Source organism: Mesonia sp. K4-1 (genome assembly GCF_008017825.1).
Taxonomy (GTDB): domain Bacteria; phylum Bacteroidota; class Bacteroidia; order Flavobacteriales; family Flavobacteriaceae; genus Mesonia.
On record NZ_VRLS01000057.1, the window covers coordinates 57,672 to 115,342 of the forward strand.

Below are 57,671 nucleotides of genomic sequence, written 5' to 3' on the forward strand. Positions count from 1 at the left end.
CTTACAGATTACCAATGAAATACAAAATTACTCTAAATATATAAAAGGTCTCAAGACGGTGGCCATTTATGGTGGTTCTAGTATTACAGACCAAGCAAGACAGATTAAAAAAGGAGCTCAGGTTATTGTTGCCACTCCTGGAAGAATGAAAGACATGGTAAGCCGTGGGATGATCGACATCTCTAAAATTGACTACTGTGTTCTTGATGAGGCAGATGAAATGTTAAACATGGGGTTCTATGAAGACATTACAGATATTTTATCGCACACGCCTAAAGAAAAGAAAACTTGGCTTTTTAGTGCTACCATGCCTAAAGAAGTAGCTACAATTGCTAAAAAATTCATGAAATCTCCTGTAGAAATTACAGTAGGATCTAAAAATGAAGGAACAAAGAATGTTTCTCATGAATATTATGTAGTTGCAGGTAGAGATCGTTACAATGCTTTAAAAAGATTGGCAGATGCTAATCCAGATATTTTTTCTGTGATCTTTTGTAGAACAAAAAGAGATACTCAAAAAGTAGCCGAAAGATTAATTGAAGATGGTTATAATGCTGCAGCATTACACGGAGATCTAAGTCAGAATCAAAGAGATTTGGTAATGAAAAGTTTCCGTTCTCGTCAAATTCAAATGTTAGTAGCTACAGATGTTGCTGCACGTGGAATTGATGTAGATGATATTACTCACGTGATTAACTACCAATTACCAGACGAAATTGAAACTTACACACACCGAAGTGGTAGAACAGGTCGTGCTGGAAAAAGTGGGGTTTCTATGGTTGTAGTTACGAAAAGTGAATTACGCAAAATTAAAAGTATTGAGCGTATCATTAAGCAATCGTTTGAGCAAAAAGATATTCCTAGCGGAGAAGAAATTTGTCAAGTTCAATTATTTCATTTAGCGAAAAGCGTTAAAAACACTGAAATAAATCACGAAATTGATAGCTATTTACCTCAAATTGAAGAAATTTTTGAAGACTTCAGCAAAGAAGAGGTAATCAAAAAAGTGTTTTCTGTAGAGTTTACAAGATTTTATAACTATTACAAAAATGCTTCTAGTATCAACAGTCCTAATGCGAGTCATAACGATTATAGAGAAGGAGAAGATACAGGAGAAAGCACTCGTTACTTTATAAACATTGGAGCTAAAGATGATTTTGATTGGATGTCTTTAAAAGACTTCTTAAAAGAAAATCTAGATCTAGGTAGAGATGGTGTTTCTCGTGTAGATGTAAAAGATAGTTTTTCATTCTTTAATACCGATACTTCGGAAAGAGAAAAAGTATTAGCTTTCTTTGAAAACTTCCAACACGACGGAAGAAACATAAACGTTGAAATCACTAAAGATAAAGGTGGTAGAGATCGTAAAAAACGTGGCGGCGGAGGCGGCGGTCATCGCAAAGGTGGCGGAGGCCAAAGACGAAGCGGTGGCGGAGGCTTTAAAAGCAAAGATTCTTCTGGTTCTGGAAGAGGATTCTCTAGAAGAAGCAATGAATCTGGAGGAAAAAGAAAATCGAACATCAAAAGTTCGGTAAGCCGAAGAAGAAATAAAAATTAATTATATTTACGTCTTTTAGAAGTAGTCTTTATGCCTAAGCACCCTATTTTTTTTATCTTAATCATCGTTTTTATTTCTTTTTCCGCGAAAGCACAAGAAATCGATATTGAGGTAATTAAAGGTAAGGTTCTTAATGCGGCTAATGATTTACCTCTAAAAGACGTAAACATTGTTAACCTTAATCAGGTTAAAGGTACAGTCTCTGGCGAAGAAGGGGATTTTAAACTTAAAGCTGCGGTCAATGACACACTTTACTTTTCCTACCTTGGTTTTAAATCTATACAAGTCCGTATCACGAATGACTGGACGAAATATGGTGATGTTAAAGTGAAAATGACCGAAATAGGTATTGCTTTAGAAGAGGTTACCATTACACCTTTAAAGCTTACTGGTTATTTAGAGATAGACGCTAAAAACATACCTATTTATGATAATTCTCGTTACAGTATCTCTGGTTTAGGCTATGGTTATGAGGTTGGTGATAGTCAACCTGGTGCATTTGCCAAAACATTAGCTGCAATTTCTAATCCAGCTGATTTATTGTATAACACCTTTGGAAAAAAACCGCGACAAATGAAGAAGTTGCGTAAAATGAAAGAAGATGACGAGATTAGAAATTTACTACAAGAAAAATTTAATCGAGAAACTCTAGTCGCTTTACTTCAAATAAGCCGAATAGATATCGATGAAATTCTAAGAAAATGCAATTACTCTGGGCAATTTATTAAAACTGCCAACGACCTTCAAATCTTAGATGCCATTAGCGGATGCTACGAAGAATATAAAGTACTCAATAGAAATTAGACTTGCTGTTCTGCTAAAAAACGCTCTATTATTTGTTCACTGCTTTTAATAGAATTTCTAGCCCAATTAAGCTTAGTCTCATATATTTCTTCTTCGGTAAGCCTCCACTCTACTTCACTTCTTTTTAATTTAGACGTAATACTTTGCAAAATAATAGCTGCTGAAACCGATATATTTAAACTTTCGGTAAAACCTACCATAGGAATTTTCAAGTAACCATCTGCTTGTTGCATAATTTCATTTGAAAGTCCGTCTTTTTCGGTACCAAAAAACAAAGCTGAAGGTTGAGAAACATCAAAATCTTCTAATAAACAAGCATCATTATGTGGTGTGGTAGCAATAATTTGATATCCTTTTGCTCGTAAGGTCTCGCAACTGTCTTTTGCGGTATGATACCTATTTATATTCACCCATTTTTGAGCCCCCATAGCAATCTCACGATCAATACGTTTTCGGTTACGTTCTTCAGTAATATGCACATTCTGTACGCCAAATACATCACAACTTCGTATAACAGCACTGGTGTTATGCAATTGATAAACATCTTCGGTCGCAACTGTAAAATGATTGGTTCTTTCTGCTAAAACTTTATCAAATAATCCTCGTCTACGCGGAGTTAGATAGCTTTCTAAATGTGCTAAGAGTTCTTTATTCATGCTACAAAAATAAAAACCCCTAGCAACTAATCTATCGTTTAAACCAATATTTTGATTATTTTGCTAAAATCAATCGAATCAAATAGTATGAAAAATATTGTGGTTTTAACCGGAGCAGGGATTAGTGCCGAAAGTGGCATCAAAACTTTTAGAGATGATAATGGTCTATGGGAAGGGCATGATGTGATGAAAGTAGCTTCTCCACAAGGTTTTCAAGAAAATCCAGCTTTGGTTTTAGATTTTTACAATAAAAGGAGAAAACAACTGCTAGAGGTAGAACCCAATGCAGCACACTATGCATTAAAAGACTTAGAAAAGAAATACAACGTAAGTATTATCACTCAGAATGTAGATGACTTGCATGAAAGAGCTGGAAGCTCTAACGTAATTCATTTGCATGGCGAACTTTTAAAAGTGCGGAGTAGCTTTGATAAAGATCTTGTATTAGATTGGAAAAAAGATCTAAACCTAGGCGATTTTTGTGAATTTAATTCACAGTTAAGACCACATATAGTTTGGTTTGGAGAGGAAGTTCCTCTCTTAGAAACTGCAGCTTTAGAAGTACAACAAGCCGATATACTTCTTATAATTGGTACTTCAATGCAGGTTTATCCCGCTGCAGGCTTAAAAGACTTTGCTCCATCGCATTGTCAAATGTATTTTATAGATCCTCAACCTGCAATTCAAGAATCTCAAAACTTAAGGATTATAAAAGAGAATGCTTCTACAGGTGTAAAAAAATTGGTTGAGAGCCTATTACAGAATTAAAAGTTTTTTAACTAAAAAAAAGTATATTTGATAAGAGGCATTAATTCGTTCTTAAAAAAAATTCAACTATGAAAAAAATTCTATTTATCTTTCTTTGTTTTATCTTCTTTAATTCCTATGCTCAAGAAAAGAAAATGTGGGCAGATTCATTTATTGGTAAAGAAGCTCCAAAATTAGTGGTAGAAGAATGGCTTTCTGATGAGCCAAGCAAAAATGGTAAATTTATTCTCATCGATTTTTGGGCTACTTGGTGCGGTCCCTGCAAAAAAGCTATTCCCGATTTAAATTTATTTCATAAAGAATTCAAAGAAAATTTGGTGGTAATAGGAATAAGTGATGAATCCAAAAGAAAAGTAATCAAACAAAACAGCCCTAAAATTGAATACTACAATGCTATTGATACTCAAGCAAGACTTAAAAAAACATATGGAGTTCGCGGTATACCTCATTGTGTAATTATAAACCCGAAAGGAATTGTTGTATGGGAAGGATGGCCACATCTTAAAGGATACGAACTAACTTCAGAGGTTATTGCTGAGTTAATTCAAAATAACTAGTCTTATATAAATCTAAAATATAATAACCATGAAGAAGTCAATTCTACTATTATTCACCTATCTCATATCTAATATTGGATTTGCTCAATCTAATAAAAGTGAATTGCAGTTTGATACTAAATACTACGACGCAGTAAATAAATGGGTCGCTCTACCCGCAAAAGATACAGATACGATTAATTATTACGGATTTATTTACATAGACCAGCAAGCCGGATTTACATTTGATATGGGAAATACGTTTAAAATAACAGAGAATAATAAGTTTATAGCTAAAATACCAGAGAAAACTAATAGAATGATGTACAGAATTCAGCCCAACTGGACAGAAGTGGCTATAATACCAGAAAAAAAACTTTCTGAAATGAACTTACCAAGTCAGCCAGATTGGCTCAAAATTTATATGAAAGACTCTAACAGTGTTTCTTATTTAAAAAATATAGGTTATTTCTACAATCATGTGGGAGCAAGTCATAATGCCATTGTCCCTTTACAAAAAGGGTTTGAAAAAGACGCTCAGTTTGAAGGTTTAGGTTTTGAGTTGGGTTTTGCCTACAACGCTACGCAAAAATTTACAGAAGCGATTCCTATTTTAGAAAAGACATTAAAATATGAACCAAAGAACGCTCTTCTTTACAAAGAACTTGGGTTTGCTTTAATTAATACTGAACAATTTGAGAGAGCAGAAAAAATTTACAGTAAGGGCCTAACACTATCTGATAGTGATTTTCAAAAAAGTGAAATGGCTGTAAACCTAGCTCAAACTTATTTTAAACTTAAGAACAGATCTAAATTTAATAAGTGGGCAGAAATAACAAGAAAGTATGCAGAGAAAGGTTCTAGATTTGCTCAGTTTATCGATTATTTTGAACAAAATTGGGATAAGAAATAAATATTAAACCCTTAGATTTCTAGAGAGGACAGACCAATAACTCATTTCCTATCAGACGTAGTGAAAAATACAGACATCTCCTTAACTGCTAGCTTACTTAAAATTAATACTAAACCCTCCTATAGGCTTGCTCTTATCAATCAAATTATCGCAGATAATTCTTTATTAGAAGAAGTGATTCTTATTGCAAAAAAGGATAAAGATAAAGTTTCTGCGAAAGCAGCTAGAGCAATGGAATTGGTAGGAGTGCAAAATATAGCTCTACTACTCCCTTATGTTGATGATATTTTTATCATATCAAAAACAAATCAAAGGGATGATGTGATAAGACCTATGGCAAAAATAATGGAGTTGCTAGTGACTCATCATTTCAATAAAAAGAAGAAAATTTCACTAAGCACTCAGCAAAAAGAAGAAATCATTAGTTTATGTTTTGATTGGATGATTACCCCACAAAAAATTGCTCCACAAGCTCACAGCATGCTAGCGCTTTACAAGTTAGGAACTGAATTTGATTGGGTTCACCCAGAATTAAAATTAATTTTAGAACAAAATTATGCACAAGGATCTGCTGGATATAAAGCCAGAAGTAGAAAAATTTTAAACTTAATTAAAGTATAGAACTACATCTTAAACCACTTTTCCATTTCCATATCCAATTCTTGAACAGAAATTTTAACCAATTGATTTCCTTGAATATTGTCTCGTTGTCTTTTTTCTAAAACAAGTAACCTACCTACCAATTCATCTATAGTAAAATACTCAGGCATATTACTTAATTCTTGCTTTAAATCGTGATTGCGTATCATCGTTATATTTTAAGGATGAGAAAGATACAACTTTATTCCTATAAATTACAACTGCTTAATTTATAAGCTTTTTAGCGAATGTAAAATTACTTGGGCTTTCTATTTTTTTCATTGTTCTTTAGTTTTATCTTTGTTGTTTAAATTTTTAACCACTTATGACTTCTTTACAAGCCATTTCACCTATAGACGGTAGATACCACTCAAAAACTGAAAAATTATCAGCTTATTTTAGCGAAGAAGCTTTAATTAAATACCGCGTAAAAGTAGAAATTGAATATTTTATTTCTCTTTGCAACTTACCCCTGCCTCAATTAGCAAAAATAGACACAGATCTATACCCCAAACTGAGAAAAATTTATGAAAATTTTTCGAGTATAGATGCCCAAGCCATTAAGGAAATCGAGAAAGTTACCAATCACGATGTCAAAGCAGTAGAATATTTTATCAAAGAAAAATTTGATGCTTTAAACTTACAAGCCTATAAAGAGTTTATCCATTTTGGGTTAACTTCTCAAGACATTAACAACACTTCGGTACCGCTTTCGCTGAAAGATGCTCTAATAGATGTATATCATCCATTATTAGAAGAGGTTCTTCAAAAATTGAAAGATTTAGCAAAAGATTGGACTCACATTCCGCTTTTAGCAAGAACTCACGGTCAGCCAGCTTCTCCTACTCGTTTAGGGAAAGAGATTGAAGTTTTTGTAGTACGTCTAGAAGAGCAAATAAAAAGTTTAAAAGAAGTTCCTGCTGCAGCTAAATTTGGTGGTGCAACAGGAAATTTTAATGCACACAAAGTAGCTTACCCTAATCAGGATTGGAAATCTTTTGGTGCTCATTTCGTAGAGCAGGTATTAGGAATGAAACATTCTTTTCCTACCACTCAAATAGAGCATTACGATTTTATGGCAGCAACGTTTGATGCTTTAAAACGTATTAACACCATATTGATCGATTTAGATCGTGATGTATGGACTTATGTTTCTATGGACTACTTTAAGCAAAAAATAAAGAAAGGAGAAGTAGGATCTTCAGCTATGCCACACAAAGTAAACCCTATTGATTTTGAAAATAGTGAAGGAAACTTAGGTATGGCAAATGCCTTATTTGAGCATCTTTCTGCTAAATTACCTATAAGTCGTTTACAAAGAGATTTAACCGATAGTACTGTTCTAAGAAATATTGGTGTTCCTATAGGACACACGATGATTGCTTTAGCTTCAACTCTAAAAGGTTTGAATAAATTATTGCTGAATGAAAGTAAACTTCACGAAGATTTAGAAAATAATTGGGCCGTTGTAGCGGAAGCTATACAGACTATTTTAAGAAGGGAAGCTTATCCAAATCCTTATGAAGCCTTAAAAGGTTTAACCCGTACCAATGAAAAGATAAACGCTAATAGTATAGCTGACTTTATTGAAACCTTAGAAGTTTCAGAAGATATAAAACAAGAATTAAAAGCCATTACCCCACAAAATTATACGGGGATCTAATAAAAAAAGGGAGCTAAATTAGCTCCCTTTTTTATCAACTTTAAAGATTATCGTTTAATTATTTTAATCACTTTTATCTTTCCATTGACCTGAATTTGAGCCAAATATACTCCTGTAGCCAAATTAGTCATGTTTATTTCCGCTTGAGCTGATTCATTGTCTTTCAAAACTTTCACTCTTTTCCCTTGTAAATTGAAAAGACTCACTGTTTCTATCACATTATTTTCTATATCTAAATATAGAGTATTACTTATTGTGTAATATTTAAGTTCAGGAAAAATAAGATTCTCTGTACTTAAACTTTCTGTTTGGAATTGCCAAATTGGAGTACTACTATTTAAAGCTGTCAACGAACTTTTGGGAATAACTTGCCAATAATATGTAACATTGTCGTTTACTTGAACAGTAAAATTTGTAGTAGAAATATCTGGCTGGACTAAGTTTAATTGAGTGGAAGATGTTCCCATCATCAAATCAAAAGTTTCATCTAATATACAATCGTTAGAATTTGATTCCCAAGATAACTCTACTGTCGAATCGATAGCATCTAGTAACACATCTGTTTCGTTATTTACTGGAATTGGGTTGATAGCACTATTTAACTCAGGTATAACTAATGACAAATTAACAGGTAGAATATTCTCACAACTTAAAAAACTATCACTAAGTTTTACATAAATAGTTTGGTTAAAAGCAATACTATTAGTGAATAAAAAGGGTAACGGATTCATTTCAGATTGAGCATCACTCATTGAATTATAGTAAGCTATATTCAAATTTTGATAATTGGATAATATTTGATTATTAATCATATTCAAATCAAATTCATAATAACCATCTGGATTGCTATCGTCATCACATACCTCTATTTGAAGTGGAGCATTTACAGAAAACATTTTGTGATTTCTTACAGTGAATTCAGTAATCATAGAACATCCATTTATATGTGCTACCCTAACATATATATCTTGTGTCATTTGTTGTAAAGCGTATTGCGTTGGACTACTAATCGGATTGATTTGATTATTAGCGTCTGATAAAGCTAAATAAAACTCCAAAAAGTAATCCGTACTATTTGTACCATTTAATATTTCGCTATTCTTTTCAGTTAAATCGACCTCAGGCATTACAGTTGTTGCATCATTTTTACAATACACAAGGTCTGAAACTTGAGTTTGAATTTGATCTAACACATTAGAGGAATTTAAGTTGATCTCTACTAAATCATAACAATCTGAAATAGAATTAACCCCTAAGGCATTATAATTATAATCTAATCTTGCAAAAACTTGAGCTGGTAAAGAAGGTGGTGAGTACGTAGAGATGTTATTAATCAAGTCATTTGCATTGGCGCTCTCTGCACTGGTTTGATTTGTATAATAACTTAGAGTGTAATTATTTTGATTCGCTTGTGGAATATTAGCTAATATCTCTACGTTTTTGGTAGTTAGATCAAACGTAGGTGAACCTAATATTGAGCATCCAACCATATCGGTAGGACAAGCAGCTATAGGGCAGTTTTTAAAACCACTATTTAAAGCTGTTAGGTAATGAAAAGTTGGTGTAGAGCTACAATTTGAAATATACTCAAGTTCAACTTTGACAGAGTAATCTCCGTAAGCTGTAATATCATTCTGATTAATATCTATACAAAAAGTACCTGGTGAAGGTGATGTATAATTAGAGGTGTAAACGTCTATATAACCATAATCTTCTGCTTTCACTTCTAAAGTTATATTTTGTAGCGTTGCCCCTGTTGGTAAGTTATATGTTCCACAGATCTGAAATGGGTAGGTAGGACTTATAACAGGGTCTATAGATACACACCCTCCTGTTGTCATTTCATTAAATAAAGAACAATTTTCATAGTAACTTCCAGCTTGTAAGATTGGGTTTAAAACTAAATTCCCTAAAGCTGAATTTGTTGACATTGCATTACTTATTTCTAAATTATCTATAAATGCAGTTGCCCAATGAACATTATATGGACAATCATTGATGGTAATCTCTGCCCTTAGTTTTTTACCAATATAGGAGGAGGTATCTAAGCTTTCTTTACTCCAAGGCATATATGCACCATTAATAGTCCCTGAAATTTCTATAAAAGGACATTCTTGATTAGATACTAAACACTTATATTGAACTAAATTGTTATGCTCATCGTAGAGCCTGACCATTATAGACGGTCTTTCTGAGTATTGATGGTTAGCATCAAAAAATAGCATTGAAAAATCAAAGCTAAAAACTTCATTAGCAATAAATTCTTTAACCAATGTACCAGCAGTATCTGAAGCACCGGCTACTATTTTAGGAACCCCATTTGAATCTAAATGATAATCATTAATTTTAATTGCATATTCTGAGCATCCAAATGGACTTGTCTTTTGAAGTGGTATTGCTGGAGATACATTTCCTGGTGTCATTAAAGAGAAAGGTGATATCTCATCATTTATAGGAAATGTCGTAGGAGCATATTGATTATTAATATCAGTATAGATTGTATTGTTAATGTCACAAGATGTTAATGTGTTATTAATTTGCACTGTATAAAATTCATACCCTTCTAAAACTTCACTGGTAGAAGCTCCTTCAATATCTTGGTTTTCTATACAACCACAAGTAGTTTCCATCATATTAACGGCAACTAAACCACTTTCACATCCGTTAAGGGTCTGAGAAACATAATAAGTATCATTGTCTGATAAAATAATCGTGCTTGGATTGGTAATAATTTGTGTTCCACCAGCATCACTATACCACATTAAGTTTTTACCGCAAACCGAAATATCACTTAAATCACCACCGTTGTTAGTAAAACCTTCAACTTGCCAAGTGGCTTGGGTACAAAAATTTTGAATGGTTTCGACTTCTGGTAAAGGTGTTGTTGGTAAAATTTGTAAAGGAATTAAAGAACAGCTGGTACCGTAACTTACATAGTAAGTATCACTTATATTTAAAACTAAATTTGAGTTTGCTATCGTGGTCCCAGAAGAATCTGTATAAAAATCTATTTGTGAATTGGTATAATTTGAAAACGTAATATCTGCTATGGTTTCATTGCTATTCACACAGGTTTCATAAGAAATTCCATCAACGTTCATTATTACCTGAGAAGTAATAGGTTGCGGACATCCAGATATACTATATTCTGCCGTATAGATATGACTTGCAAACGAAACACTATTACCAAAATAAACTTCAGTTACAAAGCCTCCACTGTATGGCTGTGTCATTGTAACATCCAACCAAAGATTGTTTGTTGGTGTCCAAGAAGCGGCTATATTATTAGCTCCATGTTGAATGGTTAATTTAGAGGATGTATTTTGAGCAACAACCAATGAAGAGGAATCGTCACAAACCACATTTGTGGCATCAATAGTTAACGGGTTACACTGTGCCCATGCATTTGAAAAAATTATAAACGCAATTAAAAATAAAGAATAATTTTTCACCATAGTTATTAGTTAAGTTAGTAGTCGGTTATAAAGAATATATAATAATCTATTTTATTACTAAATTCTATTTTTTCGCTAAATTATTAATTATCAATCTAATCTCTTCTATATTGTTGAGTTTCTTCAAAGACGTGTTCTAAAATGGCTCTGTCTTCATCAGTAAATTCTATATTTCTTCGTTGCATTACTTTTTCGGCAACTTCAAAAGCTTTACTGGTTTTATAGGTTGTGGTACCACTACTTCCGCCCCAGCTAAAACTAGGCACAAAATTACGAGGAAAACCAGCTCCAAATATATTTGAGCTTACTCCAATTACAGTTCCCGTATTGAACATCGTATTAATACCACATTTAGAGTGATCACCCATCATTAAACCACAAAACTGAAGTCCGGTGGGTGCAAAACGTTCGGTTTCATAATCCCATAACCTTACTTCTGCATAATTGTTTTTAAGGTTAGAATTGTTACTATCTGCGCCTATATTACACCATTCTCCTAACACCGAGTTTCCTAAAAAGCCATCGTGACCTTTATTAGAATATCCCATAATAATAGAGTTGTTCACTTCTCCTCCAACCTTACTATGCGGGCCTACCGTAGTTGCTCCATAAATTTTAGCTCCCATTTTTAAAGTAGCATGTTCACAAAGCGCAAAAGGACCTCTTACAGCACACCCTTCCATTACTTCGGCATGTTCTCCTATGTAGATAGGTCCGTTTGAAGCATTTAAGGAAGCTATGGTTAATTTTGCTCCTTCCTCGACAAAAATCTGCTCCTTGTTGACACAAAATACACAATCAGGAATTTCAGCGGAAATTCTATCTTTGGTTAGCAAGTCAAAATCTGCTTGAATGGCTTGATCATTTTTAGAGAATAGATCCCAAGTATGTTCAATCATTAAAGGCTCTGCATTCACCGCTATTTCTTGAAAGCTGTCTAAATCTATTTCCTCTTCTTCTTTAGCTATAAAAGCGATATAAGTATCTTCAAAAGTTAAGACTTGCTCTTCTTTTAAGTTTTTTATTTGTTCAACCAGACTTTCTGACGGGCACACCGCCGCATTGATCATCGTGTTGATTTCTAACTCTACCATGGGCCAACGTTCAGAAAGGTATTCTTCGGTAACCGTAGTGGTGGTGGTTTGTAAAAATTTTTCCCACTTTTCTCTTAATGTTAATATCCCGAAGCGTAGGTCTGCTACAGGTTTGGTATAGGTGAATGGAAGTAATTGATTTCTTACTGCGCCATCAAATAATATGTAATTCATCTTAAAGTTTAGTTTTAAACAAATGTAAGGAAGTTTTTATTGGGCAATTTGTATTAATCACAATTTTCAGTTCGTCTGGTATCTGTAATCGAAATGATACTCCACTCTTCTTCTGAGGATTTAAACAGTTGAATTTGATTGATTCCGCAGTGAGAAAATTTTCCGTTAAGGTAAAACTCATAAGTGGTCCAAACACTTGCAAAACCTTTATCTATTTTGGTTTCATAACTCAATATCCTTTCTTCAAATTTCATTTCTTTTGGGATTGAACCAATTGAGGAAACAAATTGATCTCTAGACGATGTTTTAATCATAAAATTCCCATCTCTGTCTTCTCCAATCGTTTTTAAAACAAGGTCTTCTTGTGTCATTTGCTTTAACGCCACCGTATCTTGTTGATGAAAGGCTTTAAAAAAATCTTTAACAGATTGCTCTGGTGTTTTTTGAGCAAAACCTTGTAATCCTAAAAATAATATGAATAAAGTAAGTATTCTCATCGCTTTTGTTTTTGATGTTGACTGACTAATTTACTACTTTTACAACAACTTAAAACAAAAAAGCATGTCTGTTGCAAAAAAAGAATATAAAAGAGTAACGGTAAAATCACTAGTTGATATGAAAGCCAATGGAGAAAAAATCTCTATGCTTACCGCTTACGATTATACGATGGCGAAAATTGTTGATGGTGCTGGGATTGATGTCATTTTAGTAGGAGATTCTGCTTCAAATGTAATGGCGGGTCATGAAACCACCTTGCCTATTACATTAGACCAAATGATTTACCACGCTTCTTCTGTGGTTCGCGCTATCGATAGATCTCTTGTGGTGGTAGATTTACCATTTGGAAGCTACCAAAGTGATCCTAAGGAAGCTTTACGTTCTGCGATTAGAATTATGAAAGAAAGCGGCGGACATGCAGTTAAACTAGAGGGTGGTAAAGAAGTGAAAGAATCTATTAAGCGTATTTTAAATGCTGGGATTCCGGTGATGGGACACTTAGGTTTAACTCCACAATCTATATATAAATTTGGTACTTACACGGTAAGAGCTAAGGAGGAAGAAGAAGCTATAAAGCTAAAAGAAGATGCTAAACTCTTAGAAAAAATAGGTTGTTTCTCTATTGTATTAGAAAAAGTACCCGCAAAGTTAGCACAAGAAGTAGCTGAGAGTGTTTCTATTCCCGTTATCGGAATAGGTGCTGGTGGTGGCGTTGACGGACAGGTGTTGGTGGTACACGATATGATAGGAATGACACACGAATTTAATCCGCGTTTTTTACGTCGTTATTTAGACTTATACAGTGAAATGACCACAGCCTTTCAACAATACAATAAAGATGTAAAATCATCAGATTTTCCTAACGACAAGGAACAGTATTAATGGAAACATCTGCCATAGGACCTTTTCTAATCCTTGATGCCTTAACAGGTATTATATTTATTATTGTAGGTCTTATGATGCTAAAATATCCACCTAAAGAAATTAATTCACTTTACGGATACCGAACTGAAAAATCTATGAAATCTCAAGAAGCTTGGGATTTTGCTCAAATTTTTTCCTCTAAATTAATGATTAAAACTGGAGTGTTCTTAAGTCTAGTAGGTTTGTTAGGATATGTATTTCTTGAAGTTTCATTTTTACTAGAAGTGATTTTAGCGAGTATTGCTTTTACTCTAGGTTTATGCGCACTTTTTTATTATACTGAAAGTGAATTAGATAAATTCCCTAAAAATTAAAATATTACATTGAGTAAAATTATTTCTACCCCACAAAACTTGCAAGTGATTTATGAAGACAATCACCTTATTGTCATTAATAAACGCGCAGGAGATTTAGTCCAAGGGGACAAAACAGGGGATATTCCGTTAAGTGAAACGGTAAAATCTTATTTAAAAGAAAAATACAATAAACCTGGGAATGTTTACCTAGGAGTGGTTCATCGCTTAGATCGGCCAACTACAGGTATTGTTTTATTTGCAAAAACCTCTAAAGCCTTACCTCGACTTAATAAAATTTTTGCCCAAAAAGAAAATCAAAAAACCTATTGGGCGATGGTACAGAAAACCCCATCTCCAAAAAACGGTACGCTTATTCACTTTCTTAAACGCAATCCTAAACAAAATAAATCTTACGCGCATATTAATGAGGTTCCCGATAGTAAAAAAGGAACACTTCACTATAAAACCCTGCAAGAACTAGATCGTTATACTTTATTAGAAATTGATTTAGAAACGGGGAGACATCACCAAATTCGGAGTCAGCTTTCTAGTATTGGCTCTCCCATAAAAGGAGATTTAAAGTATGGTTTTAACAGAAGTAATGCAGATGCTAGTATTCATTTACACGCTAGAAAATTAACGCTCATTCATCCGGTTTTAAAAGAAGAAATGACATTTACAGCTCCACTGCCTAAAGATTCGCTTTGGGATGCTGTGAAAGAGAAATCATAAAATAAGCGTTAAATTCTTTCATTTCTTTACCATATTCAATGCTTTTCATTTACTTACAGTAGGTAAAATTCCGTAAAGAAATGAGTCAGCATATCAAAGGTATTCACGATAAACAAGTAGAGTTCTATATAAAAAATGGATCGCTCTCTGTTAAAGAACGCATTCAGCAACTTAAAAAACTTAAATCTGAAATTAATTTCCGTGAAAACGAAATCATAGAAGCTTTAAAACTCGATTTTCAAAAACCTATGTTTGAAAGCATGGTAACCGAAATTATTGTGGTTTATAAAGAATTAGATTTATTTATTAAGAATTTAGAAAGTTGGTCTCAGCCTAAAAGTGTACGATCTAGTATTTTAAATTTTCCCTCTTCAGATAAAATTTACCATCGACCCTACGGAAATGTGCTAATTATCGCTCCGTGGAATTATCCTTTTCAGTTAGCCATAAATCCTTTTATTGCCGCCATAGCCACAGGAAATACGGTTACATTAAAACCATCAGAATTAACTCCGCATACCTCCACTATTTTAGAAAAAATCATTAAAAAAATCTTTACGGAAAAGCAAGCAACGGTCATACAAGGAGACAAGGAAGTCGCCCAACAACTATTAGGTTTAAAATGGAACTACATTTTCTTCACTGGAAGTGTTGCTGTAGGTAAAATCGTGCATCAAGCAGCATCACAACACCTTACCCCTGTCACTTTAGAGTTAGGCGGAAAGAATCCTTGCGTAGTAGAAGCTTCGGCAAAAATTCAACTAACTGCCAAACGCATTGTATGGGGAAAATTTTTAAATGCCGGACAAACCTGTATTGCACCAGATTATATTTTGGTAGAAAAAAGTATAAAACTAGCGTTAATTAAAGCCTTAAAAGAGGAAATCATAGCAGCTTATGGCAAAAATAGTATTGACTCACCAGATTATGCGAGAATTATAAATCAATCCCATTTTGAACGTTTAAAAAATCTAATAGATGAAGAGAAAGTGCTTTTTGGCGGTCAAACCGATGCTGACGAAAATTTTATTGCGCCCACACTAATCGATGAACCTCAACAAAGTGATAAAATTATGGAAGATGAAATTTTCGGACCACTACTTCCTATTATATCTTATGAAAACGAAAGTGATTTAAAAAAGATCATTCGGTCTTATTCTACGCCATTAGCTTTTTTCGTTTTCACGGAAAATAAATCGTTTGCAAATAAAATTATGGAACAATTTCCGTTTGGCGGAGGTGTCATTAACGACGTGGTTATTCACTTTGCCAATGAAAAATTACCTTTTGGCGGACTTGGAAACAGCGGAATTGGAGCTTACCACGGCAAACACAGTTTTTATTGTTTTACTCACCAACAAGCTGTTGTAAATCGAAAGACTTGGTTAGATATTCCGTTTAGATATGCTCCCTACCACAACAAACTAAAATGGCTTAAAAAATTTAAAAACTGGTTATAGAGGTAAAATGTGGTAAAAACCAATGAGTATTCTTTTTTATCGCATACCCCATTATTATATTGTATTAAAAATAAATAGCTTTAGGCATTTCCATATAGTTTCTAATAAATACTCCAATTCTATCTGTTGGATCAACCAGAATGTTTAGATAACCTCCTAGTGAAAATACACCGAAAACACACCGAGTCCACACTCAATCCACACTTTTACACTAAAACTATGGATTCAATGTGATTTGATGATGTGTTAGATCATTTATCAATCTAAATTTGAAAGCTTAAGTGAGTGAGAAATATTTACCTAGTAAACTGAATTGCAACAGTTAACACTTGAATCAATCTTCATCTATCAACTTCAATTGCAAGCTATCGCCCTGCCTCTTTTGTGCTAACACATTGATGCTATCTTCAGTTAACTGAAAAATTCTAGAATATCCGCCCGTAGTTTGTGCATCTCGCATAAGAATAATCAAATTGCCATCTGGTGTAAATTGTACGGTACCTGGCAACACAGGCTGCGACAACATTCCCTCTAAGGTATTAGGAAACTGTTCTTGTAGTTGATAAGCCATTCGGCTATTGTTTTTGGAGATCGTCAACTCAGTACTCAAAATCTGCTCTTGCAAGACTGAAGGAACTTGATCCCATTCGGGTCCTTTAAAAACCTCTATATTTGATGATGTAAGTTCTTTATTTTTATACTTTACGGAAGCAAAATCTACCAATTTTAAACCTTCATTTTCAGAAATTGGTATTAGCTCTCCCTTTTGAATGGAGGAAGCTTTTGTAACCGGATAAAACTGACTCCTACTCTCAAGCCGTACTTCTGTTTGAAAACCTCCAAAAATCGCCAAATACAACCTCGCTCCTTTCGTTATTTGTTTTATGTGAAGTCTATCTCCTTTTTTTACTTTAAATGGTTTTAAAAGGCTTATTTCATTTCCGTTTAAACGGATATTGGCTTCAATTCCCACCAAAACTATAAAGGCATCCTTTGTAAACTCCAATAACGGTCCCAATAAAGTGATTTCCATAACCGCTTTAAACCCTTCATTACCTACTAACAGATTAGCTATTTTTGCAGAATAACGATCCATAGCACCACTTTTCGGAACTCCCAATTGAGCGTAACCAAATCTTCCTCTATCCTGTATTGAGGTTAATAAACCTTTTTCTATCACTTTTATTCCCATTCTTTCACTTTTTCTAACTGGTATTTACCCCATTCGATTTTATTCAAAATGTCCTGATGTTCTTCTAAGCTTACTGCCTTAAATTTTATTTGATCTCCCGCCGAAAATGGTGTCGGTTTTTTTAATGAAGCGTCGAATAATGTCAGTGGACAATTACCGATAATTTGCCAACCTCCAGCTGAAATTTGAGGGTATATTCCTGTCTGTTTTTCTCCTATTCCGACACTGCCTTTTTCCACCCTTAATCTTGGTGTTTTTTTCCTTGAAATTTGGAGTGATTTTGGTAAGCCTCCTAAGTATAAAAAGCCTGGTAAGAACCCCATAAAATAGAGCGTATAAATTGGGGTGGTATGAGTTGAGATAAACTCTTCAACTTCTAATTTCTTTTGAGCACAAACTTCTTCTAAATCGAGAGAGAATTTCTCATGATAACACACAGGAAGAATGTATTTGCTTCCTTTATAAATCTTATCTATATTAGCTTTCTTCAACAAGTCTTTTAACACTGATATTTCATCATAAATATTATTTATAGCAAATACATAATTAATTATTAACGAGTTATATGTGTTATTTACCTCAACAATTTCTTTAAGTTTAATTTCTTCTATATTTTTCTTCACATACAGAATTTCAGAAAGAATATTTACATCCATTTTATCCTCCCAAAGAATTAAAATAGCTCTATTCCCAAACTGTGTAAACTGTAATTTATCTATATTCATATATCAACTTTTTTACTGTTTTTTATGGAGTGAACTATATAAATATTCTAAAATTTCTACTGAATTTTCAGTATCGCTATGTATACAAATGGTATCAATTTTTTGATTTAAAATTACCCCGTTTAGTGTGATAATTTTGCTCTCTAAACCCATCAATTTTACCTTTTCCAAAATCTGATTTTTATCGTGTAAAACAGCTCCCGTTTTACCTCTAGAAACCAAACTCAAATCTTCTTCATAAGCTCGGTCTGCAAATCCTTCAATTAAGGTTTTTATTTTGTTTTTTGCTTCCTCTTCTATAACAGATTTAGGCGGAACAAATAGCACCAATACATCATCAATTTCTTTAACTAAATCAATCATCATGAGTGATTTTTCTTTATCATATTTCAGCTCATTGTAGAGCGCCCCGTGAGGTTTGATATGATGAAGCTTCTCCCCTAGCCTCTCTACTGTATCTTTTATTAGTAAAATTTGAGTTTTAAGCGACTTTCGTAAATCTTTTAAGCTCATATCCATCTTTTTCCTACCAAAGTTCTCTACATCGGGATATGAAGGATGCGCGCCTATGTTTACATTATTTTTAATCGCTAATTGCACCGCCTCCAAAACAGTCTGTTTATTACCAAAATGTCCGCCACAAGCAACGTTACAATACGAAATGAGAGGCATTAGCCTCTCATCGTATTTACCTCCTTCTGCTAAATCGCAGTTAAATTTTATCATTGTTATTTGTTCTTTCGTTTGTTATATGCATAAATAGCAAAGGTGGTTAACCAATGACCTCCTTCGTAAGAATCATCTGTAAGGTTAGAGAAAGAGGAAGACAAATGCTTTTCAGCCACAGGCTTAAGGTGGCTAAAATTATCATATTTAGCGGCAAGACTAAACAACACAGCTGCTCGGCTAAAATTAAGTCCGTCTAAATGAACTAATTTTCCATCTTTTCGATCTGAAACTTCTCCTATTTCCAAATCAAAATCCTTATTAGAAATTTCAGGCATAAAATCTTTAAGCCATAACTTAAATGTTTGCTCTGCCAAGACATTTTGCATTAAATGTATTTCTTCTAGACAAGGAGAAAGAAAATCGAAACCTCCTGGCTCCCAAGCAATAGGACAATTATCATCTGATAAATAAAAGTCTTTGGCTCTTGTAGCTATTAAATCCTTTAATTTTTGGTTCTCTGTGGCTACTGCATAATCATAAGCAAAACTCATCCCAAAGGCTGTATTTTCGTGTTCTCCCGTACGAATAGGGTAATTTAATTTAGGTAAAAATGCTTGATAATTGCTTACTATTTTCTTTGTTAGAGGTGCTAAATTTGCCTCTAACTCCTTTGCCATAGGGTCTTCCCAAGTATGAATCTCTTGTGCTAATTTTAATAACCAAGCCCAGCCGTAAGTACGTTCGTAAGTTTTATTCTGCTCTTTATTAAAATAGGCTAACTCTTGTTCTATGTTCTCTTTTGAAAGATGATCTTGAAGTAATTGCTTAATCTCTTCCGCTTTAGCGAGATTAGGAAATTGTTTTAACAGACTTATTAAACTCCAATGTGCATGAACCGAAGAATGCCAATCAAAACAACCGTAAAAAGCTGGGTGTAACTCACTAGGTTTTTGTAGGTCGTTTTCTGAAGCTAAAATTTGCCCTAACTTATTAGGAAACTCTTGCTCTAAACACGCCATAGGCATCTTTACTAACTTTTCGGCTTGTTCTAAACTAAGAACCACAGGCTCCACTTCTGTCATTTTAGAAGAGATATCTTCTACAATGCTAGTATCTTTTTCTAGTTGCTGTTGATCCTGCAACGTGGTTTCTTCATTATTTTTATTCTTACAAGCTACCATCGCTATAAGACTTAATGCAATTGCTATTTTTTTCATAATTTATCCTAACCAGCCATCTCTATCTAAACTTCTATATTGAATGGCTTCACTTATATGTTCTCCGTTAATTTTTTCTGAATTCTCTAGATCGGCTATCGTTCTAGAAACTTTTAATATGCGATCATACGCTCTTGCGGAAAGATTTAAACGTTCCATAGCTGTCTTTAAGAGTTGTTTTGAAGCATCATCTAACTTACAAAACTCTCGTATTTGCCTTACTCCCATTTGAGCATTGTAATGTATATGTTCTATATCTTTAAACCGAAGCGTTTGATTTTCTCTGGCTCTGGTTACGCGCTCTCTAATTTTTACACTGCTTTCCCCTCTTCGCTCATCACTCAGCTTTTCAAAAGGAACCGGCGTTACTTCTATATGAATATCTATGCGATCTAATAAAGGTCCGCTTATTTTGCTTAAATAACGTTGCATTTCAGCTGGTGAAGAGGTAACGGGAGCATCTGGATCGTTAAAATAACCACCCGGACTAGGGTTCATACTGGCCACCAACATAAAACTTGAAGGGTAAGTTACCGTAAATTTTGCTCTAGAAATAGTTACTTCCCGATCTTCTAAAGGTTGACGCATTACTTCTAAAACACTTCGTTTAAATTCTGGTAATTCGTCTAAAAATAAAATTCCATTGTGTGACAAAGAAATTTCTCCTGGTTGCGGATATGCTCCACCTCCAACTAAAGCCACATCGGAAATCGTATGATGCGGACTCCTAAACGGACGTTCAGCCATAAGACCCACATTTTCTCTTACTTTTCCTACTACACTGTGAATTTTTGTGGTTTCCAAAGCTTCGTGGAGTGTCATAGGAGGTAATATACTCGGTAATCGTTTAGCCAACATCGTTTTTCCTGATCCTGGCGGACCAATTAAAATGATATTATGACCTCCTGCTGCGGCAATTTCCATACAGCGTTTGATAGATTCTTGACCTTTTACATCGGCAAAATCAAATTCTGGATGTTCTAAGTTTTGATAAAACTCTTCTCTCGTATTAACAATAGTAGGTTCCAATTTTTTTCCTTGATCAAAGAACTCAATTACTTCAGTAATATTTTCTACTCCATATACATCTAAACCACTAACAATTGCCGCTTCTTTAGCATTTTGCTTAGGCAGTATAAAACCTTTAAATCCTTCTTCTTTAGCTTTTATTGCGATAGGTAGAGCTCCCTTTATAGGTTGTAGACTTCCATCCAAAGAAAGTTCTCCCATAATAATATATTCTTCTATTTTTGGAGCTTTGATTTGTGAAGAAGCAGCTAAAATTCCTAATGCTAACGTCATATCGTAAGCAGAACCTTCTTTGCGTAAATCGGCTGGTGCCATATTTACAGTAATCTTCTTTCCTGGTAATTTATAGCTATTGTTTTGTAAAGCCGCGGCTATTCTAAAACTGCTTTCACGGATGGCGTTATCGGGCAAACCTACTAAATGATAGCCTATTCCTTTATCTATATTTACCTCTACGGTAATGGTGGTGGCTTCCACACCAAAAACAGCACTTCCGTAAACTTTAACCAGCATATAATTACTTTGTTTTAAAAATAAAGAATTATTTACTCATTTAAAGACATCTTATGAAAATTTAAAGAAACTTATTTTAATTGTTACAACTTAAAACTATTATAATCAAGCAAAAGAAGCTCATACTCTAAGTTGTCTTTTCAGTTTTAAATTTAGCATTCATTTATAATGCTTACTTATCTGATAAAAGAAACTGAAGATTAATGTCTATAACGTGAATTGGATACAAAATAAATAATTTACACTTATTTAGCGAAAAACTCCTGAAGTAGACTTTTCGTAGAAGAATCTAAATCTTCTTTGATTTCACCCTTATCAATTTGGTGCAAAATACTTGAAGCTAACTGCTTTCCTAGCTCTACACCCCATTGATCATAGCTGTAAATATTCCAAATTACCCCTTGCACAAAGAGTTTATGCTCATATAAAGCGATAAGACTTCCTAAAGTTTTTGGAGTTAACTGATCAATTAAAATAGTATTGGTAGGTTTATTTCCCTCAAAACATTTATAAGCTCTAATTCTCTCTTGCTCTTCAACTGAAAGATGACTGATTTCTTCTTCAATCGTTTTCCTAGATTTACCGCAAAGGAAAGCTTCAGTTTGAGCGAAAAAATTAGCCATTAGTTTATGATGGTGTTCTTTATTTCCGTGAAAGGATTTTTTAAAACCAATAAAATCACAGGGTACAAGTTTCGTTCCTTGATGAATCAATTGAAAAAAAGCATGTTGCGCGTTGGTTCCTGGTTCTCCCCAAATGATATTACCGGTTTGATAGTCTACTTTTTTTCCGTTTCGATCTATATTTTTCCCATTACTTTCCATCACGCCTTGTTGTAAGTAAGGTATAAATTTTTGTAAATATTGAGAATATGGGATAACGGCTTCCGTTTCAGTTTCGAAGAAATTATTATACCAAATGCTGATCAAAGCTAAAATCACTGGAATATTTTCTTCAAATGGGGTAGTCTCAAAATGTTCATCCATTTGTTGAGCTCCGCCAAGTAATTCCGTAAAGTTTTTATAACCAATTCCGCAACAAATAGCCAAACCTACTGCACTCCATAATGAAAACCTGCCTCCTACCCAATCCCACATGGGGAAGATATTTTCTTCTAAAATGCCAAAGTTTTTTGCTTTTTCGTTATTAGCGCTTACGGCTACAAAATGTCTAGAAATATCTTCTTCCGTAAAGTCATTTTTTGCAAACCATTTTTTTATCGTGGTGGCGTTACTCAAGGTTTCCTGTGTAGAAAAACTTTTAGAGACTACAATAAAAACCGTTCGTTCTACATCTATTTTCTTTAAAACTTCATGTACATGATCACCATCAATATTAGAAACAAAATGAACTTGTAAGTGATTTTGATAAGCTGTTAAAGCTTCCAAAACCATCTGAGAACCCAAATCACTGCCACCCACACCTATATTTACGACATACTGTATGGTTTTATTGGTTGCTCCTTTCCACTCTCCTTGAATAAGTTTTTCTGAAAAGATCTTCATCTTTTCTAAAGCAGCCTCTACATCTTTTGGTTTGTTAAGAGATCGCAATTTTGTATGTGCTGCTGCTCTATTTTCGGTAACATTTATAATTTCTCCCTCAAATTGTTTTTTTATCGCATCTTTAAGGTCTACCTCTTCACAAAGTTCTAAGAGTAATTTTTTGGTTGTGTCATTTAGTCTATTCTTAGAATAATCCATATAAAACTTATTCCATTTTATATGAAATTTATCTACACGACCATCGTCTTCCTGAAACATTTCGACCATCTTTTTATTCTTGATAGTTTTAAAATGTTCCTGAAGTTTTTCCCAAGCTTGTGTTTGTATGGGGTTAATTTTCTTTAACGCCATTTGCGATAATATTTTGATGGTATGTTATTAAATTAGTGATCGGGCGTTTTAATATTTTTCCCAACAGCAAACCTTTTTCATTTAAAATTTCTTCTATGATATCCTTCGAAAAATGTGCTATAGATCCTACAAAGTGAATTGGATATTTCTTAGATTCTTCAAATAATAAGACTCTTCTCTCTATAAACTCTTCAATTCCTTCTTTTAGAATGCGGTAAAAATAAGGGTTTATTTCTTTTTGAGTAAATATAAAAGATGCAAAATGTGCCAAATATGCATTTGGATTTTCTTGATGATATAAATGTTGCTTGATCTTGTCTGGGTTTAAATCGAATTCGGCATTAAAGGCAATAGCTATATCTTGAGGCATTTTACGATAAAAATAATCCTGTAATAACTTTTTACCAAAGAAATTACCGCTAGCTTCATCCATAATAATATAGCCTAAAGAAGCTACAGGATTCACAATTTTTTCTCCGTCATAAAAACACGTATTAGAACCCGTCCCCAATATACATACTATCGCTGGGGTTTGGGTCACCGCTTGGACAGCAGCCATAGTATCTTCTTCAACTAACACTTCTGCCTTAATAAAAAAGCTTTCTAATACTTTTTTTAGTTTAGACTTGGGAGTTTCTGTTCCGCAGCCTGCACCAAAAAAAGATAAATGATTGATTTGGTCCTTTATTTCAAAAAGTGCTTGATTTGAGTTAAGCCGACTTAAAAGTGTTTCTTCTTGAAATACAGAGGGGTTTAAACCTTTTGTTATGGTTTCTATAATAACATTTCCCGAATTGTCTATAACAACCCAGTCACATTTTGTAGAACCTCCATCTGCTATTAAGTACATGCTTTTATTTAACACTTGAGATATGAGCAGCCAAATCTACTAATTTTGTAGAATATCCAAACTCATTATCGTACCAAGATATTAACTTAAAGAAATTATTATTTAAACCTATACTTGCTTCGGCATCAAAAACACTCGTACGAGGTTCTGACACAAAGTCTTGTGAAACTACTGCTTCCTCTGTGTAGCCTAAAATTCCTTTTAAATCACCTTCAGAAGCTTTTTTTATGGTTGCTTTTAAATCGGTAAAAGAAACTGATTTTTTTGTTCTTACGGTTAAGTCAACCACGGAAACATCGGGCGTTGGAACCCTAAAAGCCATCCCAGTAAGTTTTCCGTCAAGGGCAGGAATCACTTTACCTACAGCAATGGCTGCTCCTGTAGAAGTTGGAATAATATTGGTTAACGCATTTCTACCTATTCGGTAATTTTTCTTAGAAGGCGCATCTACGGTAGATTGTGTAGAAGTGGTTGCATGAACGGTTGTCATTAAAGCTTCCTCAATCCCATAATTATCTTCAATTACTTTTGCTAAAACAGCTAAACAATTGGTGGTGCAAGAGGCGTTAGAAACTACCCTATCTTCTGGCTGCACTTCATTATGATTTACTCCCATCACAAACATAGGTGCATCTTTAGAGGGTGCAGAAATGACCACTTTTTTTGCTCCTGCAGTGATATGTTGACCTGCAGACTCTTTAGTTTTAAAAATTCCTGTACAATCGATCACCACTTCGGTATCAATCGCGTCCCATTTTAGTTGCGTGGGATCTTTTTCTGCGCTTACGCGGATTTCTTTACCGTTTACGATAAGATTTCCGTTTTTAGTGGTAATTTCTCCCGGAAATTTTCCGTGAACGGAATCATATTTTAGTAAATACGCTAAATGTTCTACATCTACTAAATCGTTAATTCCAACAATATTTATATCTTCTCTTTGGCTGGCAACTCTAAAGGTTAACCTACCAATTCTACCAAAACCATTAATGGCTATATTTAATTTTTTCATCTCTTATATCGATATTATATCGGCAACTTTTAATAAGTCCCAATCAATTTCATTTGTTCCTTCTATTGCTTCTTTAAATGAAGTTACTACAATTTTTTTATGTTTTACTCCTACCATCACATCCTTCTTATTTGCTAAAAGCACATCTACAGCGCCAACTCCTAATCTGCTTGCTAATACTCTATCATAACAACTTGGAGAACCACCTCTTTGAATATGACCTAATACGGTAACTCTCACTTCGTAATCATTAAGGTTACTTTCTATATATTGAGCTAATTCAAAAATATTCTTACCTATTTGATCGCCTTCAGAAACCACTACGATACTCGATGTTTTCCCCGATTTTCTACTTTTTGATAAAGACTCTACTAAACGATCTTTTCCTAAATTTTCTTCAGGAATTAGAATTTCTTCCGCTCCAGCGCCAATTCCTGCATTTAAAGCGATATCGCCTGCATTTCTTCCCATAACTTCTACTAAAAATAGTCGGTTATGAGAATTGGCTGTATCTCTAATCTTATCTATTGCTTCAACCACCGTGTTTAACGCGGTATCGTAACCAATGGTAAAATCGGTTCCATTAATATCGTTATCGATTGTTCCTGGAATACCCACGATTGGAAAATCAAATTCCTCATTAAAAACTGAAGCTCCAGTAAATGTACCATCTCCACCAATAACAATTAGTGCATCAATTTCATTATCCTTAAGATGATGAAAAGCTTTTGCCCTTCCTTCAGGAGTCATAAAATCTTTAGACCGAGCTGATTTTAAAAAGGTACCTCCTTTATTAATGATGTTTTTTACTGATCTCGCTCCTAACAGAGTAAAATCACCTTCAACCAAACCTTGATAACCTCTATAAATACCAACGCATTCTTTATCATAAAATACACAGGCTCTAACTACTGCTCGAATAGCGGCGTTCATCCCCGGTGCATCTCCACCAGAAGTAAGTACGCCTATCTTTTTAAGGTTTGTTTTCATCTTCTCAAAGTTATTTGATTTTATTTTAAAAGCCTATTAAAACTTAGCTAAAAAAAAACCTCTTTTTAGTAAAGAGGCTTTTTGATTTATTTATTTTCTTCGATATAGGTATCGACTTCATCTTCTAAATAAGTAAGCGGTAGCGGCCCTTGAGAAAGAATGGCATCGTGAAAATCTCTAATATCAAATTTATCTTTAAGTTCTTTTTTTGCCTTCCCTCTAAGTTCTAAGATTTTAAGCATTCCTATTTTATATGCCGTTGCTTGTCCTGGCATCACAATATGTCTTTCAACCATTTTTATACAGTCACTTTCTTCATTAGGCGTATTGCTTTTATAATAAGCTATGCCGTCTTCTCGAGACCATTTTTTAGCGTGAATCCCTGTATCTACTACCAATCGGCATGCGCGCCAAAGTTCCATAGCTAATCTTCCAAAATCTGAATAAGGATCTTGATAAAAACCTATCTCTTTTGGTAAAAATTCGGTGTAAAGTCCCCAACCTTCTACATAAGCTGTATAGAAATTAAATTTTCTAAAGGAGGGAATACTATCTAATTCTTGTGCGATAGCGATTTGCATATGGTGTCCTGGAATTCCTTCGTGGTAAGCCAACGCTTCCAATTGATATTTAGGCATAGCTTTCATATTATACAAATTTGCATAATAAGTCCCTGGTCTTGATCCATCTAATGCTGGAGCTTGATAAAAAGCTTTTCCTGCACTTTTCTCTCTAAAAGCTTCTACGGCTTTTACTTTAATATCAGCTTCGGGAAGCGTATGGAATAACTCTCCCAATCTTCCCTTCATCGTATTGATAGTTTTCTTTGCTTCCGCTAAGTAAGCCGCCTTTCCTTCTTCGGTTTTATCGTAATAGAACTGTGGATCGTTACGCATAAACTCGAAGAAATCTTCTAAAGAACCTTTAAAACCAACTTTGTCTTTAATGGTTATCATTTCTTTATGAATTCTTTCCACTTCACGTAAACCAATATTATGAATTTCATCGGCAGTTAAATTGGTAGTAGTCACTCGTTTTAAACTGTTGTTATAAAATTCATCTCCCTTAGGAAATTTCCAAACACCAGCATCAGATGTTGCTCTTTGATTTTGATCCTGTAGAGTTTCAATTAAGGTTTTGTAAGCCGGAGCTACATGAGTTAATAAAACTTTTTTAGCTTCTTCCTTTAACTGTTTTTTCTCTTCTTGGCTAAGTTTTAAGTCCTCAACTTTTTTGCTAAAATCTTCCCATAACGTGCTTTCTTTCTTAACTCTTTCAAATGGAAATCCTTTTATCACATTTTGTGCATCATCGATAACTTTAGTGAAAACAAATTTAGGAGGTAAAATTCCATTTTTTTCTCTAATTTTTAAACGTTCAGAAATGTCTTCAAACGCTTTTTTCATTCCGTTTAAACGAGAAATATAAGCCTTCGCATCTTCTATTGAATCTATTTGATGCATATTAATAAGAAATGCAGGTAATTCTGCCTGATACCCATGCATTTGATTAACAGGGTAGTCATAAAAACGATACTTATAATCTGCAATATCGTTTTCCAGTTTATCTTTCATCAACTCGTAACTGAGTTGATTTTCTTTTGATAACTTAGAAGTTTGAATACTGTCTTTTAAATAAGTTAATCTTATTTTGCTCTTTTCTAAATCTTTAGGGTATTTTTCATTCGAAAAATCGTCCCATTGATCATTTTTTTCTTTTTTACCAAGACGAGTCAGCATCATAGGTGAATCATCTACATCTTCTTTAAAAGCTTTTTCAAAGAACCTTTCTATCTTTTCATTTTCTGAATTGTTACTTTGCTGAGATATTTTTTCCTCCTTTTCTTGGCAAGAGAATAAAGTTATAGCACTTAAAATTAAAACATACTTCTTCATAAAACTACTTTTTTAACCACTGAAATTCTACTGAAGAATCGCCGTAAACCGTATGGGTTTGTTTTTTAAAATCTTCTTTTTTAGCCTTGAAAATATTGGGTACATACGTTTGCGGATTTAAGTCTATTAACGGAAACCAAGTACTCTGAATTTGAATCTGTAACTTATGTCCTTTTTTAAACGTATGGTGTATGTCTTGAAGTTTAATATTTACTGCAGTCTTTTCATTAGCTATAAATGGTTTTGGATTTTCAAAACTATCTCTAAATCTACCACGAAGCACTTCACTACGCACCATCATATGGTAATTACTCATTTTTAAATATTCTTGAGTTTCTTCAGTATCTTCAGCATCATTAGGGTAAACATCGATTACTTTTACAACCCAATCTGCAGCTGTTCCTGTAGTTGCTACTTTTAATTTGGCCATAATTTCTCCCGCTAATGTCATATCTTCTTCAAGCACTTCAGTTTCAAAAACTAGTACATCTGGTCTTCTTGCTGAAAAACGCTGATCATCTGTCATATATTTTCTTGGTGTAAATACCATTTTAATATCTTCAGAATAAGGAACAGGTTTTTTAGGATCACTCACAAATTCTACCTTTTGATTAGGTTTTGGTAGCGTATTTAGTTTTTGGTTTTCTCCTAAATAATACTTTTTATTGGTTATTTCTTTTGGAGGCCAGTTTTCATAAGTCTTCCATTCTCTTAAACCTGTATCATACATAGTTGCTTCCGCTAAGGCAGATTCTTTATGCTTTCCGTTCCCTTTTAAAAAGTGATTAAAAAATCTAGTTTCTACGTTTTTTTGGTAGTTGAGAGAAATATCATCTCCAAAATATACATTTCCTATCGCTTGTCTTTTTTTATTTCTAGCCCAGTCTCCATGACTCCACGGTCCGAAAACTAAGGTGTTGTAATTTTTATTATTGGCTTCTATATTTTTATAAGTTTCAAAAGGTCCGTAAAGATCTTCTGCATCAAAAAGTCCTCCTACCACCATAACGGCAGGCTTAATTTTCACTTCACCTAAATGCTGAATGATTCCTCTTTTTTGCCAAAACTCATCGTAATTTGGATGGTCTTTTAACTGCTGCCAGAATATATTATCTTCTTTATAGTATTCATCTAACTGACTGATGGGTGTATTCTCTAAGAAGAATTGGTATTGATCCTTGCTATCTAACTTTGGAAATTGAAACCAGTTTTTATCTGTTGGACCTTCTTGCTGATAACCAAAAAGTGCTGTTGCTCTCCAATAGCTTAATAAATAAGCACCATTGTGATGAAAATCATCAAAAAAGAAATCACCAATACATGCTTGTGGAGATGCAGCTTTTAAAGCTGGATGTTCTGAAAGTAAAGAATAAGTAGCATAAAAACCAGGATATGAAATTCCCCATGTCCCTACTCTACCATTGTTATTTTCTACATTATTAATTAACCATTCTATAGTGTCATAGGTATCACTAGCTTCATCAATTTCTTTTCCTTTTTTATTGGGAATGTAAGCACGCATATTATCATAAGTTCCTTCACTCATCCAACGTCCGCGTACATCTTGATAAACGATTATATTTCCTTCTTTCATTAAAAACTCATTAGGTCCTATTTTTGAACGAAATTGATCTTCACCATAAGGACGAGAACTATAAGGCGTTCTCTGCATAATGATAGGGTATTCTTTAGAAGTGTCTTTTGGAGAGTAAATGGTAGTATGCAATTTTATACCATCTCTCATTTCTATATCAACTTCTTGTTTTACGTAATGATCTCTAATGTTATAATCATTTTCTTGGGCATACACTTGAAAAGATAAAACACTTACAAACAGTAGGACTAATAAATTTAATTTGGCTTTCATTCAGTTATTTTTTTAAGAAATCGCTTAAAGATACTATAATTTATACAGAGAAAAAGACTATCGAAATCTTGTAAATATCTAAATAACTCTATTTCAGAAATATAAAATTTAAAAACATAGGTTATAATTTTTTAAATAATGTCTAAATTAGTCGGTACGAAAACCATTAATTAAATATTATGAAAAAATACTTTTCTATTTGCTCTTTATCACTTCTTTTAGTTTTAACCACCATAAGCTGTGGTCGCCAAGTAACTCGCATGAGTGAGGATACCGTTACTGATATTAGCGGAAAATGGAACGACACAGACTCACGACTTACGGCTGAAGAAATTACTCAAGAGATGATGATGCATTCTTGGTATAATACCTACACGGCTCAGAATGTAGGAGACCGACCTGTCATTATTGTTGGAATGATTACCAATAAATCTCATGAACATATTGCAACAGAAACTTTTTCTAAAGATATCGAGAAAGCTATTATTAATAATGATAGAATGAGATTGGTACAAGCTGGTGCAATGCGAGAAGAATTAAGAGCAGAAAGAGCCGATCAACAAAATTACTCTTCTGCCTCTTCTATGAAACAATTTGGATTAGAGCAAGGAGCAGATTTTATGTTACAAGGTACTATCAACTCTATTGTAGATGAGTATAAAAGAGATAAAACTGTTTATTATCAAGTTGACTTAGAACTTACCAATATTGAAACCAACGAAAAAGTATGGATTGGTGACAAGAAGATTAAAAAAATGATTAAATAAGCATTTTTCTATGCTAAAATTAACACGCAAGTGGTTAACTTATTGCTCTGCAGGAATTCTAATTTGTATTTTGAATTCTTGCGGAGTTACTTATAATGACAGGATTATAGGTTTAGAACAAAATCTTGTCAATCAAAATTTTTCAGCAGCACTTCAAGTAATTGAAGATAATAAGTTTCTTAGTAAAAATAGAAACGAGTTACTTTATCTTATGGAAAAAGGTAAGGTAGAACATATGCTTGGTAATTTTGAAAAAAGTAATGTACTCTTCGAAAAAGCTTATACGCTTATAGAAAATCAAATTCAATCTAATGTTGGGCAGGCGATTGCTTCTAACCTAACCAATCCTATGGCAAAACCATACAAAGGAGAGGATTTTGAAAAAGTGACTATACATTATTATATGGCACTTAATTATTTTCAACTTGGTATGCCTAATGAAGCTTTGGTAGAGGCTAAAAGAATCAACATAAAGTTGAATCAACTCAACCAGCGTTATAAAAAAAATAAAAACAAATATACAGAAGACGCCTTTGCTCAAATACTCCAAGGTTTATTATATGAAGCGACAGGTGATATCAATAATGCGTTTATAGCTTATCGGAATGCGGCTAATTTATATTTAGAAAATGATGGTGTTTACTATGAAGTTTCTCTACCCTATCAATTACAAAAAGATTTACTAAGAACCGCTAAGGTTCTAGGTTTTACTGAAGAATATAATTTTTATCAGAATAAATTTAAAATTCCGGAAAATGAAATTGTGTATCAACCGGCAGAAGCTATAATTTTCTGGGAAAACGGTCTAGGACCAGCAAAAGATCAAACTCAACTCACCTTAGTAGAAAATGCATTTGTTTCAATTAATGATGAGTATGGTTCATTTTTCTTACCCATTCCTCCAGGGTTAAATGTAGGAATTACTTCTTTAGCTATTCCTAAATATATAGAGAGAGAAAGTTATTATGTAGCAGGATCTGTTTCTACAAATAACCAAGAAATTCCATTTGAAACTGTAGAAGATTATTACCCCATTGCTAGGCAGTGTTTACAAGACCGAATGTTAAGAGAGGTAATAGACATGGCTGTTAGATTAACTACCAAAAAAGCAACCAGTGCTGGCCTAAGTTCTCTTGCTAAGCAATTATTAGGTGAAGATGCTAAAGATATAGTTAAAGTAAGCGCGGATGCTGCTGGAGCTATCACCGAAAAAGCTGATACCAGAAACTGGCAAAGTTTACCCGCCACCATAAGTTATGCAAGGGTTAGTCTAGAAAGTGACAAAGAAAATATTTTCACTCTTAACAGGTATCGCGATTCTCAAGTAGATAAAGATACCATACATATTGATTATAAAAGAGGTTTACAGCTTGTTAGCTTTTTTGATGTGGGTAAAACTGCGCCAAAAGTTATTGAACCTGCTTTAAAGGAAAATAAAAAAAGCGGAAGGGTTTTTGATGAAATCTAACTAACTACAACCTTAAATGTTTTTAACATGAAATTTTTATCTTTTATTGCGTTAAGTTTTATATTTCTATCTAGCCTCACTTTCTCTCCTTCTATAATGGAAGATTCTTCTCAAGAATGGACATCGACGAACTGTTATGATAATATTCTTTTTAAATTAAAGAAAGTGAATAATGTAGGAAAGCGTCAACTATGGGAATTACAATTTAAAAACAACTATAATCAACTCGTTACGTTTAATTATGCCTTAACGGAAAATGAAACTGATTTTTTAACCAATAAGAGAAAAACATTAGAAGCACAATCGATAAGCAAACCAATAGAGCTTTATACCAATACTGAAGATTTTTATGTTTTAGTAGACCAATTAAGTTTTTCGGTGAGTGGTGTTCCTTTAATTCCTTGTAAAGAATAAAATCAATTGTATTTAAAAAGTTATAAAAAAAGCCTCTAAATTAAATTTAGAGGCTTTTTTTATATTAAGTATAAATGACTATTTAAAATTTGCTATTCCTTCTTTTAGCCAAGCTTCGTATTCATCTACATCTGGCATATAAGATGCAGGTTGATTTAACATTTCTTCATTATGATCTATTAAAACATAGTAAGGTTGAGCATTTACCCCGTATCGTTCAATTTGAAAATCACTCCACTTATTACCCACAGTGCGTATTCTTTTACCCGTAGTTTCACTTGTGTATTGTTCTTCTTCAGGCAATTTTTCTTTTATATCCACGTAAAGTGAAATAATAACCAAATCATTTTTTAACTTTCCTAAAATTTGTGGTTCACTCCACACTCTTTCTTCCATTTTACGACAGTTAATACAAGCTTTTCCTGTAAAATCTATCATTACTGGCTTTCCTTCTTTTTTAGCGTAAGCCAAACCTGCTTCATAATCCAGAAAAGCAAGAATGTCATGCGGACCTAATTCTGCATGCTCGGGAAAGTCAGATTCATTATAAGTGGTAGAATTTCCGCCCGTCTTAGTGAATCCAACTCCGTAAGGTGATTCGCTATAATTCATTGGTGGTGGGAAACCACTAATTAACTTTAAAGGTGCTCCCCAAAGACCTGGGATTAAATAAATGGTAAAAGATAAAATTACTAAACCTAAAGACAATCTCCCCACTGAAATATGAGTGATTGGAGAGTCGTGTGGTAAAGTAATTTTTCCGAAAAGGTAAAGTGCAAGTGTACCAAATACCGCTATCCAAATGGCTAAAAATACTTCACGCTCTAACCAATGTGCATCTAAAACTAAATCGGCTTGCGACAAGAATTTAAAAGCTAAAGCAAGTTCTAAAAATCCTAATACTACTTTTACAGTATTTAGCCAGCCTCCCGATTTTGGTAAAGTATTCATCCATCCTGGGAACATCGCAAATAGTGCAAATGGAATTGCTATGGCTAATGAAAAACCTAACATTCCTATAATTGGTGCTAATCCTCCTTTAGATGCTGCTTCTACTAATAATGTTCCTACAATAGGTCCGGTACAACTAAATGATACGATTGCTAAAGCCAAGGCCATAAAGAAAATACCAACAATCCCTCCTCTATCCGCTTGACGGTCTACTTTATTAGCCCAAGAATTAGGTAGCATAATTTCAAAAGCACCAAGAAATGATGCGGCAAAAATCAACAATAAGACAAAGAAAATAATATTAAAAGTAACGTTAGTTGAGAGTGCATTTAAAGCATCTGCTCCAAAAATAGCAGTAACCAGCGTACCTAAAAGCACATATATGATAACGATGAAAAATCCGTAAATCAATGCATTTCTAACTCCTTTTGCTTTGGTTTTACTTTGTTTAGTAAAAAAACCAACCGTCATAGGAATCATTGGGAATACACACGGTGTTAATAATGCTACAAAGCCAGAAAGAAATGCTACCCAAAAAATAGTGAAAATGCCACGATCTACTTTAGCTTCTTCTTTTTGTAATCTTTCAGAAATTACAGGTTTATCTCCGCTTACTTCTTCTTTTGCAGAGTTATCGTCTAAACTATAAGCTTCAAATTCATCAAAATTGGTGAAAACTTTAGCCGATTTATCTTTTAAATTGAACACAAAATAGTATTCTTCATTAATACAAACTTCTTTACAAACTTGATAAAAAAGCTGTACTTTAATGAGGTCAACTTCTTTATTAATAAGTGTTATAGGTTGAGTAAACGTAGCATTTTTTTCAAAATAGATTTCATCAACTCCAAAAGTTTCATTAAATGCTCTTTTGGTTTCACTTTCTTTTGCATCTCCTTCTGCTTCATAGTTTTCCTCAGCATCTACAAATTCAAACATCATGGGAATTGGCCCTCCGTCTGGCGTAAACTGTGAATAAATATGCCATTCTTTTTCAATTTCTGCATCAAAAATCAATTCATATTCTTCATCAGAAAGCTGGTTCACGCTGCCTTCCCACTCTACAGGTGTTTTGGTTTCTTGGAGCCCAGATCCCGGAAATTGAGCAAAGGATTGCCCAAAACTTATAAGAGCAATAAATAGGGTTAAAAATAGTCTCATGTGGTTAAGGTAAATTTAAGTATAGTTTGGGTTGGTTTAATTCTATATTTTTCGTTGGTTCTATGGTTGACAATCCAAATAATATCATTCTCATTACATAAAACCCAGATGTTCTCTTTTTCCGTTACCGGAATTTTCTCATTTATTAAGTAATCGCTTATTTTTTTCTTTCCTTTCATTCCAAAAGGATAAAAATAATCTCCTGACTTCCATTTTCTCAATTGAAGCGGGAATTTAAGAAGTTCTAATGGAAAATATGCTACATTCTTGTCAAACTCTTTCATTTGACTCACTTTACTTTGTTTTAATTTTCCTAAGTTGAAATCAATATCTTCTAAATAATTTATCTTTAGAATTTTTGAGCTAGATTCACTTATTTCTTGTAAAATAAGGATATCTCGATCTTTTACTAATTGGTGTGTTTTAGAATATACACGTTTTCCAGATTGAGCTTCTATAAGTTGATAAACATCTTCCCACTCGGTAAAACCAAAATCTTTAAGTAATTGATAGATCACAGCTTTAGCATTGGGAGTTTTCTTAAGTTCTGTGATACTTAAATGATACCCAAATTGTGTTTCGGTTACAATTTTTGAAAATAGTATAGTGATGTAATCTTCTAGTAATGCTTCAGACTGCTGTAAATGTTCCTGTGTTCTAAGAAAAGAGTTCATTAAATTAGAGTTTTCCTCTTTTAACAAAGGGTATATCTCATTTCTTATTTTATTGCGAAAGTATTTATTAGATTGATTACTGCTATCTTCCCGCCACTCTATGTTGTTATCTTGAGCATAACTCACAATTTCTTCTCTAGAGAAAGGCAATAAAGGTCGGTATGTACGATCATTATTCTGTGGGATTCCTGTAAGCCCAGAAAGCCCTGTTCCTCTTGTAAAATTGATTAAAAAAGTTTCCCAACTGTCATTAGCATGATGTGCTGTTAAAATATAAGAATAGCCAAGTTGATTACACAGTTCATCAAACCAAGCATAACGTAAATCGCGTGCCGCCATTTGTATAGAAAGTGAGCGTTCTTCGGCAAATTTTTGAGTATCAAAATGTTGAACGTAAACTGGAAAATTCAATTCATCAGCTAATTTTTCAACGAATTCTTCATCGGCTTTGCTTTCTTTTCCGCGTAAGCGAAAATTGCAATGAGCTAAAGCAACTTCTACATTATTTTGAGCTAATAAATGAGCTAACACCACACTATCCACCCCGCCACTAATGGCCAAAATTACTTTTTGCTGAAATAAAAAAGAAAACTTTTCTTGTATATGGGTAGAAAAACGGTGTTGCATTAAAGCCTAAGAGTTTTTTGCTTCCCAAAGATAACATTTACTTAGAAAATTTGACCTACCAAAGTCAAACTCTTATCGCTTCTTTTAAAGCTTTAACTTTTACTAAGCATTCTTCATATTCATTTTCTGGAATCGATTGAATCGTTATAGCGCTTCCTACAGAACACGAGGTATATTTTTGATGATCATTGTATAAAATGCTACGAATAACTACATTAAAATCAAAATCTCCATCGGGAGTAAAATAACCAATACTTCCGCTGTACAATCCGCGTTTGGTTTCTTCTAATTCTTCAATAATTTTCATGGCAGAAACCTTGGGAGCTCCCGTCATACTTCCCATAGGAAAAGTGGTTTTAAGCACCTCAACTGGTGTAACGTCTTCTCTAATTTGCGAACTTACTGTAGAAATAAGTTGGTGAACTTGCTTAAAAGTGTAAAGTTTACAAAGTTCATCTACGTTTACGCTTCCGCGGAAAGCTGTTTTTGAAAGATCGTTTCTCACCAAATCTACAATCATAACATTTTCGGCAATCTCCTTAGGGTCTATTTGAAGATTTGACTTTAATATTTCATCTTCTTCAGGCTTATTTAAACGTTTCGCAGTTCCTTTTATAGGCTGAGAAATGATTTTTCTCTCCTTTTTTTTGATGTAACGTTCTGGACTTGCAGATAAAGCATAATGCTCTTCTAGACGAAGGAATGCCGCAAAGGGCGGACTTGAGATTTCATTAAGTTCTAGATAACTCTGTAAGGGATCTATTTCTTGATTTTCAATATAAAACTCCTGACAAAAATTAGCCTCATAAATATCGCCTCTTTGTATGTGATCTTTCATTTTACCTACTTTTTCTAGGTAATTCTCTTTAGAAATTCTGGGTGTAAATATTGTAGTTTCTTTTGAAATAGTTGGCGGAGTTGTTAATGCATTTATAGAATTATAATCTTCCTCTATTTCGTCATCAACCATTTTTAGATAAAGAAATTCAGCTCTATTATCCTTAACCTTAATAATTTTTTTAGGTTGAAAAAAGTAAAGATCTGGAAAATGAAGACCATCAAAGTTTTTTGAAGTAAGATTTTCTGTAGCTTCTTTTAAATCGTAGCTAAGGTATCCAAAAAGATAATCTTGAGTAGTTATTTGATATTCTTCCAGTTTATCAAAAGCTTGTTTTGCATCGGTTTTTAAAGCCGTAATAGCCTCTACAGCCAGTATTGCTTCATACTCTATTTGATTATTGTATGTGTTAGAATCTAACCAAATTATCTCTTCATAAGACTGACTCCACTGTAGTAATCTCTGTTTAAATTCTAAGACATTTTCTAAAATAAACGTTTTAACCGTGCGCACTTAACCTTCTATTTCTTGTATAAAATTAGATAACGTATCTATGATCCCCAATTGTAGAGTTTCATCAATGGTTTTTTGATTATTTACATCAAAATTTTCATTAAATGAGGGAAAACTAAAACTAGAAACTACTTCTGCTCCAAACCTTGGTAATACAGATTCTGTATACGCTAATGCAGATGCAGCTCCTCTTCTACCTGGAGAAGTACTCATTAATAATACTTTTTTTCCTGCTAAAAACTTTAGCTCCATACGAGAAAGCCAATCTAATATATTTTTAAAGAAACTAGAAATGCTTCCGTTATGTTCGTTAACCGAAATTATTAGGGCGTCTGCTTTATCGATCTTATTTTTTATTCGGGTTAAATTGAGAGGAAAACCTTCATTTATCTCTGAATCTATCCCGTACATTGGCAATTCATAATCGCTTAACCGAATTATTTCTACATCATGACCCACAATTTGATTCGCGACTGAAGATACCAACGCATGATTTATAGACTTTGAACTACTTGAACCTGCAAAAACTAAGATTTTACGCATAAGATATATTAAAGTTTAAAATAACTTCATTTTGCTTGAATACACAAATCTATTCCTTTTAAAATACTTAATTTTATAGGTTAGAATTATATTAGATGGATTTTAGATTACGTGTCTTTACGGAAGTAGCAAAAACCCTAAGTTTTTCTCAGGCTTCAAAAAATTTATACCTCTCTCAACCTGCCGTTTCTAAGCATATTAAAGAGTTAGAAAAACAATATGAAGTGAAGTTATTTGAAAGACAAAAAAACGGAATTACAATTACCCCAGCTGGACGAGACCTTGTATTCTATTCCGAAAAGATCTTAACTCTATACAATGAAACTGAAAATCATTTTTTAAAACTTCAAGATAAACTACCTAAGAAAGTAGACATTGGCGCTAGCACAACTATAGCCCAATATATCGCCCCTCCTACCTTAGCCGAATTAAAGAAACATTATCCAGATACTCAGTTTTCTCTTACGAATGATAACTCTACACAAATCGAACGCAAAATTGAAAAACATTTGCTTTCATTTGCACTTATAGAAGGTAACAATCACAACCCATTATTAACTTATGAGAAATTCTTAGATGACGAACTGGTACTGGTTACCAACGTTAAAAAAGAAATACCCTCTACTATAAACTTAAAAGACCTTTGTAAGCTTCCATTAGTTATTAGAGAGGAAGGTTCTGGAACTCGATCAATTTTAGAAACTCGTTTAGCAGAAGCTGGAATTAATAAAAAGGATTTAAATATAGATATGGTTTTGGGTAGCACTGAAAGTATAAAATTATATTTATATGCTACTTCTAGTTATGCTTTTGTTTCAATTTTTTCAATTTTTGAAGATTTAAAGCACCAACAATTACAAGTCGTTGATATTAAAAATTTTGATATAAAACGCCCTTTATATTTTGCTTCGCTACAAGGGGAACGCTCTTTATTTATCAATCAAATAAAAAAATTCTTTTACACCACTCATAACAACAGGTTATAACCTATCACTTTTTTGATTGATCTATAAGCTATAATTTACTTGACCTTTGTAAGCATAAAACAAACAATCATGCTTACAAAATTAAAGCCTATTTACATAAAAGCAGTATTTATAATCGCCGCTATCTTATGTCTAACTTCATTTATATCTTCTCCTATCGCATTATTAATGGGATTTTTACTGACCAATCTATTGTACAACCCTTTTCCTAATTTAAGTAGACAAATTGTTAAATGGCTTTTAAAACTTTCAGTTATAGGTTTAGGGTTTGGCATGGATTTAAATAAAAGTTTAGAAGTTGGTAAAGAAGGTTTGCTATTAACCATTATCACCATTAGTTCCACATTAATTTTAGGTTATTTTATAGGTAAAGCTTTAAAGTTAGACAGGGTAATCTCTTATTTAATTGCATCAGGAACTGCGATTTGTGGCGGTAGTGCCATCGCTGCAGTATCTGCTGTGATTAAAGCCAAAGAAAAAGAGATTTCTATTGCCTTAGGGGTAGTGTTTTTTTTAAATGCTCTAGCTATTTTTATTTTCCCGTTCTTAGGTCACCAATTAGATTTATCTCAAAAAGATTTTGGTTTATGGAGTGCTATTGCAATACATGATACAAGTTCTGTAGTAGGTGCTGCGTTAGCTTACGGGGAAGAAGCTTTAGATATTGCTGTGACTGTTAAATTAAGTAGAGCCTTATGGATTATTCCTTTATCTATATTCTCTATGTTTCTTTTTAAAGGAAAAGCTAACTCCATTAAGATTCCTTGGTTTATCTTATTGTTCGTAATAGCGGTAATTGCAAATTCTTATCTCAATTTACCTGATTGGATGAGTTTTAGTATTCCTCAAATTTCTAAGCAGTTATTAATTTTAACCTTATTCCTGGTTGGTGCCGGACTAACATTTACCTCCATAAAAGAAAGCGGAGCCAAACCCATAATTTTAGGGGTTTCTCTTTGGGTAATTATCTCTATAGTATCCTTAGTATACATTATGTATTTTATCTAATCTTCTAAAAATAAAAAAATCCGAATCAATAAGATTCGGATTTTTTTTAAGAATAGAGAACTTAATTACAACTCCCTATTTATATGTATTATACGTGTAAGGCACGATTACCTGTAGCTGCTAATGCTGCTTCTTTTACAGCTTCGGCGTAAGTTGGGTGTGCGTGGCTCATACGAGAAATATCTTCAGCGCTAGCTCTAAACTCCATTGCAGTTACCGCTTCAGCTATTAAATCCGCTACACGGGCTCCTACCATATGAACTCCTAAAACCTCATCGGTTTCTTTATTGGTTAAGATTTTTACAAATCCGTCTGTATCTCCACTTGCTCTAGAACGTCCTAAAGCACGCATAGGAAATTGACCTGAGGTATATTCTATCTTATCTTCTTTTAATTGCTCTTCAGTTTTTCCTACAGAAGCTACTTCTGGCCAAGTATAAACTACTCCTGGAATAAGGTTATAATCTATATGTGGTTTTTGTCCTGCAATAGTTTCAGCAACAAAAACACCTTCTTCTTCGGCTTTATGCGCTAGCATTGCACCTTTTATCACATCTCCAATAGCATAGATGTTCTCTACATTAGTTTGCAAATGTTCGTTCACCTCTACTTGTCCGCGGTCATTTAATTTTACACCTGCATTATCTGCTGCTAAACCATTGGTAAAAGGTTTTCTTCCTACAGAAACTAGGCAGTAATCTCCTTTAAACTCTACTTCTTTACCTTTTTTGTCTGTAGCTTTTACTACAACTTCATCACCTGTATTTTCTACAGAAGTTACTTTATGAGAAACTGCAAATTTAACTTTCTGCTTTTTCATCACTTTAGTAAGCTCCTTACTTTGGGCAGCATCCATAGTTGGGATGATACGGTCCATATATTCGATTACCGTTACATCTGCACCTAATCTCTTATATACTTGACCTAACTCTAAACCTATAACTCCACCACCAATAACAAGCATGTGTTTAGGTACTTCTTTTAATTTTAAAGCTTCGGTAGAAGTAATAACTCTTTCTTTATCAATATCAATAAAAGGTAAAGAAGCTGGTTTACTTCCTGTAGCAATAATAGTATGCTTTGCCTCTATCGTTTGATCTTCCCCTTCCGCGGAAGCGATATTGATATGAGTTTTATCTTTGAAAGAACCAATACCTTGAAAAGTATCGATTTTATTTTTATCCATTAAAAACGCTATCCCTTTTGTAGTTTGATCTACCACAGATGCCTTACGGCTCATCATCTTCTCTAGGTTAAGTTTTACCTCTCCTGGAATTTCGATTCCGTGATCTTCAAAATGTTTTAGGGCGTCTTCGTAATGGTGTGAAGAATCTAATAATGCCTTAGACGGGATACAGCCTACGTTAAGGCAGGTACCACCCATTGTGGCATATTTTTCTATAATTGCAGTTTTTAATCCTAATTGTGCACAGCGTATGGCGGCTACGTAACCTCCAGGGCCCGAACCTATCACTGCTACATCGTAAGTGCTCATAATTTAGTTTTTGTTGAGTTGAAAAACGTTCACAAAAATACGATATCTAATTCAATGAACAAGGTAGATGTGGAAAAGGATTGTTAAATTACTCAGAATTTTAAAGTACAATATGTGTTGTGTTTTTCACTTCATTAATCACAAATGTACTTTGCGTACTTCCTATCCCTGATATTACGGTTAGTTTTTCCACTAAAAATTTGCGATAAGCATCCATATTTTTTACAAATACCTTGATGATATAATCATAATCTCCACTTACATGATGGCACTCTAATACTTCTTCTAGTTTTAAAATTTCTTTTTCAAATTGAAGTATATTATTTTTAAGGTGCTGATTGAGTTTTATATGACATAGCACCATAAAATTCTTTTCTACCTTCTCCTTATCTATTAAGGCTACGTAATTGGTGATTACTTGTTGGCGTTCTAGCTTTTTAATGCGCTCATAAACAGCTGTATTTGACAGACCTAATAAAAATGATAATTCTTTTGTTGTCTTTTTAGCATCTTGCTGTAGGTAACCTATCAGCTTCTTGTCTATGGTGTCTAGTGTTATCATCTGAATAAAATTCGGTTACCTTCCTTGTGTTTCTACTAATATAAATAATAATTCTGTAAAATTTTTAATTAATAGAATTATATTCTAAGCTATCACATAAAGCTTGATAATTATTTAATTAAAGTAGAATTTAGTATGATAATTAACTAAACTCTATTAAGATGAAATATAAACCTGCTGATAAAATTCAAGATTTACAATATTTCGGGGAATTTGGAGGTGTAAATCCCTCCATATCCGATTCTTCTACCTATACTTTTCTTTCTGCCAAAACTATGTTCGATACTTTTGAAGGAAATGCGGAAGGTTGTTATTTATACTCTCGACACTCGAGTCCGAGTAACTTATATCTAGGAGAAGCCCTTGCAGCCATGGAGGCTACAGAATCTGCTACCGTAACAGCTAGTGGAATGGGAGCAATCACACCGGTTTTAATGCAATTGTGTAATAGCGAAGATCATATTGTCTCAAGCCGAACCATTTACGGAGGAACCTATGCTTTTATGAAAAATTTTCTCCCTAAAATGAATATTAAAACTTCATTTGTAGATATTACAAAGCTCGAAGCTGTAGAGGCGGCAATTACCCCTAAAACCAAGATTCTTTATTGTGAAACTGTAAGCAACCCTTTATTAGAAATAGCAAATTTATCAGCGTTAGCGGCCTTAGCTAAAAAATACGATTTAAAATTGGTAGTTGACAATACTTTTTCTCCGCTTTCTATCACCCCTTCTCAATTAGGTGCAGATGTAGTTATCCATTCTCTTACTAAATTTATTAATGGTAGTAGTGACACCGTAGGTGGGGTTGTTTGCGCTTCCGCGGAATTTATAGATGAACTAAGAAATGTAAACGATGGAGCTTGCATGCTTTTAGGATCAACTATGGATAGTTTTAGATCTGCTTCCATATTAAAAAACCTAAGAACACTTCACCTAAGAATGCACAAGCATAGTGAAAACGCTATGTATTTAGCTAAAAAGTTTGAAGAATTAGGTCTGAGAACTGTTTACCCTGGTCTTTCAACACATAAAGGTCATCAACTATTTAAAGAAATGATGAATGAAGAATATGGTTTTGGAGGAATGCTGACAGTCGATGTAGGATCTTTAGATAAAGCTAATACACTAATGGAACTTATGCAAGAAAGAAATTTAGGCTATCTCGCTGTAAGCTTAGGATTCTACAAAACCTTATTCAGCGCCCCGGGAACATCTACTTCTTCAGAAATACCTGAAAACGAACAAGAAGAAATGGGGCTCAGCGACGGACTTATACGTTTTTCGATTGGCCTCGATAATCATATTGATCGCACCTTCCAAGTGATGAAAAGCTGCATGGAAGAAGTTGGGGTATTATAATAAAGTAACCACATTAAAAAAGCCTCTTATTTCTAAGAGGCTTTTTTAATTATAAGAATATTCGTCGAACCCTATCCTTTTTTCGCTAATATTAATTTTTCAAGACGCTCAATTCTTTGTTCTAAATCATCAATTTGAGAATCTTTCTCTTGCAATTCTTTAGCTTGAGATTTTACTTTACTATTTAACTCAATTGAATATAGAAATAACTCTTCAATTTTCTCCAAGTTTTTAATTGAAGTCGCACTTAATTCAATATTAAAATTATTTTCTTTTACTTCATTATAAGATTTCACTCCTGGTAAATGACCATGAGCTTTAATGAATTGCTCTACTTCCTCTAAAGTTTTAAATTCATAGGATGGCAAAATAGAAGACTCTCCTTCAAAATATTGTTGAAATACGTAGTCTGGATAACTTCCTCCTGCTCCTGTAAAGAAACCTGATTGAGCAAATACATTTCCCCCAACAGTTAAAGTGTGAGTTAGATTATTTACATCTCGATTTACGCCTACTCTATTAGTAGAAAAGTTCCCTCCAATTAATGGGCTATTTGTCGTCGATGGTTCAATATAAAGTAGATTACTGCCAGGAGATCCAAAGAAACCTGCAAAGGCTCCTGCCCCTGCTCCAATAGCTATATTATTTTCTGCATTGCTAGCTAAAGCAAATGATTGAGATCCAATAATGGTGTTATTTGAACCTATAGAGTTATTTCTAAGTGCTTGATAACCTATTACCGTATTAGAACTCCCTGACGTATTAGCTTGAGCTGACTGGGTTCCCACATATGTATTTTGATTAGAAGACAAATCATCATTTTCACCTGAGTTTAAACCAATAAATACAGAATTCCCTGTGTTTAAAAACTCAAGTTGAGACTTCGTAGACACTCTCAGTCTAGACTGATTATTAGTTCTAATTACAAAATCTTCATTATCTAAAGTTCCAATAAAATCAGTTGCACTATTTGTCCCCGTATTCCCTTCTAAATCCCAATAATCACCGGTGGTTACTGTTGCTCCACCTCCAAAAGATATCCAGTTAGAAGCATTTTCATCCCAATAATAAAAACCCGGAGTAAAAACACCTATTGTATTAGTTAAATAAATTATCATACTGTGTTGGTCTGCACCTGCCGCTGGTAGAGTTTGCACTCTAGGAACAAGAAGTCCATCAGAAGGTTGTGGTGAAACCGCATTAGCTGCTTCCACATCGAGTTGCGCTTTAGGGTCATTGGTGTTAATTCCCACTTGAGAAAACGCAGAATTTACAATAAGAAGTGCACCTACAAAAAAACTTAGGTAGTTGATTTTCATAATTTTAAAAATAATTTTATATTATCGGGGGATGATACAATAATAATTATTTTTTTTAGAAGTACTTCATTATACTTACTAAATTTTGACTAAAATTATAAAACATTCAAAAAATCTAAGAATATTTCTTGGTTCACAAAGTGAAAATTGATTACATTACTCGTCATAAACTTAACATTTTATTGACATTTTATGGATAGTCAAACTTCCGACCCTAACAATCAAAACATTATAAAAAATAACATAAGCATTGGCGCTGCATTGCTCCCCGTCATCGCACTAGTAGGTATGCTTGCCTATAATGTATTTGTTTTTGGAGATGATGCCCTTAGCGGATCGAATCAATTTATATTACTTATGGGTGCAGCGGTAGCTGCTATTGTTGGTCATTTCACCAACACCTCTTACGATACTATGGTAGAGGAAGTCTCTCAAAATATCAAATCTACCTCTGGAGCTATTTTAATTTTATTAATGGTGGGAGCTCTCGCAGGAACGTGGCTTGTAAGTGGTATTATTCCTACTATGATTTATTATGGATTACAGATTTTAAATCCTACTATTTTTCTTGCAGCTTGCGTAGTGATATGTTCAGTTATTTCGGTTGCAACCGGAAGTAGTTGGACTACTTCAGCAACTGTAGGGATTGCATTGATAGGGATTGCAGAAGCCTTGGGAATTCCTTTAGGCATGACCGCAGGAGCAATTTTATCTGGAGCTTATTTTGGAGATAAGCTTTCTCCTCTTAGTGACACAACCAATCTCGCTCCTGCTATGGCTGGAACAGATTTGTTTACCCACATAAGATATATGTTATACACTACCGTTCCTTCTATAGTTGTTACCCTTATTATTTTTATAGTTATTGGTTTGAACCTAGAAACTGAAGGGGTTGCTGATACTGATTCAATTTTAAACTCTATTGATGCTGCTTTCAATATTTCCCCTTGGTTATTTGTAGTTCCTGCATTGGTGATTTTTCTTATCATAAGAAAGACACCTCCCTTAATTGCATTGTTACTAGGAACATTATTAGCGGCTGCAGCCAGCCTTATTTTTCAACCAAATATTGTGGCAGAAATTGCTGGAAGCACTCAATTAACAGTAGAAAGTGCCTACAAAGGGATTATGAATGCTATTACTGTAGATACCCAAATTGAAACTTCTAATGAAGCTTTAAACGATTTATTCTCCTCTGGTGGTATGCGAGGTATGCTAGGAACAATTTGGTTAATTATTTGCGCTATGACCTTTGGCGGAATTATGGATGCAATAGGAGCTTTATCAAGAATAAGTCAGGCTTTACTTCAAATGTTTCATACCACATTTGGGTTATTTAGCAGTACCGTAATTAGCTGTCTTGCGCTGAATGCTACTGCTTCAGATCAGTACTTAGCTATAGTAGTTCCTGGGAAAATGTTTGCAAAAGCCTACAAAGATAAAGGTTTAGCACCTGAAAATTTAAGTAGAACCCTAGAAGACTCGGGAACCGTTACCTCTGTGTTGATACCATGGAATACCTGCGGAGCTTATCATAGCGGAGTGTTAGGAGTTCCTGTAGCAAGTTATTTTGTATATGCTATATTCAATTACTTAAGTCCGTTTATGACTTTACTTTTCGCCGCATTTAATATAAAAATTAAACAACTTACACAAAAAACCACTGCATGAAATTAGATATTTTAGCCATAGGAGCTCACCCCGATGATGTTGAATTAAGCTGTAGCGGAACTATTGCTAAAGAAATAGCCCAAGGCAAGAAAGTTGGAATTTTAGACTTAACCCGTGGCGAACTTGGCACCAGAGGAACTGCTGAAATTAGAGATCAAGAAGCCAAAGATGCCGCTGAAATTTTAGGGGTTTCTATGCGAGAAAACTTAGAGTTTAGTGATGGTTTTTTTATCAATAACATAGCTCATCAATTAGAAATTATAAAAATTATTAGAAAGTATCGTCCCGATGTTATTTTATGTAATGCTATTAAAGATAGACACATTGATCACGGCAAGGGAAGTCAATTGGTGAGCGATTCTTGTTTTTTAAGCGGTCTTAGAAAAATAGAAACCACTTACCAAGGTAATCATCAAAAACCATGGCGTCCTAGATTAATTTTACATTACATTCAATGGATGGACATTGAACCCGATGTTATCGTAGACATTACAGGTTATATAGATACAAAAGTTGCTTCCGTAAAGGCTTATAAATCACAGTTTTTTAATGAAAATAGCGACGAACCCTCTACTCCTATCTCTAGTGACAATTTCTTAGATAGTGTAACTTATAGAGCTAGAAATTTAGGTAGACTCATAAATACAGAACATGCAGAAGGTTTTACCGTAGAACGCTGTCCTGCAGTATCTTCTATTTTTGATTTAATTTAATTCATTTTTTATTTTGTCATATTGGTATAAAGTATTAAATTTGCCAGCTCAAACAAATGGTGGTTGTAGCTCAGCTGGTTAGAGCGCTGGTTTGTGGTACCAGAAGTCGCCGGTTCGAACCCGGTCTTCCACCCTTTTTTCAAAGCCTTGCTTTTTAGCAAGGCTTTTTTTATGATCCTATTTTAAGTAATTCGTTCCATTGAGTAGTATACCTTGGGCTGCGTTGTTCTTTTACCAACTCCCATTCCTTAATTCTAGATTTGTCTAATAGAGCTGGGGATAGCGTAGATTTTCCGAATTTCTGGTTAATCTTATCAAAAGCTTCCATTAAACCTTTTTTCTCATTGGTTTGCTGAAACAAATTGGTTTGGACATAATTTTCGGGAACAATTCCGCTAAGGCAAACTCCCACCTTTTTATAACGGTAACCCGGTTTAAAAATGCGATGCAGAGCTTTTTTCCCTTGTGTATTTAATATGAATGTATTGTTTGTAGGAATCTCGAGTGTAACCGTAATACTATTATGATATTGTTTATCGCTATTACTATGGTAATTGGTTTGTAAAAAAACTTGTAGGTACTTAGCACAAGAATTCTGACTTCGTAAAACCTCGCTCACCTCATTTATATAATACGAACAAGCTTCTTCTATAAGCTCAATGCTAGTCAGTTTTTTACCGAAAGATTTTGCTGTTCCTATTGCTTTTTTAGGTTTAGGCGTAACTTCTAAACTTAAACAAGATTCTCCTCTTAATTCTCTCCACGTACGCTCCCCCACTACAGTCATGTTTTTCCTTACCCAACTTAAAGGCACTTGTGTAAAGTCGTATGCTGAGTATTTTCCTACTTCTTGAAGTCTTTTTGCGTGCTTTTTTCCAATACCCCAAACATCTTTTATTTTAGCCCAATGTAGTGTATCCATTCTTTTTTCTTCAGAATTTATGACGTATACATGATTATTTATAGTCTCTTTTTTAGATCTACGATTAGCGAGTTTAGCTAAAACTTTAGTGGGTGCAATGCCCACCCCGACTGGTAATCCCGTATAGCGTTTAATTTTTTCTTTAATTTGATGCCCATATTCATTAAGATCAATATGATCTAATCCAGAAAGGTCTATAAAAGCTTCATCAATACTATAAATTTCTACACTTGGAGAAAACTCTTTTAAAATACGCATCACACGATTAGACATTTCTCCATACAAGGTATAATTAGAAGAGAAAAAGCTAACATTGTTTTCTAAAAGCTGATCTTTTATCTTAAACACAGGTTCGAACATAGGGATATGGGCTAAAGCTTTAGCTTCTTTATTTGCCGCAATTACACACCCATCATTATTACTCAACACCACCACAGGTTTTCCTCGCAAATCGGGTCTAAATACCTGTTCGCAAGAAGCATAAAAACTATTACAATCTATTATACCTATCATACCTTATGGATAATATGGGTAACAACTCCCCACAGTTCTATAGACTCTAACTCTTCTTTATTTTCAGCGAGGGGGTATTTAATCACCTCAAAGCTTCCATCTTTTACAACCAATGCTGTGGTTCCACGAGAAAAATTTAAAGAACGATCTATAATAAGCACATCATTTTTATAAATATTTAAATTTTCCCAAGCACTTCCTCCTATTCTTACATAAAAAGAAGCTTCTTTATTTTGAATTAAAACATCAGATAGGTCGACCGTATTTTCCATATAATGAGTAGCGGGGCTTGGAAAACCTGTTTGCATAGAGACTTCAGCTTTGTGTTTTACTTTGTTTCTCCGTATTTTTCCAAAATCTTTTATTTCCATAATTCAAAATTATGGAATATTTCCTTTTAAAAGGACATTGTCCTGTTTATTTTTCTAATAATTTAATCTTCAACTTACCACTCATAAAGTTCATTTTATAAGTTGAAATTAAAATTCTATTATTATTTTTAGCTTATTATATAATATTCTAAAAATTCTTACAATTAACTTATGAGACGTACCTTAATTTTTATAGGATTATTATCTTCTTTCACTTTTATTGCTTGTAAAAATGATAAATCAAATCAACAGATAGATTTAGACAAAGAAAATGTAGCTAAAGAAGAAATACAGGCAAATACAGAGAATTTAAAATTAAATTTTAAAACTGATGAACAATATAATTTAGCTCATTTGTATTTTGATTTAAAAGATGCACTGGTAAAAAGTGATACTTATTCAGCAAAAAAAATTGCTGAAATTATGGTCAAGTATTTTAAAGATGAAAAGCAAATGAAATTAGCTCAGCAAATCATAAAAAATGAAAATGATATTGAAACTCAAAGAGAAGCCTTTTATGCTTTAAGTCAAAACTTTGATACTATATTTTCAGAAAATATAACTGCAGGAAAACTGTATAAACAATACTGCCCTATGGCTTTTAATAATGAAGGTGGATTTTGGTTCTCAGAGGAAAAGGAAATCATGAATCCATATTTTGGAGACAAGATGCTACATTGCGGTTCTATTCAAAAAACCATAAAATAGTGAATTATGACCTCCTTTTTGAAACAATGGGGAGAAGCAGCCAATACTACTCTAGGTTTTTTCTGGATGGCATTATGGGCTTTTATCCTTGGTTATATAATTAGTAGTATGATACAAATTTTTGTAACCGAAAATCGGATGCAAAAATCTATGGGCAAGAATGAAGGTAAAAGTATTTTGCTAGGTACATTTTTTGGTTTTATAAGTAGCTCTTGTAGTTTTGCAGCGCTTGCTTCTACTAAATCCATATTTAAAAAAGGAGCTAGTTTTGTGTCTTCCATTGCATTTTTACTGGCTTCTACCAATCTTGTGATTGAATTAGGAATTATTATTTCTATCTTTTTAGGATGGCAATTTGTTATAGGGGAATATGTAGGCGGTCTTCTATTAATACTTATTTGTTGGGCATTAATACGTATTATCAACCCTAAAAAGCTTATTAAAAAAGCACGTAAAAATCTGGAAAGTGAAGATGATGACGCTTCTACCAATTCTACAGACTGGAAAAAACAGATAAAAAAAGAAGAAAGTTGGGCGCGCGTAGCTAAAAAATACAAAATGGAATGGCAAATGGTTTGGAAAGACGTAACTGTTGGTTTTACCATTGCTGGTATAGTTGCTGCTTTTGTACCTGATTCTTTCTTCCAAACTTTATTTATTAACAGCGGGGAGGGAAATACAGATTTTACTTTTCTTGAAATTCTAGAACATATTGTTGTTGGTCCCGTAGCAGCATTTTTAACCTTTATTGGTTCTATGGGAAATATTCCGTTAGCAGCGTTATTATTTGGCAAAGGCGTTAGTTTTGCCGGAGTAATGGCTTTTATATTTAGTGATTTGGTAGTTTTCCCTGTATTGCGTATCAATGCAAAATATTATGGTTGGAAAATGTCTCTCTTTATTGTTTTTCTCTTATTCACTGCATTAATTGGTGCTTCATTAGCACTGCATTACACGTTTGATTTATTTAGTATTCTTCCAGATCCTTCTCAAGTTAAAATTGAGGATCAAGAATTCTTTAAAGTTAATTATACCTTATTTTTAAATTTAGGCTTCCTCGCTATTTCTGGCTATTTAATTTACTTAGGTTTCTTTAAAAAGAAAGATGTAGATCACGCTATGAGTGAAATGGCACCAAAAAGTCAGCTACTGGAAACTGTTTTAAAATATGCCGCCTTCGCTTGTTATATTTGGTTAGTAGGAGGATTGGCGGTAAAATACATTTTCTAAAAAATGATACAGGAATTTTACATTAAAAATATGGTTTGTGATCGCTGTAAAATTGCAGTGCAAAAAACAGCAGAAGGTTTTCAAGCTAAGATTGAAGAAATTCAGTTAGGTAGGGTTGTTTTAGAAACAAATCATTTATTCCATTTTAAAGAATTTAAAACCGCACTAGAAAATAATGGTTTTGAATTAATAGAAAATCCAGAAATTAAACTCGCAGAAGATATTAAAGTCAAGCTAATTGCGTTTATGGAAGAGTATACTTCAGAAGAAAAAATTTCTACCTACCTCAGTAAGTCTTTACATAAGGATTATACGGTCTTAAGTAAAACTTTTAAAAAAATTGAAACACAAACTATAGAAAAATACTTTATCAAGCTGAAGATAGAAAAAGCAAAAGAGCTTATACAAATGAATAAATTTTCATTTTCAGAAATTGCTTATCAATTAGACTACAAAACTATCAATCATTTATCCGGGCAATTTAAAACGATAACAGGAACCACGATGAGTGATTATAAAAATAACCAAGATTGGAATAGAACCTCACTAGACAAAATTGTGTAAACCCTACCTATAATTATGTAAACCTCTACCCTGCACTCTCCTTAACTTTGCTAATAAAAGAAAGCAAAATGAAACATACTTATCATATACACGGAATGTCTTGCGGTGGTTGCCAAAACCACGTACAACAGACCTTAGCAGAAGTAAACGGAGTTAAAAATGTAGATGTAAATTTAGAAAAAGCTGAAGCTGAAATTGAAATGGAAAAACACATTCCGTTAGATAAATTTCAGGAAGCTTTAAAAAATGATGGTGGGCGTTATTCTATTCATCATCAAGACGAAAAACCTCAGCCTAAAAAAGAGTCTTCTATTCACAAAAAACAAGGAAACGGTACAGGTATTTATTATTGTCCTATGCATTGTGAGGGTGATAAAACTTACCATGAGCCTGGTGATTGTCCTAAATGCGGAATGGATTTGGTTGAAGAAGTTTCTACACAACCTACAAGCACAACATATACCTGCCCAATGCATCCTGAGGTTATTGAAAACCAACCTGGAGATTGCCCCAAATGCGGAATGGACCTTGTACCCAAAAAACCAGACCTTTCTGCTGAAGAAAAAACCTATGCTCAACTCAGTAAAAAATTCTGGATTGCGCTTGCTTTTACGCTTCCCGTATTTATCATTTCTATGTCAGATATGATCACTAACAATCCTTTATATGATATTTTAGAATTAAAGTACTGGAACTGGATTCAATTTGTTCTTTCTATTCCTGTAGTTTTTTATGCTACTTGGATGTTTTTTGAGCGGGCTTATAAATCACTAAAAACATGGAATTTAAACATGTTTACCCTCATTGGTATTGGTGCTAGTGTAGCTTGGGTATTTAGTGTGGTATCGCTTTTATTTCCAGATATTTTTCCGCAACAATTTAAAACTGAAAGTGGTACTGTGCATGTTTATTTTGAAGCTGCTACCGTAATTTTAACGCTGGTCTTATTAGGTCAACTTATGGAAGCCCGAGCACACAGTAAGACAAATTCTGCAGTAAAAGAATTAATAAAACTAAGTCCCAATGAAGCTACACGAATTGTTAACAATCAAGAAGTAAAAATTTCTGTAGATCAAATAGAAGTTGGTGACAAACTACGTGTAAAACCCGGAGAAAAAATACCTGTAGACGGTGTAATTACTGAAGGGAAAAGCTCTATTGATGAATCTATGATTACTGGAGAACCTATTCCCGGAGAAAAAAATAAGGGTGACCAAGTAAGTTCTGGAACTATAAATGGACAACAAAGCTTTGTAATGGAGGCTAAAAAAGTAGGCAACGAAACCCTTTTGGCTCAGATTATAAAAATGGTAAATAAAGCGAGTAGAAGTCAAGCTCCTATTCAAAAAGTAGCCGATAGAATTTCTGCTTATTTTGTACCCGTGGTTGTTATTATTTCTGTCATCACCTTCTTTATCTGGGCAATTTTTGGACCAGAACCTGCCTATGTTTTTGGGTTTGTAAATGCCGTTGCCGTATTAATAATCGCTTGCCCTTGTGCGTTAGGCTTAGCAACTCCAATGTCTGTTATGGTTGGTATTGGTAAAGGAGCACAAAATGGAGTATTAATAAAAAATGCCGAAGCGTTAGAAAAGCTCAATCAAATAGATGTACTTATTGTAGACAAAACAGGCACACTAACCGAAGGAAAACCTAAAGTAGAAAAAATAGGTTTCCATAAAAATTCTTCTGAAGAAACGGTATTAAAAGTAATTGCTTCCTTAAATCAATATAGTGAGCACCCTTTAGCTAAAGCTACACTTCATTATGCTGAAGAAAAAAATACACCTTTACTAAAAACTGAAAATTTTGAAGCCATTACAGGAAAAGGTGTGCAAGGTGAAATTGAAAGTCAGTTCTATTTTTTGGGAAATAAACGTTTAATTGAAGAACATTCTATTTCAATTTCAGAAGAGTTTCAACAAGAAATCATTCAGCAACAAGAAAAAGGAAAAACAGTTTCTTACCTCGCTAATGATAAAGAAGTTTTAGGTTATGTAGTAATAGGCGATCCTATTAAAAAGAGTTCTAAAAAAGCGATACAAGAACTTCAAAATAAAGGCATTGAGGTAATTATGCTTACCGGAGATAATGAGCAAACCGCTGCTGCGGTGGCTAATGAAGTTGGTGTAAATACTTTTAAAGCGAGCATGCTTCCTGGAGCTAAGCAAAATGAAGTAAAAAGCCTACAAAAAGAAGGAAAAAAAGTAGCGATGGCTGGTGATGGTATTAATGACGCTCCCGCCTTAGCACAAAGTAATATTGGTATTGCGATGGGAACGGGTACAGATGTTGCTATAGAAAGTGCAGAAATCACCCTCGTAAAAGGCGATTTACAGGGTATTGTAAAAGCAATTCATTTAAGTGAGAAAGTGATTAAAAATATTAAACAGAATTTATTTTTTGCGCTCATCTATAATAGCATAGGTGTACCAATTGCTGCGGGTGTATTATTTCCGTTTTTCGGAATTTTATTATCACCTATGATTGCCGCCTTGGCGATGAGTTTTAGCTCTGTTTCTGTAATTACCAACGCGCTTCGTCTACGTGGCGCTAGTATTGATTAACTAAAGAAAAATTAATAGAAAAAGGTGTACATATCAGTTTATAAAATTGTTATGTACACCTTTTTAATTTCTTTCTTCATTATAAAAATTTCATGCTAATCTCAAATCCATACTGCTGTTGATTCCATAAAAAATTATTAAAAAAAAATTAAATAAAAATCGATTCATTTTCTAAACAATATTTTTTTCTTAATTTAGTTATTATAAAAAATCTTTATACACCGTTAAAACGCCTATGTAACGAAAGCTACTTTTAATTTTATAGAATATGAATGCGTTACTTGATAAAACTAAAGAGCATTGTACACAATTACTTTTACAAAGTCGCTGCAATGAACTTTCTTTTCATAACACTCAACATACAAAAGAAGTTTTTGCTGCCGTAAAAAAGATAGGCTTCTACTCCAATTTGAACAAGGAAGAATTAGAAGTTGTACTATTAGCTGCCTTATTTCATGATACAGGAAATATAGATTGCTTTAATGGTCATGAAGATGTTAGTGCTCATAAAGCTTCTGAGTATTTAACTGAAATTGGCTTTGATCCTCAAAAAACGGAAAAGGTGGTGAAATGTATTTTAGCTACCAAAATGCCTCAAACCCCAACAAATATTTTAGAACAAGTACTTTGTGATGCAGATTTATCTCATTTAGGCAAAGAGAACTTTATTTCTAAAAATAAGCTACTTAGAGAAGAGTGGAGCGAACACTTAAAAATGTGTTTCAGTAATAAAGAATGGGTGAAGCTGAATATTGACTTTTTAGAACGTCATAAATATTTTACGGCTTACGGTAAAAAAGAACTGCAGCCACAAAAAGAAAGAAATCTTAAGATTTTGAAACAACAATTCGCAGAGATTTACTAAAGGTTGATACACCATAATATTCTTGATCTCATACAGCAAAGTCTTCTCGAAGATATAGATTGAAGTATAATTAGTGTAAGGATTTCAATGATGAACATAGGATTAGTGAGTAACAACATTATGCTTTAGCTAGATAAATATTAAATAATTAAAATTTAATTTTCTTTACTTGTAGGCATCTTATTTTGGGTAGATGATTTTAGTATTTCAAATACAAATAAGAATCGCTTGGCTTAAATTTCTATTCTTTTTTGAAAAGGAAATTTATCATTGTTGGTAAAAAAAATAGATTTACTTCTTAAAAATATTAATTTTGCAAACTTATAAAGACTAAGTTATGCTAATTATAGGGATTGCCGGAGGTACAGGTGGTGGAAAAACTACTGTAGTAAATACTATTGTTGACGAATTACAACACGAAGAAGTTGCAGTAATTTCTCAAGATTCTTACTACCAAGATACTAGTGACTTATCTTATGATGAACGCACTCAAATTAATTTTGACCATCCCCAATCTATAGATTTCGACCTGTTAGTCAGTCACCTAAAAGAATTAAAAAAAGGAAACGCTATAGAGCAACCGGTTTATTCTTTCGTAGAACATAATCGCACAGGAAAAACACTTAAAACTTTACCTAAAAAGGTGATGATCGTAGAAGGCATTCTAATTCTCACCAATCCTAAATTAAGAAAAATGTGCGATATAAAAATATACGTACATGCCGACAGTGATGAGCGATTAATCAGACGTTTAAAAAGAGATATCAATGAACGAGGTAGGGATATCGATGAGGTACTCAATAGATACCAAACTACTTTAAAACCTATGCACCAACAGTTTATTGAACCTACAAAAGAATACGCAGATATTATCATTCCTTACAATCGCTACAATACCGTAGCTGTTGATATTGTCCAAACAATTATCAAGCAGCGTTTAGACTAATTTTGTATCTTCGCCCATATGGGTCTCAAAGCACTTTTAAATAATAAATGGTTTAAAATCATTAGCAATAAATATGTTCTTATTTTATTGCTTTTTGGTGTTTGGATGCTTTTTCTAGACAGTAATTCTTGGTTAGTACATAGAGAACTAAACCAAGAAATTAAAGAGTTAGAAGATAACAAAGCATTTTATAGAGCCGAAATTCAACACGATACCACCATTATAAACGGATTAAAAGATTCTTCTGCCTTAGAGAAATTTGCTCGGGAAGAATATTTTATGAAGAAAAAAAACGAAGAAATCTACATTATAGAATACGATAGTACTCCAAAAAAATAAGCCATGGCAAAACATTTAATGAACGATTTTAAAGCGGTTACCGCTAAAGAATGGAGACAAAAAATACAGGTAGACTTAAAAGGAGTCGATTATGAGAGTCTAATTACTCACACTCTTGAAGGGATAGACATTAAACCTTTCTATCATCAAGAGGATACCACCAATAATATTTCGGTTGCTACTCCAAACCAATGGCATATTACCGAAAGATTAACGGTTAAAGATTTAGAAAGTACAATTGAACAAATTAGCTATAGCTTAAGTAAGGGCACCGAAGCAATTTGGCTAATTATTGAAAGTGAATCTACCAATCTTGTTGAGCTTTTAAAAAGTATTGATATTAAAAAAACTCCTATCTATATTGAGTTTCAATTTCTTAAACCCAAATACATTATCGCTTTCGCGGAATTCTTAAAAGGAAAGAAACATCAAATCCGTATAGGAATTGACATTATAGGAAATCTTGCTGCCACGGGCAATTGGTATCATTCTTTAAAAGATGATCACGAAGCTTTAAATTATATATTCAAACACATAGAAATCCCTGTTGAGTTAAGTATTAACACTAATATTTACCAAAACGCAGGAGCAAATACTATACAACAACTTTCTTACGCACTTGCCCACACCAATGAATATTTAAATCATAACAGTGAAGCTTTAAAAAACAAAAAAATTATTTTTAAAGTTGCCGTAGGATCTAATTACTTCTTTGAAATCGCTAAAATAAAAGCTTTACGGAATTTATACGCAACCTTAGCCAATGCTTATCAGTTACCTGAAAAGATAGAAATACTTGCATTCCCTACCAATCGCAACAAAACTATTTACGATTATAATGTAAATATGTTAAGAACAACTACCGAATGTATGAGTGCTATTTTGGGCGGAGCAGATTTTATTTGCAATAACGCTTACGATAAAATTTTCCATAAAGAGAATGAATTCGGAAGTAGAATAGCTCGCAATCAACTTCTTATTTTAAAAAATGAGAGTTACTTCGATAAAGTGAGTAATCCTGCAGATGGAGCATACTACATAGAGAACCTTACCCAACAACTTTCAGAAAAAGCTTTAGAGCTTTTTAAAAGTATAGAAAAAGGAGGCGGATTTTTAGTTCAACTAAAAGAAGGAACCATTCAAAGAAAAATTAAAGAATCTGCACAAAAAGAACAAGAAGAATTTAATGAAGGAAAAACTATTTTGGTGGGGACCAATAGATACGAGAATGCTGAAGATAAAATGAAAAATGAATTAGAAATTTCTCCTTTTTTAGAAAAGAAAGAACGAAAAACCCTCCTACCTCCTATTATTCAAAGGCGTTTAGCAGAGAGTTTAGAGCAGTCGAGATTAAAACAAGAGTAAAATTCTATAAATACGAAAGAGATGAGCCAAAGAAAAAACCTTCAAGATATAGAATTAAAAAGCAATTCTGTTAAAGAAACAGAGAGTAGCAGTTACAATACGGCAGAAAACATCAATATAAAATCCACTTATCAAAAAGAGGATTTAAAAGAGGTAGAACATCTTAATTTCGCCGCAGGAATTGCTCCATTTTTAAGAGGACCTTACTCTACCATGTACGTAAAACGT

Annotated in this window: 53 protein-coding genes and 1 tRNA gene (2 of these 54 cut by a window edge); 29 read left to right on the plus strand and 25 right to left on the minus strand. The window is 33.5% G+C overall.

Features of this window, described 5'->3' with window-relative positions:
* A protein-coding gene (locus FT986_RS10400; protein WP_111541683.1) for a DEAD/DEAH box helicase crosses the window boundary here: on the plus strand, window positions 1–1,558 show its 3' portion. It extends 251 nt beyond the left edge of the window; the window shows 1,558 of its 1,809 coding nt (coding positions 252–1,809); the start codon falls outside the window, past its left edge; it ends in the stop codon at window positions 1,556–1,558.
* 30 nt (window positions 1,559–1,588) lie between these two features.
* Window positions 1,589–2,362 carry a carboxypeptidase-like regulatory domain-containing protein gene (locus tag FT986_RS10405; protein WP_147864987.1) on the plus strand — a complete coding sequence of 258 codons (774 nt, stop codon included), beginning with the start codon at window positions 1,589–1,591 and terminating at the stop codon, window positions 2,360–2,362.
* Here FT986_RS10405 and FT986_RS10410 read toward each other — a convergent pair.
* Complete coding sequence (locus FT986_RS10410) at window positions 2,359–3,018, minus strand: RNA methyltransferase (RefSeq protein ID WP_147864988.1); 660 nt, start codon at window positions 3,016–3,018, stop codon at window positions 2,359–2,361. The genes FT986_RS10405 and FT986_RS10410 overlap by 4 nt on opposite strands.
* Before the next feature lie 87 nt (window positions 3,019–3,105).
* Between FT986_RS10410 and FT986_RS10415 the strand changes: the two genes are divergently transcribed.
* From FT986_RS10415 to FT986_RS10430, 4 genes are all read left to right on the plus strand, one after another.
* Window positions 3,106–3,786, plus strand: a complete 681-nt coding sequence (locus FT986_RS10415; protein WP_147864989.1) for an NAD-dependent deacylase — start codon at window positions 3,106–3,108, stop codon at window positions 3,784–3,786.
* 68 nt (window positions 3,787–3,854) lie between these two features.
* Window positions 3,855–4,343, plus strand: a complete 489-nt coding sequence (locus FT986_RS10420) for a TlpA disulfide reductase family protein (RefSeq protein WP_147864990.1) — start codon at window positions 3,855–3,857, stop codon at window positions 4,341–4,343.
* Window positions 4,344–4,371: 28 nt separating this feature from the next.
* Entirely contained in the window at window positions 4,372–5,235 is an 864-nt protein-coding gene (locus FT986_RS10425; RefSeq protein WP_147864991.1) for a tetratricopeptide repeat protein, read from the plus strand.
* A 60-nt stretch (window positions 5,236–5,295) separates the two neighbouring features.
* Entirely contained in the window at window positions 5,296–5,856 is a 561-nt protein-coding gene (locus FT986_RS10430) for an adenylosuccinate lyase (RefSeq protein WP_147864992.1), read from the plus strand.
* Between the two features lie 2 nt (window positions 5,857–5,858).
* Here the strand turns inward: FT986_RS10430 and FT986_RS10435 are convergent, their stop codons facing one another.
* Window positions 5,859–6,044, minus strand: coding sequence for a hypothetical protein (locus FT986_RS10435; protein WP_147864993.1), 186 nt, complete (start codon window positions 6,042–6,044; stop codon window positions 5,859–5,861).
* A gap of 155 nt (window positions 6,045–6,199) precedes the next feature.
* On the opposite strand from FT986_RS10435, the gene purB reads away from it, so the two are divergent.
* On the plus strand, window positions 6,200–7,537 hold the full coding sequence (gene purB / locus FT986_RS10440; RefSeq protein WP_147864994.1) for an adenylosuccinate lyase: 1,338 nt from the start codon (window positions 6,200–6,202) through the stop codon (window positions 7,535–7,537).
* 47 nt (window positions 7,538–7,584) lie between these two features.
* Here purB and FT986_RS10445 read toward each other — a convergent pair whose 3' ends face one another.
* The 3 genes from FT986_RS10445 to FT986_RS10455 form a co-directional block, all read right to left on the minus strand.
* Window positions 7,585–10,992, minus strand: a complete 3,408-nt coding sequence (locus FT986_RS10445; RefSeq protein ID WP_147864995.1) for a T9SS type A sorting domain-containing protein — start codon at window positions 10,990–10,992, stop codon at window positions 7,585–7,587.
* Between the two features lie 95 nt (window positions 10,993–11,087).
* Entirely contained in the window at window positions 11,088–12,260 is a 1,173-nt protein-coding gene (locus FT986_RS10450) for a GlmU family protein (RefSeq protein ID WP_147864996.1), read from the minus strand.
* 53 nt (window positions 12,261–12,313) lie between these two features.
* Entirely contained in the window at window positions 12,314–12,757 is a 444-nt protein-coding gene (locus FT986_RS10455; protein ID WP_147864997.1) for a nuclear transport factor 2 family protein, read from the minus strand.
* Between the two features lie 64 nt (window positions 12,758–12,821).
* Here FT986_RS10455 and panB point away from each other — a divergent pair, with 64 nt between their 5' ends.
* From panB to FT986_RS10475, 4 genes are all read left to right on the plus strand, one after another.
* Window positions 12,822–13,640: a 3-methyl-2-oxobutanoate hydroxymethyltransferase gene (gene panB / locus FT986_RS10460; protein ID WP_147864998.1), complete on the plus strand. Its 819-nt coding sequence runs from the start codon at window positions 12,822–12,824 to the stop codon at window positions 13,638–13,640.
* Window positions 13,640–13,996, plus strand: coding sequence for an SdpI family protein (locus tag FT986_RS10465; protein WP_147864999.1), 357 nt, complete (start codon window positions 13,640–13,642; stop codon window positions 13,994–13,996). Before panB ends, FT986_RS10465 begins: the two co-directional genes overlap by 1 nt.
* 9 nt (window positions 13,997–14,005) lie before the next feature.
* Window positions 14,006–14,710, plus strand: a complete 705-nt coding sequence (locus FT986_RS10470) for an RluA family pseudouridine synthase (RefSeq protein WP_370451167.1) — start codon at window positions 14,006–14,008, stop codon at window positions 14,708–14,710.
* A gap of 80 nt (window positions 14,711–14,790) precedes the next feature.
* Complete coding sequence (locus tag FT986_RS10475; RefSeq protein ID WP_147865001.1) at window positions 14,791–16,170, plus strand: aldehyde dehydrogenase; 1,380 nt, start codon at window positions 14,791–14,793, stop codon at window positions 16,168–16,170.
* A gap of 334 nt (window positions 16,171–16,504) precedes the next feature.
* Here FT986_RS10475 and FT986_RS10480 read toward each other — a convergent pair whose 3' ends face one another.
* From FT986_RS10480 to FT986_RS10530, 11 genes are all read right to left on the minus strand, one after another.
* Window positions 16,505–17,362, minus strand: coding sequence for a biotin-dependent carboxyltransferase family protein (locus FT986_RS10480; RefSeq protein WP_147865002.1), 858 nt, complete (start codon window positions 17,360–17,362; stop codon window positions 16,505–16,507).
* Entirely contained in the window at window positions 17,353–18,087 is a 735-nt protein-coding gene (gene pxpB / locus FT986_RS10485; protein ID WP_147865003.1) for a 5-oxoprolinase subunit PxpB, read from the minus strand. The genes FT986_RS10480 and pxpB overlap by 10 nt, the downstream gene beginning before the upstream one ends.
* Window positions 18,088–18,099: 12 nt before the next feature.
* A complete protein-coding gene (pxpA, locus tag FT986_RS10490; protein ID WP_147865004.1) occupies window positions 18,100–18,813 on the minus strand; it encodes a 5-oxoprolinase subunit PxpA in 714 nt (237 codons plus the stop codon).
* A gap of 2 nt (window positions 18,814–18,815) precedes the next feature.
* Window positions 18,816–19,973: a DUF2891 domain-containing protein gene (locus FT986_RS10495; protein WP_147865005.1), complete on the minus strand. Its 1,158-nt coding sequence runs from the start codon at window positions 19,971–19,973 to the stop codon at window positions 18,816–18,818.
* 3 nt (window positions 19,974–19,976) lie between these two features.
* Complete coding sequence (locus FT986_RS10500; protein ID WP_147865006.1) at window positions 19,977–21,515, minus strand: YifB family Mg chelatase-like AAA ATPase; 1,539 nt, start codon at window positions 21,513–21,515, stop codon at window positions 19,977–19,979.
* Window positions 21,516–21,760: 245 nt separating this feature from the next.
* Window positions 21,761–23,371 (minus strand): glucose-6-phosphate isomerase, encoded by a 1,611-nt coding sequence (pgi, locus tag FT986_RS10505; protein WP_147865007.1) that lies wholly within the window; start codon window positions 23,369–23,371, stop codon window positions 21,761–21,763.
* Window positions 23,352–24,221, minus strand: coding sequence for a BadF/BadG/BcrA/BcrD ATPase family protein (locus FT986_RS10510; RefSeq protein WP_147865008.1), 870 nt, complete (start codon window positions 24,219–24,221; stop codon window positions 23,352–23,354). Before FT986_RS10510 ends, pgi begins: the two co-directional genes overlap by 20 nt.
* 4 nt (window positions 24,222–24,225) lie before the next feature.
* On the minus strand, window positions 24,226–25,230 hold the full coding sequence (gap, locus tag FT986_RS10515; protein ID WP_147865009.1) for a type I glyceraldehyde-3-phosphate dehydrogenase: 1,005 nt from the start codon (window positions 25,228–25,230) through the stop codon (window positions 24,226–24,228).
* A 3-nt stretch (window positions 25,231–25,233) separates the two neighbouring features.
* Window positions 25,234–26,220 (minus strand): 6-phosphofructokinase, encoded by a 987-nt coding sequence (gene pfkA, locus FT986_RS10520; protein WP_147865010.1) that lies wholly within the window; start codon window positions 26,218–26,220, stop codon window positions 25,234–25,236.
* Window positions 26,221–26,306: 86 nt separating this feature from the next.
* Window positions 26,307–28,115, minus strand: a complete 1,809-nt coding sequence (locus FT986_RS10525; RefSeq protein WP_147865011.1) for a DUF885 family protein — start codon at window positions 28,113–28,115, stop codon at window positions 26,307–26,309.
* 4 nt (window positions 28,116–28,119) lie between these two features.
* Window positions 28,120–29,982 (minus strand): CocE/NonD family hydrolase, encoded by a 1,863-nt coding sequence (locus FT986_RS10530; protein WP_147865012.1) that lies wholly within the window; start codon window positions 29,980–29,982, stop codon window positions 28,120–28,122.
* A 179-nt stretch (window positions 29,983–30,161) separates the two neighbouring features.
* Here FT986_RS10530 and FT986_RS10535 point away from each other — a divergent pair, with 179 nt between their 5' ends.
* Genes FT986_RS10535 through FT986_RS10545 form a run of 3 tightly spaced genes read left to right on the plus strand, consistent with a single transcriptional unit; the run spans window position 30,162 to window position 32,631 of the window.
* Window positions 30,162–30,749 (plus strand): penicillin-binding protein activator LpoB, encoded by a 588-nt coding sequence (locus FT986_RS10535; RefSeq protein WP_111541600.1) that lies wholly within the window; start codon window positions 30,162–30,164, stop codon window positions 30,747–30,749.
* A gap of 10 nt (window positions 30,750–30,759) precedes the next feature.
* Complete coding sequence (locus FT986_RS10540) at window positions 30,760–32,217, plus strand: COG3014 family protein (RefSeq protein ID WP_147865013.1); 1,458 nt, start codon at window positions 30,760–30,762, stop codon at window positions 32,215–32,217.
* A 27-nt stretch (window positions 32,218–32,244) separates the two neighbouring features.
* The gene (locus FT986_RS10545) at window positions 32,245–32,631 is read left to right on the plus strand and encodes a hypothetical protein (protein ID WP_147865014.1); all 387 of its coding nucleotides are present in this window, start codon (window positions 32,245–32,247) and stop codon (window positions 32,629–32,631) included.
* 78 nt (window positions 32,632–32,709) lie between these two features.
* Here the strand turns inward: FT986_RS10545 and FT986_RS10550 are convergent, their stop codons facing one another.
* The 4 genes from FT986_RS10550 to FT986_RS10565 form a co-directional block, all read right to left on the minus strand.
* Window positions 32,710–34,743, minus strand: coding sequence for a thioredoxin family protein (locus FT986_RS10550; protein WP_147865015.1), 2,034 nt, complete (start codon window positions 34,741–34,743; stop codon window positions 32,710–32,712).
* Window positions 34,740–36,044: a tRNA lysidine(34) synthetase TilS gene (gene tilS / locus FT986_RS10555; RefSeq protein WP_147865016.1), complete on the minus strand. Its 1,305-nt coding sequence runs from the start codon at window positions 36,042–36,044 to the stop codon at window positions 34,740–34,742. Before tilS ends, FT986_RS10550 begins: the two co-directional genes overlap by 4 nt.
* Before the next feature lie 64 nt (window positions 36,045–36,108).
* On the minus strand, window positions 36,109–37,395 hold the full coding sequence (locus FT986_RS10560) for an anthranilate synthase component I family protein (protein WP_147865017.1): 1,287 nt from the start codon (window positions 37,393–37,395) through the stop codon (window positions 36,109–36,111).
* Entirely contained in the window at window positions 37,396–37,938 is a 543-nt protein-coding gene (locus FT986_RS10565) for an NADPH-dependent FMN reductase (RefSeq protein WP_147865018.1), read from the minus strand.
* A 95-nt stretch (window positions 37,939–38,033) separates the two neighbouring features.
* Here FT986_RS10565 and FT986_RS10570 point away from each other — a divergent pair, with 95 nt between their 5' ends.
* Both FT986_RS10570 and FT986_RS10575 read left to right on the plus strand, forming a co-directional pair.
* Window positions 38,034–38,924 carry a LysR family transcriptional regulator gene (locus FT986_RS10570; protein WP_147865019.1) on the plus strand — a complete coding sequence of 297 codons (891 nt, stop codon included), beginning with the start codon at window positions 38,034–38,036 and terminating at the stop codon, window positions 38,922–38,924.
* 69 nt (window positions 38,925–38,993) lie between these two features.
* On the plus strand, window positions 38,994–39,932 hold the full coding sequence (locus tag FT986_RS10575) for a YeiH family protein (RefSeq protein ID WP_147865020.1): 939 nt from the start codon (window positions 38,994–38,996) through the stop codon (window positions 39,930–39,932).
* Between the two features lie 88 nt (window positions 39,933–40,020).
* Here FT986_RS10575 and lpdA read toward each other — a convergent pair whose 3' ends face one another.
* Together lpdA and FT986_RS10585 are read right to left on the minus strand one after the other, a co-directional pair.
* On the minus strand, window positions 40,021–41,427 hold the full coding sequence (gene lpdA / locus FT986_RS10580) for a dihydrolipoyl dehydrogenase (RefSeq protein WP_147865021.1): 1,407 nt from the start codon (window positions 41,425–41,427) through the stop codon (window positions 40,021–40,023).
* A gap of 100 nt (window positions 41,428–41,527) precedes the next feature.
* Window positions 41,528–41,986 carry an Lrp/AsnC family transcriptional regulator gene (locus tag FT986_RS10585; protein ID WP_187248617.1) on the minus strand — a complete coding sequence of 153 codons (459 nt, stop codon included), beginning with the start codon at window positions 41,984–41,986 and terminating at the stop codon, window positions 41,528–41,530.
* A gap of 164 nt (window positions 41,987–42,150) precedes the next feature.
* On the opposite strand from FT986_RS10585, the gene FT986_RS10590 reads away from it, so the two are divergent.
* On the plus strand, window positions 42,151–43,350 hold the full coding sequence (locus FT986_RS10590) for an aminotransferase class I/II-fold pyridoxal phosphate-dependent enzyme (RefSeq protein ID WP_147865023.1): 1,200 nt from the start codon (window positions 42,151–42,153) through the stop codon (window positions 43,348–43,350).
* Window positions 43,351–43,421: 71 nt separating this feature from the next.
* Here FT986_RS10590 and FT986_RS10595 read toward each other — a convergent pair whose 3' ends face one another.
* Entirely contained in the window at window positions 43,422–44,669 is a 1,248-nt protein-coding gene (locus FT986_RS10595; protein WP_147865024.1) for a hypothetical protein, read from the minus strand.
* 192 nt (window positions 44,670–44,861) lie between these two features.
* On the opposite strand from FT986_RS10595, the gene nhaC reads away from it, so the two are divergent.
* The 3 genes from nhaC (at window position 44,862) to FT986_RS10610 (ending at window position 47,187) form a co-directional block, all read left to right on the plus strand.
* Window positions 44,862–46,340, plus strand: a complete 1,479-nt coding sequence (gene nhaC / locus FT986_RS10600) for a Na+/H+ antiporter NhaC (protein ID WP_147865025.1) — start codon at window positions 44,862–44,864, stop codon at window positions 46,338–46,340.
* Window positions 46,337–47,053, plus strand: a complete 717-nt coding sequence (gene bshB1 / locus FT986_RS10605) for a bacillithiol biosynthesis deacetylase BshB1 (protein ID WP_147865026.1) — start codon at window positions 46,337–46,339, stop codon at window positions 47,051–47,053. Before nhaC ends, bshB1 begins: the two co-directional genes overlap by 4 nt.
* Before the next feature lie 58 nt (window positions 47,054–47,111).
* Window positions 47,112–47,187, plus strand: a tRNA-His gene (locus FT986_RS10610).
* Between the two features lie 35 nt (window positions 47,188–47,222).
* Here FT986_RS10610 and FT986_RS10615 read toward each other — a convergent pair.
* Window positions 47,223–48,488: a Y-family DNA polymerase gene (locus tag FT986_RS10615; RefSeq protein ID WP_147865027.1), complete on the minus strand. Its 1,266-nt coding sequence runs from the start codon at window positions 48,486–48,488 to the stop codon at window positions 47,223–47,225.
* Window positions 48,485–48,859, minus strand: coding sequence for a S24 family peptidase (locus tag FT986_RS10620; RefSeq protein ID WP_147865028.1), 375 nt, complete (start codon window positions 48,857–48,859; stop codon window positions 48,485–48,487). Before FT986_RS10620 ends, FT986_RS10615 begins: the two co-directional genes overlap by 4 nt.
* A 171-nt stretch (window positions 48,860–49,030) precedes the next feature.
* On the opposite strand from FT986_RS10620, the gene FT986_RS10625 reads away from it, so the two are divergent.
* From FT986_RS10625 to scpA, 9 genes are all read left to right on the plus strand, one after another.
* Entirely contained in the window at window positions 49,031–49,567 is a 537-nt protein-coding gene (locus FT986_RS10625; RefSeq protein WP_147865029.1) for a DUF3347 domain-containing protein, read from the plus strand.
* A gap of 6 nt (window positions 49,568–49,573) precedes the next feature.
* Window positions 49,574–50,797, plus strand: a complete 1,224-nt coding sequence (locus tag FT986_RS10630; RefSeq protein ID WP_147865030.1) for a permease — start codon at window positions 49,574–49,576, stop codon at window positions 50,795–50,797.
* A 3-nt stretch (window positions 50,798–50,800) separates the two neighbouring features.
* On the plus strand, window positions 50,801–51,361 hold the full coding sequence (locus FT986_RS10635) for an AraC family transcriptional regulator (protein ID WP_147865031.1): 561 nt from the start codon (window positions 50,801–50,803) through the stop codon (window positions 51,359–51,361).
* 68 nt (window positions 51,362–51,429) lie between these two features.
* Window positions 51,430–53,928, plus strand: a complete 2,499-nt coding sequence (locus tag FT986_RS10640) for a heavy metal translocating P-type ATPase (protein WP_147865032.1) — start codon at window positions 51,430–51,432, stop codon at window positions 53,926–53,928.
* Between the two features lie 268 nt (window positions 53,929–54,196).
* Window positions 54,197–54,793, plus strand: coding sequence for an HD domain-containing protein (locus FT986_RS10645; protein WP_147865033.1), 597 nt, complete (start codon window positions 54,197–54,199; stop codon window positions 54,791–54,793).
* Window positions 54,794–55,130: 337 nt separating this feature from the next.
* On the plus strand, window positions 55,131–55,739 hold the full coding sequence (udk, locus tag FT986_RS10650; RefSeq protein WP_147865034.1) for a uridine kinase: 609 nt from the start codon (window positions 55,131–55,133) through the stop codon (window positions 55,737–55,739).
* Between the two features lie 18 nt (window positions 55,740–55,757).
* Window positions 55,758–56,078, plus strand: coding sequence for a septum formation initiator family protein (locus FT986_RS10655; RefSeq protein WP_111541076.1), 321 nt, complete (start codon window positions 55,758–55,760; stop codon window positions 56,076–56,078).
* A gap of 3 nt (window positions 56,079–56,081) precedes the next feature.
* Window positions 56,082–57,443 carry a methylmalonyl-CoA mutase subunit beta gene (locus FT986_RS10660; RefSeq protein ID WP_147865035.1) on the plus strand — a complete coding sequence of 454 codons (1,362 nt, stop codon included), beginning with the start codon at window positions 56,082–56,084 and terminating at the stop codon, window positions 57,441–57,443.
* Window positions 57,444–57,464: 21 nt separating this feature from the next.
* Window positions 57,465–57,671 carry the 5' portion of a methylmalonyl-CoA mutase gene (scpA, locus tag FT986_RS10665; protein ID WP_147865036.1) on the plus strand. 1,923 nt of this gene lie beyond the right edge of the window, so 207 of the gene's 2,130 nt are visible here — the first part of the coding sequence; its start codon is at window positions 57,465–57,467; the stop codon falls past the right edge of the window.

Coding starts and splice junctions, on each gene's coding strand:
- FT986_RS10465 (WP_147864999.1), top strand. CDS start 13,640: ATGGAAACATCTGCCATAGGACCTTTTCTAATCCTTGATGCCTTAACA.
- FT986_RS10530 (WP_147865012.1), bottom strand. CDS start 29,982: ATGAAAGCCAAATTAAATTTATTAGTCCTACTGTTTGTAAGTGTTTTA.
- FT986_RS10590 (WP_147865023.1), top strand. CDS start 42,151: ATGAAATATAAACCTGCTGATAAAATTCAAGATTTACAATATTTCGGG.
- FT986_RS10615 (WP_147865027.1), bottom strand. CDS start 48,488: ATGATAGGTATAATAGATTGTAATAGTTTTTATGCTTCTTGCGAACAG.
- pxpA (WP_147865004.1), bottom strand. CDS start 18,813: ATGATAAAATTTAACTGCGATTTAGCAGAAGGAGGTAAATACGATGAG.
- FT986_RS10540 (WP_147865013.1), top strand. CDS start 30,760: ATGCTAAAATTAACACGCAAGTGGTTAACTTATTGCTCTGCAGGAATT.
- FT986_RS10655 (WP_111541076.1), top strand. CDS start 55,758: ATGGGTCTCAAAGCACTTTTAAATAATAAATGGTTTAAAATCATTAGC.
- FT986_RS10575 (WP_147865020.1), top strand. CDS start 38,994: ATGCTTACAAAATTAAAGCCTATTTACATAAAAGCAGTATTTATAATC.
- FT986_RS10455 (WP_147864997.1), bottom strand. CDS start 12,757: ATGAGAATACTTACTTTATTCATATTATTTTTAGGATTACAAGGTTTT.
- pxpB (WP_147865003.1), bottom strand. CDS start 18,087: ATGAATATAGATAAATTACAGTTTACACAGTTTGGGAATAGAGCTATT.
- FT986_RS10595 (WP_147865024.1), bottom strand. CDS start 44,669: ATGAAAATCAACTACCTAAGTTTTTTTGTAGGTGCACTTCTTATTGTA.
- FT986_RS10550 (WP_147865015.1), bottom strand. CDS start 34,743: ATGAGACTATTTTTAACCCTATTTATTGCTCTTATAAGTTTTGGGCAA.
- bshB1 (WP_147865026.1), top strand. CDS start 46,337: ATGAAATTAGATATTTTAGCCATAGGAGCTCACCCCGATGATGTTGAA.
- FT986_RS10410 (WP_147864988.1), bottom strand. CDS start 3,018: ATGAATAAAGAACTCTTAGCACATTTAGAAAGCTATCTAACTCCGCGT.
- FT986_RS10420 (WP_147864990.1), top strand. CDS start 3,855: ATGAAAAAAATTCTATTTATCTTTCTTTGTTTTATCTTCTTTAATTCC.
- pfkA (WP_147865010.1), bottom strand. CDS start 26,220: ATGAAAACAAACCTTAAAAAGATAGGCGTACTTACTTCTGGTGGAGAT.
- gap (WP_147865009.1), bottom strand. CDS start 25,230: ATGAAAAAATTAAATATAGCCATTAATGGTTTTGGTAGAATTGGTAGG.
- FT986_RS10640 (WP_147865032.1), top strand. CDS start 51,430: ATGAAACATACTTATCATATACACGGAATGTCTTGCGGTGGTTGCCAA.
- FT986_RS10500 (WP_147865006.1), bottom strand. CDS start 21,515: ATGCTGGTTAAAGTTTACGGAAGTGCTGTTTTTGGTGTGGAAGCCACC.
- FT986_RS10630 (WP_147865030.1), top strand. CDS start 49,574: ATGACCTCCTTTTTGAAACAATGGGGAGAAGCAGCCAATACTACTCTA.
- tilS (WP_147865016.1), bottom strand. CDS start 36,044: ATGCAACACCGTTTTTCTACCCATATACAAGAAAAGTTTTCTTTTTTA.
- FT986_RS10435 (WP_147864993.1), bottom strand. CDS start 6,044: ATGATACGCAATCACGATTTAAAGCAAGAATTAAGTAATATGCCTGAG.
- lpdA (WP_147865021.1), bottom strand. CDS start 41,427: ATGAGCACTTACGATGTAGCAGTGATAGGTTCGGGCCCTGGAGGTTAC.
- FT986_RS10525 (WP_147865011.1), bottom strand. CDS start 28,115: ATGAAGAAGTATGTTTTAATTTTAAGTGCTATAACTTTATTCTCTTGC.
- FT986_RS10535 (WP_111541600.1), top strand. CDS start 30,162: ATGAAAAAATACTTTTCTATTTGCTCTTTATCACTTCTTTTAGTTTTA.
- FT986_RS10565 (WP_147865018.1), bottom strand. CDS start 37,938: ATGCGTAAAATCTTAGTTTTTGCAGGTTCAAGTAGTTCAAAGTCTATA.
- purB (WP_147864994.1), top strand. CDS start 6,200: ATGACTTCTTTACAAGCCATTTCACCTATAGACGGTAGATACCACTCA.
- FT986_RS10495 (WP_147865005.1), bottom strand. CDS start 19,973: ATGAAAAAAATAGCAATTGCATTAAGTCTTATAGCGATGGTAGCTTGT.
- nhaC (WP_147865025.1), top strand. CDS start 44,862: ATGGATAGTCAAACTTCCGACCCTAACAATCAAAACATTATAAAAAAT.
- FT986_RS10475 (WP_147865001.1), top strand. CDS start 14,791: ATGAGTCAGCATATCAAAGGTATTCACGATAAACAAGTAGAGTTCTAT.
- FT986_RS10570 (WP_147865019.1), top strand. CDS start 38,034: ATGGATTTTAGATTACGTGTCTTTACGGAAGTAGCAAAAACCCTAAGT.
- FT986_RS10635 (WP_147865031.1), top strand. CDS start 50,801: ATGATACAGGAATTTTACATTAAAAATATGGTTTGTGATCGCTGTAAA.
- FT986_RS10445 (WP_147864995.1), bottom strand. CDS start 10,992: ATGGTGAAAAATTATTCTTTATTTTTAATTGCGTTTATAATTTTTTCA.
- FT986_RS10510 (WP_147865008.1), bottom strand. CDS start 24,221: ATGTACTTAATAGCAGATGGAGGTTCTACAAAATGTGACTGGGTTGTT.
- FT986_RS10450 (WP_147864996.1), bottom strand. CDS start 12,260: ATGAATTACATATTATTTGATGGCGCAGTAAGAAATCAATTACTTCCA.
- FT986_RS10625 (WP_147865029.1), top strand. CDS start 49,031: ATGAGACGTACCTTAATTTTTATAGGATTATTATCTTCTTTCACTTTT.
- FT986_RS10425 (WP_147864991.1), top strand. CDS start 4,372: ATGAAGAAGTCAATTCTACTATTATTCACCTATCTCATATCTAATATT.
- FT986_RS10545 (WP_147865014.1), top strand. CDS start 32,245: ATGAAATTTTTATCTTTTATTGCGTTAAGTTTTATATTTCTATCTAGC.
- FT986_RS10645 (WP_147865033.1), top strand. CDS start 54,197: ATGAATGCGTTACTTGATAAAACTAAAGAGCATTGTACACAATTACTT.
- FT986_RS10660 (WP_147865035.1), top strand. CDS start 56,082: ATGGCAAAACATTTAATGAACGATTTTAAAGCGGTTACCGCTAAAGAA.
- udk (WP_147865034.1), top strand. CDS start 55,131: ATGCTAATTATAGGGATTGCCGGAGGTACAGGTGGTGGAAAAACTACT.
- FT986_RS10480 (WP_147865002.1), bottom strand. CDS start 17,362: ATGGGAATAAAAGTGATAGAAAAAGGTTTATTAACCTCAATACAGGAT.
- FT986_RS10405 (WP_147864987.1), top strand. CDS start 1,589: ATGCCTAAGCACCCTATTTTTTTTATCTTAATCATCGTTTTTATTTCT.
- FT986_RS10620 (WP_147865028.1), bottom strand. CDS start 48,859: ATGGAAATAAAAGATTTTGGAAAAATACGGAGAAACAAAGTAAAACAC.
- FT986_RS10415 (WP_147864989.1), top strand. CDS start 3,106: ATGAAAAATATTGTGGTTTTAACCGGAGCAGGGATTAGTGCCGAAAGT.
- panB (WP_147864998.1), top strand. CDS start 12,822: ATGTCTGTTGCAAAAAAAGAATATAAAAGAGTAACGGTAAAATCACTA.
- pgi (WP_147865007.1), bottom strand. CDS start 23,371: ATGGCGTTAAAGAAAATTAACCCCATACAAACACAAGCTTGGGAAAAA.